The organism is Pelagibius litoralis (assembly GCF_011683915.1).
Lineage (GTDB): Bacteria > Pseudomonadota > Alphaproteobacteria > Kiloniellales > Kiloniellaceae > Pelagibius > Pelagibius litoralis.
Window position 1 is genome coordinate 1 of the sequence record NZ_JAAQPH010000032.1, and the last position, 44,372, is coordinate 44,372.

Below are 44,372 nucleotides of genomic sequence, written 5' to 3' on the forward strand. Positions count from 1 at the left end.
CTGAAGGTGTTGCTCATCAGGTTTCTCAACACTTGGCGAACCCATAGCAGAGGACAGAAGTGTCCAAGGCTTTGAGGTGCGTTCCGTACGCTCTTGGACACTACGATGGATGCCCGCATTGTGAAAGCTTTGCCGCTGCGCCTGGACCGGGCCGGCCGCATTGGGTTGGGTGTTTTGCTGCGCCTGCATGGCTGTGCCTCTCGCTGCATCCTGTTCGAATGTCGCTGATGGGCGGTGGGCTCAAACCGGCCATTCGCTGCAAACCCGACGAATGACCGGTCCTGGCCGATCCGAGACCCAGAGCCTTAGCCCAAGGCGATCCATTTCGGGTATCTCCCGACTTCGGCTAGGCAGGGCGCAATCTGCTCGACTTGTCCCAAGGAAGACCTCGCCGCGGTCGCCGGGTTGGGCCGTTCCACCATCACCGATTTTGTGTGCGGCCTTTTTCTTCGCTGGTCTTTTTTCGTAGCCTGCCATCGGTCAAGAACGCCTTTTTCTTCAAAGTACTAGTACTGAGCAGGCCCAGGTGGAGTTATTTATCGCCACCCCAAAAGGGGAGGGACCCTGGCCTGCCATCCTGTTCGTCCATGGCCATCAAGTCGGAGGCCGCCCTGGTGCTCGTGTCTTCGTGAAGCTCGAAGATAGGCCTCGGCTTGCAACCACCGATGAGGGACGCCTCGCAGATATGGCCAAGCGTGGCTATGTTGCGGCGGCCGTATCCATGCCGGGCTATGGCGGGTCTTCCGGACTTCCTGATTTTGTCGGGCCGCGAACGCAAGCCGCCGTGGAGAGAGCCATTGCACATCTGTGGGATCTGCCGTCGGTTGATCGCAACCGTATTGCCCTCTATGGGGTCAGCCGTGGCGCGGTCACTTCGGCAATGGTAGCGACACGGGATGCGCGCCTTCTGGCCCTTCTCTTTGTCCGCCATGGCCCGCCCGATCACATTCGCTCGGACAATGGCTCGGAGTTCACCGCCAAGGCTGTCCGAGACTGGCTCTCCAGGATCGGCGTGAAGACCCTCTATATCGAGCCAGGGAGCCCCTGGGAGAACGGCTACAACGAGAGCTTCAATGGGAAGCTCCGAGATGAGCTGCTCAACGGCGAGATCTTCTACACTATCAAGGAAGCCAAGGTGTTAATCGAACATTGGCGCAAACACTACAACACCGTCAGACCGCATAGTGCCCTCGGCTACAGGCCACCGGCACCCGATACCATCCGGCAGAATCGCGTCGATCTGGCCTACGCTATCGATGGGCTCCAGCCAGATCGCCGCTTTCACCAAGCGACTAAGAGTCTAAACTAAGGCGTGGCACCATCCGTGGGGGCGGGTCATCGTTCATCTGTAACCCTTCTCAAACCTATTTGAAGGATATCGAAATGTTGGTTTAGCTGACTGTCTGAATTGACCATTCATTAGAGCGGTTGATCTTTCTTATGCATGCCTGAGGAAGCCCTGCGGAAGGTGGGTTCGTTCCTTGTGTGCTAAGATCGATAGAACCATCTAGGCATCAGAAGTTGCTAATACCAAATCAAAGACTTGCTTCGACTGTTAGTCGAACCAGCATGCTAGGTCGAAAACTCAACCGCTCAACTCTTCAATGCCTTGGCTTTGAGAATACTCATTTGTGGCCAAGCTCATCCGTAAGAGGATTCCATGAGCAAACTTAACTTTGAAATTCGTCCCTTCACGGAAACCGATTTGCCAATCTTGCATGAGGTGCGCGAAGCGGCATTTGTGCCCGTGTTTAGATCTTTCCGAGCGATCGTGGGCGAAGACATCGCCCAATTTACGTATGCCGAAGCTGAAACTGATCAGGGCGCACACCTTGATGAAATGTGTCAGACAGGATCCCGGCATCACGTTTATATCGCCACAGCTGACAGCCAAGTCATCGGCTGTTGTGGCTACACAATCGACCCTAAACGCAAAGTTGGGCAAATTGGTCTCAATGCCGTTCATCCAGATTACCAAGGCCGGAACGTCGGAACCGCTTTGTACGAATACGTACTGGCAAAAATGAAAGAGGAAGGCATGTCGGTTGCGACTGTGGGTACCGGCGGCGATGCGAGCCACAAGCCGGCCCGTCGGGCCTATCTAAAGGCAGGTTTTGAGACGAGCATTCCATCTCTCCTACTTTGTAGAATGCTCTGAGGAGGCTTATAGCACCTCTCCGGTGTATCATTCTTGCCTCGAAGTGGTCAGCAAGAGTGTCCGCTTTGGTGCTCATTAGTTAGTTCGGCTAGGGCTAGCGCTTTGTCTTCTTGTGAAGCGGTATCGCTTTGTAAAGTCTCCTTGCACGAGGCGAGAGCCGTGACTGCATCCCCCATTCCAGGATGCCACCTCATGCAAGATTGGCAAATCGGATTCGGTGCGGCGCGCGCAGCAAGCTTCCTGTTCCTAGTGGCATCCGTCTCCACGATCTTGGATTTTGTTGTTTTGGGACATGTATCTGACATTGGGACGCTTGCGGGTGGCGCTATGGCGACAGCAGATGTCGCTTCAGAACAGTGGATTTAAGGCTGAGAAAAGCCCAGGTCGCTGCCGATGACCAGATTTTATCAGATATTGGACCTTACTCATGAAAGAGCAGGCATGTTACTTCTTCGACGACTGGTGTCTGTGCGAAGCCAAAAAAATTATGTCAGGGTTTGCTACGGCTAGCCATCCGAAACCAACACCAACAACAAGATGATTGAGCGAGTGAACTGTGATGGCGATGCAGCTGTCTCAGAAAGCGACGGAACTCGAAATGCGAGATATCCAGATCATGTTGGGTGTTGCTGAAGCTGGAAGCTTCCGACGAGCCGCGAAATGCTTGAACATTGGGCAGTCCGCCGTAACACGGCGCATTCAGAAGCTTGAGGAAGCGCTCGGCGTATCATTGTTCGAGCGCCGAACGACTGGCGCTCGATTGACCTATGCAGGATGGTCCTTCGCGCAGCGAGCTCGATCTTTAGCCATTGATGCGGCACACACTGCTGGTAGGGGCAGAAACGGACGATTGAAAATCGGTCTGATCGCTTCGCTTTCTTACGGTGCGTTCCGAGAAGTTCTCTTGGCCTATAAATCCAGCCATCCTCAGGTGGAATTGACCTTCAGGGCCGCAGCCGGTTTTTTTTCTCTCCACCGCGTTCAAGTATCCCAGGCGACGACACGCGCTGGGGCCCCGTCACTGGCGAGCAACTTAAGAGGCAGAGCAGCGAATTGAACGGTCTTTGCTGTGAGTTGCGATGTGCCAATCAGGTATTCGATCAGCGTGATCCCACCTCGCAGCAAAATATCGTGAGAAACGTGCTCTTCGATCGGTGGCATCTCACCATCAAGCACCCGGCGGATCGTGTGATCTTGCGGGAAGTCAAAGGCGACAGAGGTTGGTTGTCGGTCCTGCAACCACAGGCAAGCTTCGGCGGACAGATACGGCGCGTCACGCCAATATTGCGGCGTGCGCCAATCCTTTTGCGCATCCCAACAGGTGCGAAAAAGCGCGATCTGCCCGGACGCTAGATGCCCCGCGGTGCGGTCCAGATGACTGGCTGTGATTTCTTCGTTTGGGGCGACATCCGACAGGTCGATCACCGCAGCTTTTCCCATCACTCGCGACAGATCCAACGCATCCGTTGTTGGCCCACCCGGGACCATGTGGCATGGCGCATCGAGATGTGTGAAAGCGTGACACGAGATGCCGAAAGAGGTGACTTCAAAGATATCGCCCGCGGTGAAATCACCTTTCTTGTCTCGCTGAAGCGGCCAACGAAAATGACCGCTCTCCAAAGGCATGGTCAGATCATAGATCACGGTCATCCTCCCGAATATAGCTGCGGCAAAGTCAAAACGAGGGCCGGAAAGCAAAGGCACAAGATCAGGGCAGCGAAGAGCGCGGCGAGAAAAGGCAGGCTTTCCCGGATCACCACCTCTGGGCTTTCCTTCGCAATGTAGGCCGACAGATAGATCAGATAGCCAACAGGCGGCGTGGTCAGCCCGATCATCAAATTCAGCACGATCAGAACGCCGAAATGGATGGGATCAACGCCAATGTCCTGCATCACTGGCAACAGAACCGGGACAGTCACCACGAGCCCTGCAAGCGGGTCCATGAACAGACCAATCAGCAGCACAAAGATCATGGCCATCACAAGTACCCAGAAGGGATCGCGGCTGATCGAAAAGATAAGCTCGGCAGCCGTGGTGGAGACTTTCAGGTCAGCCACGATCCACGCAAAGACCGAAGAGGCACCCACGATGACCAAGACGGTTGCGCTGCCTTTGGCGGCAGCAACCAAAGCTTCGCCGCATCCGGCCCAAGTGAGTTCGCGAAACCAGAACTTGCCGATCACAAAGGCGTAGGCCACGGCGACTGCGCCCGCCTCGGTTGCGGTCATGACGCCGCCCAAAATGCCGCCGACGATGATCACCGGCGTCGCCAGTGCGACCAGCGCCGAAGCACCGGCGCGCAGGATTGCACCGACCCCCTGCCACCGCCCAGCCGGATAGCCCCGCCTGAGCGCCACGACGTAGACCATGACCATCAGGCAGAGCGCCACCAGCAGCCCCGGAAGAACGCCCGCCAGAAACATTTTCCCGACCGATTGCTGGGCCAGAACCGCATAGACGATCATCGGGATGGATGGCGGTATGATCGGGCCAATGACGCTAGAGCTCTGCGTCACGGCAGCCGCGAAGCCCCGCGAAAAACCGGCCTTTTCCATGGCCGGAACCATCACCGAGCCGATCGCAGCGGTATCGGCGACGGCTGAGCCGGAAATGCCTGAGAAAAACACGGAGGAGGCAACGTTGACATGGCCAAGCCCGCCTCTGATATGGCCGACACAGGCCTCGGCAAACTCAACGATCCTGCGCGTCACACCACCACGGTTCATCAGTTCTCCGGCCAGAAAGAAGAAGCCGACCGCCAGAAGCAGGAAATTGTCGATCCCGGACAAAAACAGCTGCGCGATGATTTCGAGCGGGATGTAGTCACGGTAGATGAGAAGAGCCAGCGTCGACGACAGCAGGATCGCAAAGACCAGATGCACGCCCAGAAGCGACAGCCCGATCATCGTACCAAGCAGAACCAACAGGGTCATGCCTTGGGGTCCTCCTGAAGGCTGAAGTTGCGCCAGATCAGAACGATCGCCCAGGCGACACCGGCAATGAGCGCGGCAGAGAAATACCATGACTTCGAGAGGCCGAGTGTAACGTAGCGGTCCGACGAGAAGACCGCATTCAACGTCCAGCCCCCCCACACAACCAGCCCGAGTGCAGCGATTCCGGCGATCACGCCAAACTGCGCCAAAACCGGGCGCAGGCGGGGTTTGTCCGCGATCAGCCCGATCCGCATATGATCCGCGCCAACAGCAGCCAAAAGGATCACCCAGACATAGAGCAGCCGGTTTGCCTCTTCTGCCCAGATGATCGAACTGTTCAGGACATAGCGGGCAAAGACTTGGCTAACGGTCAGCACCACGACCGCCAGCATCAGCCCGCCCACGGTGATGCGCCACAGGCGCACCACCAAGTTTACAAACCTTGTCACTTACTTGGCCAACGCATCGACCTTTTGTAGCAATTCGTTGCCGAATTTCTCGACGTAGGCCACGCGCGTTTGATTGGCGACCGCGTCGCGGAAAGCCGACACGTCCGGCTCTTTGACGACCTCAACACCGGCGTCGATCATCGCTTGCAGGCTTCCCTCCTCTTTGGCCGCGTTCAGCGCGCGCTCGTAGGACGCAGATAGTTTGGCCGCGACACGCAGCGCTTGCTGGTACTCGGGCTTGAGCCTCGCGAACCGACCGTAGTTCGCCACCAGCGGCGCCGCCGTATAGGCATGAGCCGTCAGCGAAAGGTGCTTTTGCACCTCATGCAGTTTGGAGGCGTAGATGTGGTTGACCGGATTTTCCTGCCCGTCGATCGTGCCGGTCTGCAACGCCGAATAGACTTCGGAGAACGGCATCGGCGCTGGATTGGCACCAAGGATCTGGAACGCCTCCAGGTGAGCTGGATTGGGCGTTGTACGCAGTTTAAGCCCAGTCAAGTCCGCCGGAGATGAGACCGCGCGGACGTTATTGGTCAGGTTGCGGAAGCCGATCTCCCAAAACGCCAGTCCTTGCAGGTTCGACTGGTTGATCGACGTCATCAGCGCATCGCCCACTTCGCCATCCATCACCGCATATGCATGTTCCGCCGACTGGAAGAGAAACGGCAGATCAAGCAGGTTCACCTGCGGGGCGAAGGCTGTGAAGTAGGGGTTGCCCACCAGCACAAGGTCAATGGAACCCAAACGCGCCCCTTCCAGCATGGTTGGGGAGTTGCCGAGCTCGCCTGCGGGGTGCAGCGAAATCTCAACCTCGCCACCCGTCATATTTTCGACGGTAAACTTGAAGTGTTCGGCCGCCAGATACGCTGTGTCGCCAGGTTTGGCATAGTGACCAAAGCGCAAAGTGGCCTCTTGCGCAAATGCTGTGCCAGCAACGGCCATGCCAGCCAGCGCAAGCCCCAGGGTTTTCAAAATCGTACGTCGTTTCATTTTGTCCTCCACTGATAGTTATTTTGGCACCGCTTCGATGCCGTAGATGCGTGCCGCTGTGCCGACAAACAGCGCGTCACGCTCGGAATCGCCGTAACTTTGTGTGGCGACATCGAACCCGGAAATGATTGTGTCAAAGGACCCACACAGCCCGTCCACCGGAAAGTTGGAGGCGAACATGGCGCGGTCGGGTGAAAAAATATCGATTGCCTGGCGAATGATGTCGCGATTGTCCTCGATACTCCATGAGCGGCAAGGCAGGCCAAGACCCGAGATCTTGACGACGGCCTGGGGCATCCGGGCAAACGCCTCCATCGCCGCGCGCCATCCCGCCAGCCCTTCGGGGGAACGGTCCGATGGCAGGCCGGTGTGGTTTAGAATGATCGGCACATCCGGGGCCAGTTCGGCCATCGCGGGCACCTCGCTCAGGTGCCACCAAGGCGTCTGCAGATCGAACATCAGCCCCGCCTCGGCCAGGGCCTTGAAGCCCCGACGATAGGCCGGGTCGCTCATCCCTCCGGGTGCGCCCCCGGGCGCGGCATTGGCGCGGGGTTTGTGGCGGACGGATCTGACAATGGGAAGCTCCGCAATCACATCGATCACAGCGCTCAGGTCATCGCGGTCCAGCCAGGCTTGGGCCACATGGGCTGCGGGGCGATCGGAAGCGTCCGCGACACCCTGCATCCAGAGCGCCTCACCGGTTGGATCGGCGGGGTCCCACTCCCCCTCCATTGTAACACTGGCCACGACATCCCAGCCTTGGGACGCTTGATCGTACTCCTCAGCCATGAAGCGGCTGCGGATGGTCGAATAATCCCCGTAGCGGAAGGGGATCATCGGCTCGTTCCGCAGCCAGGGGTGGTAGTTGCGGACCGGGTCCCAGAAATGGTGATGAGCGTCGATCAGTTTCACATGCGGCTCCGCGCGTGTTTCACAACTGGCCAGACCCAAACGGCAAGCACCGTCAACGCCAACGCAGCGGCAATCGGGCGAGAGACAAAGATCAGCAGGTTGCCGTCAGATTTGAGCATTGAGGTGACGAAATTGAACTCAAGCATGCCCCCCAGAACGATGCCGAGAATGGCAGGGGCCACCGGGATGCCGTTTTCCTCGAACAGCCACCCGACCAGCCCGAAAACCAGCATCACGACGACACTAAAAGCGGTGTTGTTGATCGCAAAGCTGCCGACAATGCAGCAGGCAAACACCACGGGCAGGTAGTAGGCAGGCTTGATCGTGAGCAAGTGGCGCGAGATACGGATAATGAGCCAGCCAAAGGGGATAAGCAGCAGGTTGGCCAGAAAGAACGCGATGAAGATCGCGTATACCAGCTCGGGCGTTTTTGTGAAAATGATCGGGCCAGGCTCAAGCCCTTTGAGGTAGAGTACACCGATGACAATGGCCGTGATGCTGTCGCCGGGGATGCCAAAGACCAGCGTCGGCACCCAAGCACTGGAAAGCGCGCCATTGTTGGCGGCGCCCGCCTCGACAATGCCTTCGTCATGGCCCTCGCCGAATTTCTCGGGCGTTTTCGATCTGCGCTTGGCCACCGCATAGGCGACCCATGCGGCGATATCAGCGCCCGCACCTGGCAGCGCACCGATCATTGAACCCGTGAGGCTGCCTCGCAGCAGGTTGGTTTTGCGTCGCATAAGATTGGCACCGAGGCCCTGAAAGACCGGACCCATATTGGGCGGTGTGATCTTGGCCTGGGTTTGGGTGATATTGCGCAAGATCTCCGGGATGGCGAACATGCCGATCATTGCCGGGATGAAGCTGACACCGCCCATTAGTTCGGTCGAGCCGAAGGTAAATCGGGGTTGGCCCGCAACCTCGTCGATGCCGATAGAGGCCACCCATAGGCCGAATAGCAGCGAGAGCACGCCCTTCAGCGGTGCTCCGGTCGAGATGACGGCGGCGCAGCTCAGACCAAGAAGGGCCAGCCAGAAATACTCTACGGATGAGAAGTTGGTCGCAAATTTCGCCAACAGCGGCGCGGCAACCATCAGTAGGATCACCCCAATCACGCCGCCGACACAGGCCGCCGCCATAGACAGCCCAAGAGCGCGCTCCGGGCGGCCCGCCTTCGCCATGGCATGCGCATCTTGCACATAGGCAGCCGAAGCTGGAGTGCCCGGAATTCGCAACAGGGCACCGGGAATGTCGCCTGCAAAGATCGCCATGGCCGCGAGCGCGGCGATGGCGGAAATCGCAGGCACCGGGTCCATGAAAAAGGTGATCGGGATCAACAGCGCGACACCCATCACCGCCGTCAGACCCGGAATAGCGCCGATGGTCAGTCCCAGAAGGCTCGCGACAATCACGGTACCCAGCACATCGGGCTGAAAGACCAGAGCCAGCGCTTCGGCGAAGACGCTCATATGAGCCATCCCTCCACAACACCAAACGGCAACGGAATGCGAAGCAGCACGCCGAAAATCACGTGCAGAAGAAGGGTCAGCCCGACCGCCACGCCAAGCCCGATCAATACCCGGCCACCGGCCAAGAGAATCAGTGCGAGAATGAGCAAGAACGTCGTTAGGATAAATCCCAGAGATGGCCCAAGCAGAACCCAGGCGATGCCGCCCGCGAGCAGCGCTGCGGCCCTGAGCCCGCGGCGCGAGCGCATCCAGTCTGGCAGGGTGAACCAGGGCCTCGTCGAGGGGCCTAGGATCATCGCAAGCCCTGTGAGCGCCAGACAAGCCGCCGTGATGTGCGGGAAGAATGCCGAGCCAAATTGTTGGCCGGGCACAGCGCGAAACCCGAAGGTGCCGTACACGATAGCGACTGCGCCAACTACAGCGACGATGCCGATGAAGCGATTGGAAAACTGCATGGTTTTTTGCGTGCTCGGGCCGACACCAGGCCGACCCGAGCGTGCCTGTTACTTGGCGATACCAAGATCTGTCAGCAGTTCTTTGGCCGCGCCGGAAAACTCTGCGGCGAAGGCGGAGAACGCCTCGGATCCGTCGAACAGCGGGGTGATTCCGCGCTGCGCTAAGGCGTCCTGAACTGCAGCCGATCCATGTGCCGCTTCAGCTGCAGTTTCAATCTTGGCCTTGATGTCCTCTGGAAGCCCCGACGGCGCACAGAGCGAGAACCAGTTCGTCAGCGACCAATCCACGCCGCTTTCCTTCAGCGTCGGCACGTCAGGGAACGCAGGGGAGCGCTCATCAGCCATGATGCCGAGGATCTTAACTTCTCCAGCATCTGCAAGCGCGCGGGCTTCAATAGGCGATCCAGTGAACATGCTGATACCGCCAGACACCAAATCCTGTAGCGCCGGGGCGCCGCCCTTTGATGGAATGAACTTGACCGTGTCTGCCGAAGCACCTGCCGTTTTCATCATGCCGGCAACCGCCATGTGCCATGGCCCCCCAAGCCCCGAGCCGGACGATGACAACTCACCTGACTTGGCGGCTTCAACCACCTCTTGAATGGACCCATAAGGACTGTCGGCCGCGACCGTCACGCCAGCCGGGATCGTTGCAAGTCGTGAGATCAGATCGTAACTGGCTGGATTAATATCTGCCAAACCGACGGTCTCGAAATAGGTGATTTCAGACGTGCAAGCGCCCAGCGTGTAGCCATCAGCTGTGCTGTTGGCAATGGCCGAATGCCCTACAACGCCGGAGCCGCCGGTGCGGTTGATAACATTGATGGGCTGGCCCAGCTCTTTTTCGAATCCAACGGCAAATATACGGATGATGGTGTCGGTGCCGCCGCCTGCGCCCCAAGGCACGATGATTGTGACGGGACGCTCGGGGTATTCTGCCAGCGCGGGCGCCGCGACAAGGGTTGCAAGTGCCGTCAGTCCGGCGGCAAAAGTGAACTTTAACGATGTCATTTCATCCTCCCATGCCACTGTTTGCGTAATAACCGCACTCGGCGTGGCGACCGGGCACGGATTTTCTCAGAACGTCTCGGGCAAAAGCGCGTCTGGGACGTTTTGGTAGCAGACAGGGCGCAAGAAGCGCCGGATGGACAAAGTGCCAACCGAAGTGGCACCAAAATTGGTCGAGGCTGGATAAGGCCCGCCATGGACCATCGTGTCGGAGACCTCGACGCCCGTTGGAAAACCATTGACCAAGACGCGGCCTGCCTTGCGCTCGATCAGCGGCATCAGGGCTTGGGCCGCGCCCGTGTCGTCCTCATCCATGTGGAGCGTGCAGGTCAGCTGCCCCTGGATGGCGCGCGCGATGTCGGCCATTTCGTCAAGGTTTTCGGCCACGACGACGATGCCTAAGGGGCCAAACACCTCTTCTTGCAGGTCGTGATTGGCCAGCCAGTCCGTGGCCGAGATCTGATAGAGGTAGGGCTTGGCCTCGCGACCGTCGCGAGCCGTGCCCAGTAACTCGCTCACGCCCGCGCCATCTGCCACACGAGCCACACCGCTGCGATAGGCGTCGGCAATGCCGTCGGTCAGCATGGTCTGCGCGCTTGCATCTTTCAAAGCGGATTTGGCTGCGCTGACAAAACCTTCTGCACCGGGCAGGACCACGGCGATGCCGGGGTTTGTGCAGAACTGCCCCGCGCCCATGGTGAGCGAGCCGGCCCAACCGATGCCAATCTCGGCACCACGAGCCTTCGTGGCCGCCGGCAGGAGGAACATCGGGTTGACGGAGCCAAGCTCGCCAAAGAAGGGGATCGGCTCGGGCCGCGCAGCACAGAGGTCAAACAAGGCGCGCCCGCCAGCGAGTGAGCCTGTAAAGCCCACGGCGCGGATCAGCGGGTGCTGCACCAGTGCGGTGCCCACGTCGCGTTTGCCGCCTTGGATGAGGCTGAATGTGCCTGCGGGCATGCCGGTTTTCTGGATCGCCGCGTAAATGGCCTCGGCCACGATCTCGCCCGTGCCGGGATGGGCAGAATGGCCTTTCACCACCACGGGGCAACCTGCGGCCAATGCTGCCGCCGTGTCACCGCCTGCGGTCGAAAAGGCCAGCGGAAAGTTGGAGGCCCCAAAGACCGCAACGGGGCCGATGGGCCGCTGGATCATCTTGAGGTCCGGCCGTGGCAGCGGCGCGCGGTCGGGCAAGGGAGCATCATGGCGGCGGTCCAGATAGTCACCCTTCAGGATATGCTCGGCAAAGAGGCGCAATTGCCCCATTGTCCGCCCGCGTTCGCCCTGAAGCCGCGCCGCGGGCAAACCGGTCTCTTGCGTGCCAATCTCGGTGATGGCGTCGCCGCGGGCCTCGATCTCATCCGCGATTGCGTTGAGGAAGGCCGCGCGGCTCTCGCGGGTGCCGCAGCCATAGGTCTCGAATGCCACCTCAGCGGCCTCGCAAGCCCGGCTGACCAGGTCGGTCGTGCCGATGCAAAAGGCGTGGGCGGAACCATGCGCAGGCTCAGAGGTAAAGGTCTGATCAGCCGCGACCCAATCGCCGGCAACCAGGTGTTTTCCGTGCGGTATAAAGCTCACCTTGGGTAATCCCGTTGTCCGATGTCAATCTATGGCGACGTCACGCCGCCTCGTTCTTTGCGTTTTGGGCCATGCGCACCAACAGCTCGAAGGCCTGCCGGGTTGCGCCGACATTGGCGATGCCTTGGCCCGCGATATCAAAAGCCGTTCCATGGGCAGGTGTGGCCACAGGGATCGGCAGGCCGCCCACCACCGTCACGCCACGTTCAAAGCCCATCAGTTTGATCGCGATCTGACCCTGGTCATGATACATGGTCACCACGGCGTCGACCTCGCCTCGCATGGCCTTCAGGAACACCGTGTCTGATGGCCAGGGGCCCGTCACATTCATCTGCTTTTTCTGGAAGGCTTTGACGACGGGTTCGATCACGTCGATTTCCTCGCGTCCGAACTTGCCATTGTCGCCCGCATGGGGGTTCAGGGCTGCGACCGCCACATGGGGCCGCATCTTGCCGGAGCGTGCCAGTGTGTCATGGGCCAACTCAACGGCGCGCAGGATGCCGGGGCCATCGATGTTGGTGGCCACGTCCTTCAGGCCGATGTGACTTGTGACGCGGGTGGTCATGAGGTCATCAAGCACGTTGATTTCCGAATGATAGCCCTCAAAGCCCAAGTAGCGCGCCATATAGCGGTGCTCATCCTCGGCGTTGAGCCCGGCGGAGGTCATGGCGGCCTTGTTGAAGGGCGCAAACAGCACGCCGTCCACATGGCCCGCTTGTGCGAGATCGAGAGCTTTATCCAGACAGCGCAGCGACGTGTTGCCACCTGCCATGGTGACCTCCGCGACTTTCACATCACCCGCGTCGATGGTCTGAAGGTCAAGATGCGCCAGACCGTCAAACGCGCCAACGTCAGCCTCACCGATCGTTTTCAGCTGCACCTCAACCCCGGCCTGCTCAGCGCCGCGCTGCCACAGATGCGCGTCACCCACCAGCAGGATATCGGCGGCCTCAAGCACACTGTCTTCATTCAAAAGCTTGGCAATCAGTTCTGGCCCGATACCGGAGGGGTCACCGGGGACAATGGCAAGTCTGGGACGCATCAGTCGGCTTCCTTGGCGGTTTCAATCTCGGTGATCGCGGCGGCGATATTGGTCTCCGCCGTGCGTAGGTGGCTCTTTAGCGCTTTCCGCGCGGCAGCGGCATCGCGGGCCTTGAGGGCCTCGACGATGTCCAGGTGTTCGCTCCGGGTGGCATCGCGGCTGGCAATCCGTTGGGATGACAAAAACCGCACCCGCCACAGGCGCGCATTGTAGGTCGCATGGGTTTCGGCCAAAGCCTCATTCCCGGACGCAGCCACAATGGCCTCGTGGAAACGCATATCCATGCGGAACGCCTCTAGCTGCCCGTCCGTGTCCCGGGCCTCTTTGATCGATGTATTGATTTCCTCGATCTTGGCCAGCTGCGCGTCGGTAGCCTCTGCGCAGGCCAGTTCGCCCGCCAGAGCCTCCAACGCGCCCTGGACCCGCAGCCAATCGTTAATTTCATCCAGCGACGGGTCGGCCACGCGTGGGCGGCGGGTGGGGCCGTAGACGATCAGCCCTTCGGTTTCGAGGATCCGCAATGCCTCTTTCAGGGGCGTTCGGCTGATGCCAAAGGCCTCGGCCAGATCCCGTTCGCGCACCGACATCCCCGGTGCAAGCCTGCCCAGCATGATGAATTCGCGCAGGTTATCCGCCGCCTCCATCGCGAGCGACTGCCGCGGTTTTAGCTCTACAAATTCGCGCAGTTCATTTGTCCAGGCGCTCTCACTCATCTTATGTCCCCCAACGCAGTACCAGTGGATCCAGAGACCGCAGAAGGTCGATCAACCGAGAGCGGATCGCCGGGTGAAGGGGTGGGATAGGGTGGCGGCAGAACTCGGATTTGATCACGCCGCCTTCCACCATTGCAGCCTTGCAAGATTGCCAGCCACATTGCCGGTTTTCATGGTTGACGGCCATTGCCACTCGGCCGTAGGCCTCCGTGGCGCCCGAGACATCACCCGCGCGATACTTCGTAATAACCGGCTTGATCTGATCGACTATCATGCCGCTGGTCATCGAGCCCGTGGCACCCGCGTCGAGATCGGCAAGCAACGTGATCGCCTCCTCACCGTCGAAAGGTGCTTCAATTGCGTCCTCGCCCTGCTCGATCAACGCACGGATTTTGTTAGCCGCGCGGGGGCACTCGATCTTAAAGAGCTTCACCGCCTCGATCTCCTTGGCCATCCGCACCAACAGCGGCACAGGCAGCTCAACGCCTGATAGCGGCGCGTCCTGCACCATGATCGGGATACCCACCTTTCCCACGGCGGCAAATTGTTCGAAGCTCTGCTCGGGCGTGCCTTTGAGCAGCGCACCGTGATAGGGAGGCATCATCATCACGATATCTGCACCAAGATCCTTGGCAAAACGCGCCCGTTCCACCGCGATCTGGGTCGCGTAGTGGCTGATCGTGACGATCACGGGCACACGGCCTGCAATATGTTCCACGCTCAGCTGCGCCAGCACTTCGCGTTCGGCATCCGATATCAGGAACTGTTCCGAAAAATTGGCAAGCACGCAGATGCCATCGGCACCTTGATCAATCAGGCAATCGAGCACCCGTTTCATACCCTCAAGGTCAAGCGTGCCGTCGTCGTTAAAGGGCGTGGGGGCGACGGGCCATATGCCGGAATACGTACTCATTCGGTGATCTCGAAATGCTGGAGGTGCTTGTCGGTGATAGAGATGCCCAGACCCGGCGTGTTGTCATCCAGTTGCAGATATCCGTCCACCGCCTCGGCGTCGCCCTCGAAGATATAGTAGAACAGCTCATTGCCGACCTCGACGTCGAAGACGGGGAAGTATTCGCTGATCGGGCAGTTCGTATTGGCCATGGTGAGGTGGTAATTATGCATCTGGCCTGCATGGGGGATCACAGGGATCTGCGCGGCCTCGGCAATGGCGTTGATCTTTTGTGCCGCTGTGATCCCGCCCACGCGGTTGGTATCGTATTGCAGGATGCTGACGGCCTTTTTCTGGATGAGTTCATTGCAGCCCATGACGCTGAACTCATGCTCGCCGCCAGAGATCGGCACGATGCCCATCGCATTCAGCTCTGCATAACCCGCCACATCATCGGCAATCACCGGCTCCTCAAGCCAGCGGGGTTCGAACTTCATCAGTTTCGGCAGCATCCGCTTGGTATAATCCAGGGTCCAGCCCATGTAACATTCGAGCATGAGGTCCACGTCGTAGCCCAACACCTCGCGCAGGGCTTCAACCCGCTTGAGGTTCTCGCGCATGCCCGACATGCCATCTTTGGGGCCAAAGCCGAACCGGGACTTATAGGCCTGATAGCCGTTCTTCTGTGCATCTTCGGCCTCGCGCTGCATCGCCTCGATGCTGTCGGCATAAAGCTTGGAGTAATAGACCGGGATCTTCTCTTTCGTGCGTCCGCCCAAAAGCTTGAAGACTGGTTTGTTCACCAGCTTGCCCATCAGGTCCCAGATGGCGATGTCGATAGCCGAGATAGCCGTCATGCCGATGCCCTTGCGGCCCCAGGCATGGGTCCGGCGATACATCTTTTCCCAGATATAGGCGTAGTCGAACGGATCTTCGCCGATCACCAAGGGCGCGTACCAGTCATCAATCGCCTGCTTGACCACCGTGGGCGCCAGGGCCGCGTTGCCGATGCCGATGGTGCCGTCTTCTGCCTCTACCTCGCAAGTCAGCCATTGGTGAAACCGGAAAGAAGCCATGGCGTCGCCCTTGATCCACAACGCATCCGAGGCATTGGTGCAGAAATTGCCCTGAGGAGGAACAGTCGGGCCGGTCCAGTTCCAAACGCGGGTGCGGATAGATTTGATCTTGGTCATTAATTACTCTCGAGTGGAAACCATGGGGTCTCGTTGTTTGAACAGACGGCGCCAGAACAACGGCCCGAACAGCGCAAGAATGGTGAGCACAAGGAACAGAAGTGTCAGTGGGCGGGCAAACATCAACCACCGTTGATCGTCGAGCATGATCAAAGACTGACCGAGGCGCTTTTCGAGCATTCCGCCGAGGATCAGCCCAATAGCCAGCGGTACAACCGAATAGCCAGAGCTGCGCAGAATGGTCTTCCACACGCGGCCATACTCCTCGCGCGTGGGCAGCTTAATGGCTTTCATAGAGACCTGACGCCGCTCGACGCTGAGCCGTTCCGCCTGCACCAAAAGCTCGGATATGCCGAAAATCCCAATCATCACTGGTAGGAAGCCGATGCCCTCGGACAACTCGTTAAAGCCGAAGGTAAAGCGCTCGACCGTGGTCAGCAGGTCCTTACCAACGGTCGCCAACAGGACACCGAAGGCCCCCGCGATGATGTTCTTCAAAGGCGTGCCATCGCCAATGGTGGCCAGCATCGAAATGCCAAAGACAGTCAGCGCGAAGTATTCGGGTGGCGCGAAGTTATACTCCATGCGTGCCATGAGGGGCGCGTTTGTTAACGACGACCATATCGGTACCCAGTTCTCGACGCGCGCGGATCATCATCATCCGCGTCGTTACATCCGTGCCGCCGCCATTACCGGCGTGCGCAATCACTTCGATGGTTTTGGATGGATATTCCTCAGCGGCAGGATCACCGCTTACAACTGCTGCAGCTGCCGCGATGGCAAACAGTTTTTCATTGATTTTCCTCCCTTGGATAATGCGCGCATTCAGCGCCTGTCACCATCATAAACAATATTCTGTATTTTGGAATACCAAATATTATAATTTGACCTCCATAATTGATTTTCCTATTGATATTACAATTGGAAGCTGCGTCACAGGAACGAGCTGGCCGGATCGATGACAGCCCGTTAGCGTTGTCTCATGTCTAAGGTTTCATATGCCCGTCATCATTTTCCACCGAGTGTCATCCGCTATGCCGTCTGGTTATATCTGCGGTTCAACTTGAGTCTCAGGGACGTCGAAGACTTGCTGGCTGAGCGTGGCTTGGACATCTGCTGCGAGACCGTCCGCCGTTGGGTCGTGAAACTCGGAACGCCCTACACCAGGAATTTGCGCCGGCGCCGGCCAACTGAACAATCGTGCTGAGAATTCCCATCAGCCGGTGCGGCGGCGAGAGCGGTCGTGGATCGGCTTTAAGCGGCCAGGATCAACGCAACGATTTCTCTCTACCCACGCCGTCGTCTACAACTGCTTCAACCTCCAACGCCACCTCATCTCCAGACGCACACTCAAAACCTTCCGAGATGTGGCATTCACCGAATGGCGGATCGCTACCCAGACTGCGTGACACAGACCTACTCTCCCGAACCCCTATATTCACTTCGGGAAGATGTGACAGTGCCCCGCCATGCGCCTTTCCATCTCGGCTGGCGTTTGGCGATGGCGATCAGCCCGAACTCGGTCTGGTGCGCGGTGTCCAGTCATCGGTGACGCCATAGACATCACCTGAATTCGTATGCTCCGGGAGAGCGGTGAGGAATGAGCGCATGGCCGCACCGTCGATCCAATTCGGCTGAAGGAAGCGATGAGACTCGCCAAGCGAAAACTTGAAGCGATTGCATCCGAGCGCAAGGGTACGATCGAGCGCGGCAAGACCGGCCGCGCGCGCCATCGTGGTGATCTCAAACGACACAGCGGGAGGCAGCCGCGACAGCCCCGTTAAGATATCCGGCTCAACGCCCTCTGCGTCGATTTTGATGAATGCGGGTGGCCCATGGCGTGCAATGACATCATCAAGGGTCAAAACCGATACGGCCACAGGCTCGTTCCAGACTTGACTGCGCCAACCCGCCGTAGCCCGTGCCGCCTCGACGAATGAATCCGACATGGTGGAGACTGTCGGATTGGCGCGGTTGAGATGCAGTACGCCTGGACCGGATCGGGCGCCGGCGGCGTCAGGTAAGAGCGTCACGCCGCTGTCCCGGCCGTGCAACCACGCGAGAACACGAAACAACGTGGCGTTTGGCTCCATCGCGATGACCCGGGCGCCGAGTCGGCGAAAGGCCGCCAGCCGGTCACCGACATGCGCGCCGACGTCGATCGCAAGGTCGCCGGGACCGACGAAGGCCTGGTAAATCCGGTCAAGGCCCCGGCCGTGTAGCGGGCGCATCCGGTATGTTATGAGAGAACGGGCGACGCCTTTCAGATCTCTCAGCCCAACTCGATTGTTCACCCCGGGTCCTCGCGTATCTGACCGTTCCGTACTGGCCTCAGAATCGGGTCAAAAGGCCTCTCCGTGGCAGAAGAGCACATAATCGCGCTGGCGCAGAGCCGCGCACCATCCCCCCTTTCGCCGACAGAGCCAATTCCCCGCCTCATGGCACTTTCGCTATGGGCTGCAACGCCCTTTCAGCGCCCGCGCAGGGGCCACATTCGGGAAAAGACCCCGTCTTTCAGCCAGACCGCATGATAAAGCGCGGCTGCGATGTGCAGAACGATGAAGGCGACCAAGACTAGGCGCGCGTAGCTGTGAACGGCCTTCGCCGTTCCGGCAAGCGAGTCGGAACGGGGAACGAGGGACGGGACCTGCAGAGCGTCCAGCATCTCTATCGGGAAGCCCCCGGCCTTGACCCGGATGTAGCCGGAGACACCCATCACGATCAGCAGCGCATAAAGTGTCAGATGGGAGACCGCCGAAGCGCGCCTTTGCCAATCCGGTACAGTCGCGGGCAGAGGTGGTGGCGGATAGACAGCCCGATAGACCAGCCGAAGGACGACAGCCAGCAGGATCAGGACGCCCGCGTTCTTGTGGAAGATATAGAGGCTGTCCTGAAGGCTCCGCTCCAGGCCTTCGGTCGTCATCCATTGACCCACCGGTATCGTGGCCAGTACAGCCAGCGCGACGATCCAGTGAAGACTTCGGGCGGTTGTACGGTATCCCTGCATAGCCCTTCTTTTGTCACAGCGGTGGCCGGTACCGGAGTTTTGGACCACGATCCCGCGTTCCAGGCAACCTGGACTTGACCGGCGCGAAGCGGCGCTAGTTTATGAGGGGATGAATCAAACAGTTTTCAACAGTCTTGCGACTCCGCAGCCGTCGGCCCCGCGCCGCAACCGGCGCAGTGCCAAGCCGCTTTTGCAGTTTGCGCTGGTGGCTGCCGGGCATCTGGGTTTCCTGCTGGCGGTGGTGATGTGGATTCTGCCAGAGATCCTGGGCCTTGCCCGCTTTGCGCCGATCGGGGTGTTTCTTGCCGTTACATCCGTCACCGGGCTTGCGCTCCACCGTCATTACCCGCATGTCGCGCTCGGACTGTGCAATACGGTCACGTATTTTCGCGCGACCCTGGTCTGTCTGTTGGCGGCTCCGCTGTTTACCCCTGCCGCGCTGGCCGATCCGGCCCTTGCCTGGGCAACACTTGTTCTCGCAGCCTTTGCGCTGGCGCTTGACGGGATAGACGGCTGGCTGGCGCGGCGGAGCGGGCTGGTATCGGCTTTTGGCGCGCGCTTCGATGTCGAGACCGATGCGCTGCTGGCCCTTATTCTAGCGCTTCTGGCGTGGCAGACGGGCAAGTTGGGGGCGTGGGTTCTGGTGCTGGGGGTGCTACGGTATGGCTTTGTCGGATTGGGGCTCTTTCTACCCTTCCTTCGCGCGCCGCTGCCCGAACGGTTTCGCCGCAAGGCCGTCTGTGTGGTCCAGTTGACCGTGCTGATCGTTTTGCTGGCGCCGCCACTCACGGCTTCGCTGTCGCAGGGCCTGGCGGCGGTGGCCGTGGCCCTGTTGTTGTGGTCTTTTGCAGCCGATGGGGTTTGGCTGTGGCGCAGGCGCGGGCCGGCTTGATGCGCCGGGCATGGCCGGTGGCCTCCCTCGCGCTGGCGGCGCTGGTCTTGTATCTTCTGTTGGTTCTGCCCAATCATCCTGATGCGGTGACGTCCGGCGCCATACTGTTCTTTCCCCTCGAACTGCCGCTTATTCTGGCCCTCCTGATCGTCCTTCGGCAGCAGGCGCCCTCGACGCAGATCGTTCGGATTGCTTTGGTGGCGATACTCGGCGCCATCGGGCTGCTGAAGATGGCTGACTACGCGATGTTCGTTTCGTTCGGCCGTGGGTTCAATCCGCTGCTCGATCTTCATTTGATCGAGGCGGGATGGCGCTTGTTGTCCGACGCCGTGGGCGCTTTCTCGGCGGCCCTCTGCATCCTGGGTGGCCTGCTGGCCATCGGCACGACCGTGGCGGCGACATGGTGGGCAACCGGGCACTGGGCGCGCATCGAAAGCCGGGGAAGGTGGCGGGCAGGCGGAATCGCGGCTACGCTGGGCGCAGCGGTTTTGTTGGTTGGTGACGTCGGCCATGCGATGCAGCAATGGCGCTTGCCGATCTCTCCCCCCGGCGAGGCCTTTACGGCGCGGCTGGGGGTGGAGCGCGCGATCTCGTACCAAGAGGCATTCCAGGATCTGCGCAGTTTCGACCTTGCCTCTGTGGGCGATCCGTTCCGCGAGACTGCGCCCCTGCTCGATCACATCGACGAGCGCGATGTCCTCTTTATCTTTGTTGAGAGCTATGGCCGCGCGAGTTTCGATACCCCGCTTTATGCGCCGACCCACAGGGAGACGCTCCGCACCTTAGAGGCGCGTTTGGCAGAGTCCGGGGTGGCGATGCGCTCCGCCTGGCTCAGGGCGCCGATGATCGGCGGGCAAAGCTGGTTGTCTCATGCGACCCTGGCTAATGGCGTCTGGATCACCAACCAGTGGCGATACGCTGAGTTGCTTGCAAGTGACCGGTGGTCGCTCTTTCATTTTGCGGCGGATGCCGGGTTTCGTACGGCAGCGGTGATGCCGGCGATCACGCTTGATTGGCCCGAGGCAGATCGCATGGGTTTCGAGACCGTGCTTGCCGCCGACGATCTGGGGTATCGAGGCCAACCCTTCAACTGGGTCACGATGCCCGATCAATACACGCTTGTTGCGCTCGATCGTCTACTTTTGAAGACGCCGGATCCGCGACCGCTTTTTGCGCAGGTCGCGCTGATTTCTTCCCATGCGCCCTGGGTGCCCATCCCGCCGCTCCTGGGATGGGACGAACTGGGAGACGGGACGATCTTTGACACATGGGCGCAGTCAGGAGATCCGCCCGACATCGTGTGGCGCGACCGGGACCGCGTGCGCGAGCAATACCGCAAGGCGGTGGATTACAGCTTAAAGGTGGTGGGTGGCTATGCACTGCGCCAATTCGATCGGATACCCCTCATGGTGGTTCTCGGTGATCATCAGACGGCGCGTTTCGTCTCACAAAGCGACAGCTTCGATGTGCCGATCCACATCATCGGCCCGCCAAAGCTGATTGAGCGGACCGACGCCTGGGGATGGCAGCAGGGGCTCATACCGGCGGAGGAGTCACCGGTCTGGCGGATGGATAGCTTCCGCGACCGCTTCCTCTCGGCCTTCAGCAGCGCCGAGCCGGTTCTTTGACGCCGGCTCCGTCCGCGGATCCTTTCTGGTGCGCTCTGCCCCTTGTCGCCCGATAGCCGTCAAACTAGCATCAAGGTCAGTCACGGAGACGAAAAATGAATCGGATACATCTGTCGCGCAGACAACTGTTGGCAACGGGCGTTGTCGGTGTTGCAGCGGCTCTCGGCCTCACGTCGCGCCGGGCCAATGCACTGACCGCGGCCAGGATGCAGCTGTCCTGGCTGCATTCGGTGCAGTTTGGGGGGAGCTATATCGCACAGGACCGGGGTTACTGGACCGATCTGGGGTTGGATGTCGCATTGACGCCTGGGGGGCCGAACGCGCCGGTAGAACCGCCGGTCATTTCGAATCAAGCTTTGGTTGGTATTTCGGCCGCTGATTATACCGCCGCCGCGATTTCACAAGGGGCACCATTCAGGATTATCGGCGTGGCGATGCAACGGAATCCCTTTGCCATAGCATCCTTGCCGGAAAATCCGGTGAATGCCCCTGTCGACCTGGTAGGAAAACGGATCGGCATGGCTATTGCCAACACCCCTGTATTGCAGGCGCTTTGCACCTTGAACGACGTCGATATCGGCGAGATCGAGATTGTGCCCACACAGTATTCCGCCGCCCCGCTGCTTGCCGGGCAGGTCGACTGTCTGCTCAGCTGGGCGACCGATCTGCCGGTGGCAATGGAGATCCAGGGCGTTCGGAGCGTGACGATGCTGATGGCCGATCACGGCTATGCGCTGCATTCACAGACCTACATTGCGACCGAGGATAGCCTGACAAACCGGCGTGCCGAGCTTGTGGCCCTGATGGCCGGTGAGGTCCGCGGCTGGCAAGATTATCGGGCCGACACCGATGCGGCCGCTGCCCTTACGGTCGAGCGGTTTCCGGATGCGGGTCTGGACTTTGAGACACAGAAACTCCAGGCAAGAAAACAGCTGCCGCTCATGTTCTCGGACCTGACCGAGCAGCACGGCTTTGCCTGGTTCACCGACGATGCGGTCGCCGCGAATGTCCAGATGCTGGCGCTGTTGGGGCAAACTGTCACGCCGGATCTTTGGGACAGGTCGATCCTTGAAGCGGTCTATGACAGCTGATCGTGCACACCTTGCCCCACCCGAGGTGGCCTGCCGGTCGGTTGCGAAGACGTTTTTCGGCGCAGGGGGCCCGATTGAAGCGGTCGATCCAACCTCCCTGACCTTTCGTGCCGGAGAAACGACAGCCCTGGTTGGCCCTTCGGGCTGCGGGAAGTCCACACTTCTGCGTTTGATCGCCGGGCTAGAGGTGCCAACGTCCGGAGAAGTTTTGGCAGATGGCCTGCCGTCCAAGGAGATACGCCGCCGCGCGGGTCTTGCAATAGGATTTCAGGATTCGTCGCTTTTGCCCTGGCGCACGGTGCGGGGCAACATCGCCCTGGCGCTGAAACTCGCAAGGATGCCCGAGGATCCGCCGGCGGTGGACCGGCTGATCGCGCTGGTTGGCTTGTCGGGTTTTGAGGACCGGCGTCCGGCGGAGCTGTCGGGCGGCATGCGCCAGCGGGCGGCGATTGCGCGCTGCCTTGTCACACGCCCGGGTCTTCTGCTGCTCGATGAACCCTTCGGGGCGGTGGACGAGTTGACCCGCCGCCGTCTCGCCGAGGACCTTCCCAGGCTGTGGGAAGCGAACGGTACGACAACGATTTTCGTGACCCACTCGGTGACGGAAGCAATTCTGATCGCCGATCGTGTCATTGTTCTCTCGCCGCGTCCCGCCAAGGTTCTGGCGGAGATCGATGTAACGCTCGACCGGCCCCGTTCAGGGAAAATGACGGGAACCGAGCCGTTTAGAGACCTGATCGTTGAAGTATCGGCGGCGCTGGTCGACGGAGAGGCGCAAGGCGGCGTCCCGATTGCCGCCCAATGAACGCTGCGGTCTCGCGAAGCGACAGGCCTGTGTTTCCCGGCGCTGAGTGGTGGAAGGCTGCGGTCGGGGTCGTCGTCGCATTGACCCTTTGGGAACTCACGGCGCGCGCGTTCACGGGGTCCTACCTGCTGGCAGGTCCGTCCGAGGTGATCGGCTACCTGGCGGCAAATGGCGCGCTGATGGCGCGAGCGCTTGGTGTTACGCTGGCGGAGGCCGCTCTCGGGTTCGTCTACGGTAACCTCGCGGCCATAGGCCTTGCGCTGCTGGCCTTCGCGGTACCACGGATTGAGCGGGGGATTGCCGCGCTGGCGCTTCTGGTCTTTTGTCTGCCACTTGTTGCCACCGGGCCAATTCTGCGGGTCCTCTACGGTCCCGGCTCCGGGCCGCAGATCACACTGGCCGCGTTCGCGGTCTACTACACCACACTCGTTCCGCTGCTGGTTGGGTTGCGCGCCGCGCCGGCGACCTGGCTCGACATGGTGCGCAGCTATGGCAGGGGGCGGGTGACAGCGCTTTTCCGCATCCGGGTGTTTGCCGCGCTGCCCTATCTCGTTGCCGGGCTTCAGATTGCCGCCCCGGCGGCTTTCCTGGGCGCGATGGTCGGCGAGTTCACCGGTGCCGAGCGGGGCATGGGGGTGCTGGCCATCCACGCAATGCGGAGCCTCGACGTGCCGGCGACATGGGCTTTGGCAACAGTTGCAGCCGCGGTGTCAATGTTCGTCTACTGGGTTATCGGCTGGCTGGGGCGGCGATTGATAACCGGTCCACCGCCCGTCATCCTGGCACCACCCGTGCCGCGTCGCTCCGCCGATGGGCCGCGCCGGCTGGCTCAAACTCTGGGATATCTTGCGGTTCTCACAGTTCTCGTCTTGTTGGCCTGGGCGGGATTGATGGAGCTTTTCGGGCTGGATAGGTTCTTCGCCAAACGACCGGACGACATCTGGGCCTATCTGGTGGGCGGTGACGGCGCCGCAGAACACCGTGAGACCCTGTTCGCTGCCTTGGGGCAGACGCTGGTCTTTACCGTTCCAGGATACTTCGCAGGGCTTGTGCTGGGTGTTGTTGCGGCAGCCGGTATTGTCCTGTTCCCGGGCACCGCTGCGGTTGCCCTGCCCATCGCAATTGCCCTGCGGGCGGTGCCCATCGTGACCACCGCACCGCTGGTCATTCTGCTGCTGGGGCGCGGCGCCCTCGGCATGGTCGCACTCATCGCCATCATGATCTTTTTCCCGGTTTTGGTCGCCTGCCTGCAGGGCCTTCGCCAGGTGCCAGGACACGTCAACGACGTCTTCGACAGCTATGCGGCAAGCCCCCGGCAGCGACTTGTTTTCGCTCAGTTCCCGGCGATGCTGCCTGCCTTCTTCGCCGCTGCGCGCATGTCCGTGCCCGCGGCCTTGCTGGCGGCGACGGTGGTGGAGTGGCTTGCGACGGGGACAGGCATCGGCAGCCTGATGGCACTAACCGCCTCGACCTCGGACTACAATATGCTGTGGAGCGCGACCTTTCTCGTCTCTCTGACCGCCTGTTTCGCCTATGCCGGCGTCAGCTGGGTCGAGCGCCGCTTCCTCGATGTCTATGCCAGCGAGCAGCTCGCATGACACGCGCAACACCCAACCCGCCGCGCTAGGGCCCGCCCGATGACCAAAACGCCTGCGGTTTTCGCCATTCCCGGGGATATCACAACCAAAACCGGTGGCTACATCTATGAAAACCGCCTCTTGCACGGGCTTCGCGATGCGGGGCGCCCAGTGCGGCACCTGGAACTTCCGGCAAGCTTTCCCGATCCCGATGCGCAGGACATGGCGGCCGCGATCGCAGCCTTGGTCGCTGTGCCCGCCAACATGCCACTGATCATCGATGGGCTGGCCTTTGGTGCTGTCGAGACCCGGGGGCTCGATGCCGTGAAGGCCCCGATCTGCGCGATGATCCACCATCCCCTGGCGCTTGAGGCCGGATTGTCGGCTGAGCGGTCCGCCCTGCTGTCACGGCGCGAGGCGGATAACCTTGCGCGTGCGGCCCATGTGGTCGTGCCGAGCCCGCATACCGCCTCTGTCTTACAGACAGACTATGGCGTGGCAGCCGACAGGATCAGCATCGCTGCACCGGGGTTTCCGCCCGCCGACCCTGTCCGGCAGGAGGAATGCCCGCCCATGATCCTGTCGGTCGGAATCCTGCATCCCCGCAAGGGCCATGACATCTTGCTCAGAGCGTTGGCGCGGATCGTCGATCTCGACTGGCGTGCCAAGATCGTAGGTGCCCGCTATGACCACGCCTACGCCGACGGCCTTGACCGACTGAACGCCTCGCTTGGCCTTACCGGACGGGTCACAGTGACCGGGATGGTCGATGACAAGGCCCTGCGGGAGCGCTATCGCGCCGCGAGCCTCTTTGCGCTCGCAACGCGCTATGAAGGTTACGGCATAGTCTTGGGTGAGGCGCTCTGTCATGGGCTGCCGATCGTCACCTGCGGCACGGGGGCCGTGCCCGATACGGTCCCCAGGGGCGCCGGCCTGCTGGTCTCCGCCAACGAGCCCGGCGCTTTTGCCGATGCGCTGCGCCGGATGCTGTCGGACAGTGTTCTTCGTCGGCGCTCGGCCCTGGTTTCAGCCAAGGCAGGGCGGGTGCTGCCGAGCTGGGCGGATACAGCCGCGGTAATGGACCAGGTGCTTGACAGCCTGGCCGTGCAGCCCATCCCTTGATAGCTGCGCCGTATCTTCAAGAGGTTTTAGGCCGAGACGTTTGCTGCAAGACGGTAGGGGTTGCCCCGCAGTCTGATCTAACACCAGCTGTCTGGACAACCCCGCATTGCCGATACTTGGCCGGACCGCCAAGCGGATGTTGATATCTGAAGGCTTTCGTCGATGCCGACGGCCCAACGAAGGCTTCCACGCCAGAACCGATGACTGGTATCGACCCAATGCGGTCTTTCAGCCTGGACCAGGCAAACGACGCCTATGCGGACTAAGCTGCCGTTCACATCCTCAAGTCGAATGGCCGCATTCTGCCCGGCACGAAGACAATACAAGTTGTAAACTATGAACTATGAGGTAACTGGCATCGCTCCTTAGAGAAGTTCGGACTTCATATCAGTTGTGCGACTTCGGCCCCTAGCCAATTTCGGAAAGCCACCGCAATTGAGTCCCCCTGCATGTCTGGATGCTGGGACAGCCAATAGTCGTCGCGTCCGGAAAAGGTCACCTTTCCGACCCTCACCAGATCACCACTTTTCAAAGCATCCGCGCACAGCACATTGTCACCAATGGCAATGCCATGTCCGGCTATCGCCGCGCGGATCGCAAGCGCGCCGTTTCCCAGAACAATGCCCTGGTCGAAGCGTGTGACACTCTCTGCGCGCAAAAATGCATCCCACCAATAGCTGTCCAGATCGTGGAGAAGCGGCAACGTCTTGAAGGGGTCGTTCGTGGTTTCAAGGAGCGATGGGCTGATCACGGGAAAGACCGTGAAACCGCAAAGGCGTTCGGCTAATGCCGCACCTGGACGTGGATGACCGTAGGTGATCGCCAGATCACTTTGTCGCACTTGCCGACCCGGAACGGTGGGAACGAATGTGATGTCGGTGCCGGGCATTTCCGCACGCAGCTGATCAAGTCTTGGCGCAACCACCAAATCAAGAAATTCGTAGTCCACTTCGACCTTGATCGCACGACGCGATGACAGCGCAGTTGCTTCATCAAGACCCGCTTCGAGCAGCGCCAACACGCGCTTGGCGATTGGCAGATAGGCCCGTCCGGCGGCAGTTACCGCGACAGAACGATGCTCGCGCACAAAAAGGGCTGTGTCCAGCCTGTCCTCGAGAGTGGCCATCTGCTTGCTGACAGCGGCCTGTGTGACATTCAGAGTATCAGCGGCCCCGGCAAAGCTCGTCCGTTCGGCGGCTTCCACGAACATTCTAAGCGCGGTCGGAGTCGGAAGGTGTCGCATATCTTCACTTAACCAAATGGAAGCCTATTGGCCAATATGTTTTCGTTGGACCGAAATTCTGTTGTCTTTATTTAATCATGAAATGAATGATCAAACGACTCACATCAACGCCACGCAAAGTGGTACTTCGGACCATGCACCTGATTGGCGCGCGCTTCTGGCTAACGGACGAGGGTTCCGCATCGCGGGGGTGCTTGCAGTCATTATATTGCACGCTGGCGGGAACTACGCTGCCGTTACCCTCGCGCCGGCGATTGTTGCAGAGGTTGGTGGCGGTGAACTCATCGCTGCCCTGACCGCGCTCTTCAACATCAGTACGGTTCTGGCGGCAGCGGCCACTGGCCCGTTGGCCGCCAGATACGGCATGAAGTGGCTTTGGTGGATCATGACAGCGTTGGCGATTTCCGGAGCGATGCTTTCATCTGTGGCAGGAACGATGCCCTGGATCGCCACGGGACGTGCCATCGCGGGTTTCGGCGGCGGTGGTTTGCTCGCTCTTGGATTTGTTGCCCTGCGCTCAGAGATAACTGCGGCGGCTTACCCCAAGATTTCTGCCATCTCGGGTGCATTCTGGATCGGAGCGGCCTTCGCCGGTCCGCTGATCGGCGGCCTCTTCGCTGATTTTGTCGGGTGGCGCCCCGCCTTCGCATTACTTGGAGCCGGAATGTTGATCTATGGGATCGGCAACGCGCGAACAGTCACGAAAGTCGAAACGGAACGTGACATGGAGGCATTTCCAATCCTGTCCTTCGCGGCTTTTGGCCTTGGTGTTGGTTTGATCAGCTTTGCTCCTCATTTTGACCGAAGCGTTGTTGCCGTCCTTACAATTGCCGGGTTTGTTGCCTTGACGACAGCTATAATGCGCGAAAGATCGTATGCGCCCCGCATGTTCCCAAGGCGGGCTTTCCGTTTCCGGACCATGCAGGGGAGCGCGATAGCTGCGAAAACAGCCCTGGGTGCGAGCGCGATGAGCATTCTTGTATTTGGCCCGTTGGTGCTCACTCAGGTTCATGGACATAGTGCCACATTTGCTGGAGCGTTCGTACTAATCGAGACCATTGCCTGGTCCATGGCGTCATTTGCCGTGGTCAGCATTCCTTGGGGGCGGCGTGTTTCCATCGTCGGCCCATTTGTAACGCTTGCCGGTCTGGTGGGCTGCTATCTCTTCCTTCTCGATGGCCACCTTGTTGGTGCAGCCTTGTCCATCGCCGCCAGCGGCTTCGGTCTGGGAATGATCTGGCCCTACTTGGGCGAACAAATGGTCGCTGGTGATATGGACGGGGAACAGACCAAAACGATGGCCATGGTTTCCAGCGTTGAAACTCTCGGTTTTGCTATTGGCGGTGCTCTGGTTGGCCTCGTAGGTGCTTTTGTTGCGGGCGGCACCATCCATGATAGCGAGACCATTCTCGCTGCTGCGAGCGCTGCAATCGTGTTCTCGATACCGTTCACATTGATAGGATGCATCGCGGCGATCCAAGCTTTACGCAGGACGCCGCAGTACTAGCATTTGAAAATGCCAATCTACTCCTAGAAGCTGCCGTTCGTTCATCGCGCAGCATTCGTTGCTATGGGCTCGAAGCCGTCATTCGCTGCAAACCCGACGAATGACCGGTCCTGGCCGAATTCGGCCAACTGCAGACATAGACCTTTGACCTAGTCGGGCCAACGATTGCTGGATGCCCAGGAGCGATCCAATGTCCCTTATAGTCTCAGTTACGGACCGCCATTGTTTGGAATGCATTCAGTGAGTGCGGATTACGACGACGCCGGCGACGACAAGAACCGCGCCTGACACGCGCCAGAGGGTCAGGCTGTGCTGCGGACTTCCGAACGCGCCGAGGTGATCGAGAACGAGGGCCACGAGGATTTGACCGGCGAGGATCAGGATCGTCGTCGAGCCAACGCCGAGTTTTGGCGTGATGATGACGATAGCGAGGATGTAACCGGTGGTGATGAGCCCCCCGAGCCAGACCGTGGGCGGCGCCGAGGCCAGGGACGACAGGCTGGGGAGCGGCGGTCTCATTGCGGCGACGGTCGCGGAAAGCGCGATCGCCCCTATCACGAAGACGATCAGGCCCGCCGTGTAGGGACTTTTGGTGACAGCGCCCAGTTGCGCGTTGAACGCCAGTTGCAGCGGGACCAGGGAGCCCGTTACAAGCGCGGCAGCGACAAAGAAGCTGGAAGCGTTCATGGCGATCGTTCCGATCACGGTATGGCGCGGACGATTCCGCCGTCGACGCGCAGCGCCGCGCCCGTTGTGGCCGAGGCCTGAGGCGAGACGAGATAGACGATCATGTTGGCGACCTCTTCCACATCCGCCAGGCGTCCGATAAGCGACGTCGGCCGATGGTTCTCTATGAGTGCTTGCTCAAGCTTTGTGGGATCCTCGTTTGCGGCTGTGGCCATGGACTCAATGAACCCGAGGAGACCCTCGGAACGGGTCGGGCCAGGCAGAACCGCATTTACCGTGACGCCCGAACCGGCAGCGACCTCCGCAAGCCCACGGCTGATCGCAAGCTGCGCCGTCTTGGTCATGCCGTAGTGGATCATCTCTGTCGGAATGTGCAGGGCCGACTCGCTGGAGACGAAGATGATCCGTCCCCAGCCCCGGCGCATCATCCCAGGGAGTAGGGCTCGGAACAGCCGCATGCCGCTCATAACGTTGACAGCGAAGTGCTTTTCCCAGTCTGTATCTGAGGTTTCGAAGAAGGGTTTCGGCTCGGCGATCCCAACATTGTTGACGAGAATTTCCAACTCACCGACTTCGTCAGCCAGCTTCGCCGCTCCGTCGGCTGTGCCGAGATCGGCGGCGACGCCCGCGATCTCGGCATCTGGAATCGCGGCCGCAAGCCGTTTCGCTGCGGCGTCCACTGCCGCCATTGAGCGGCCATTGAGCACCACATTCGCACCCGCCTGGGCGAGCGCGGTTGCAGTTGCAAAGCCAATCCCTGCGGTCGAACCGGTTACAAGGGCGCGGCGACCTTTTAACGAAATGATCATGTCGGGCCTCCTCTAGATTTTTTCGTTACTCAGAAAGCCGTTAACCGCTGAATTGAAATCGCGCGGAACACTTCCCAGTTGACCCGGGGTGGCGGGGGGCTAAAGCCCGCCGTCCGCGCTGATGTGCTGACCCGTGACCCAGCGCCCCATATCGGAGGCGAGGAACAGAACCACGCGGGAGACGTCTTCGGCCGAGCCCAGCCGCTTGAAGTCCGCCTGCTCGGCCATCCAGCGTTTCTGGTCGCTCGGCAGGTCCGCCATCCAATCGGTCTCCGTATAGCCGGGCAGAACGCTGTTCACCGTGAATTGACGTTCCGCCAGTTCCTTCGCCCAGAGACGCGTAAATTGTTCGACGGCGCCCTTCGAGGCGGCGTAGAGGCTGGTGAACGGAACGTGGACTTTCGTTGCGCCCGACGAGAGATTAATCACCCGCGCGCCCTCGGACATCAGCGCCGCCAGATGCTGGACGAGGAAGTATGGACCTTTGACATTCGTGCCGAAGACCTGGTCGAACTCGTCTTCCGAGACGTCGGCGAACGGCTTGGCGACGAAGGCCGCGGCGTTGTTCACGAGGATGTCGATGCGGCCCAGATCGGTTTGGATCTCCGCCTTCAGGCGCTCGATCGCCGTCAAGTCGGAAACGTCGGAGCGATAGGCTTTGACACGCCCGTTCGCCGAAAGTTCCGCTTCGAGACTTTTGGTGGCTTCTTCGCTGCTTACATAGGTGAACGCAACGTTCACGCCTTGCGCGACAAGGTCACGGACGATGGTTTGGCCGATGCCGCGCGATCCGCCGGTCACGAGGGCGATTTTGCCGTCGAGTCTTAGAATGTCGGTCGTCATTGCGCGTATCCTTTCGGGTTTGCTGATGGGTTTTGCGTCAAGTGGCCTTGCGCGCGTCGGCGACGCCGGCGGTGTTTTCGTAGAACTGACCGCCGGTGATGCGGCCGTCGCACATGTCGAAGCGCGCGAGAAAGTCGCTGACCGCGATTTTCGCGGTCTCGCGATGGCGAAAGACGAAACGGCCTTCGACAAAAACCCGGTCGGCGGCGTCGGTGAAGCGCGCAGAGTTGAACTCGAGCGCCTCGAACTCCGAGAAGAGCAAGCTTGTGAGGCGGACATAACCTTCCTTGCCTTTGTGAACGTAACCCGCCCACGGGATTGACCCGCGCAGGTCCTCGTTCTCGCCCGTGGAGACAATCCACTGGAAATCCGGCTGGGCGAACTCGGCGAAGGCTTTGTCGAAGTCGCCGGCGTATTGCGCCTCCAGAAAGCCCTTCACGGCGTGAATGTTTGGTGTGTCAGTCACTGGGTGTTCTCCCGTCCGGTCACGTCGATAGACAGAAGATGGTGGCTGATCGACTGTTGAAAAATCAGCCCTAACAAGACAATCTGTTGTATATGGATACAACAATCGAGATCATGGAACTGGCCGCCTTCGTGGCCGTCGTGCAGCGTGGAACCTTCACTGCGGCGGCTGATGCCATGGATACGGACAAGGCGCATGTCAGCCGCATCATCAGCCGCCTTGAGAACAAGCTTGGCGCGCAGCTCTTGCAGCGCTCGACACGTCGCCTCAGCGTTACCGAGACCGGGCGAGACTTTTATGAACGCGCCGCAGGCATCCTGACGGCGCTGGAAGAATCGGAAGCTTCGGTCGCCCGTACGCAACGCGAGCCGACCGGGTCGCTTCGCCTGTCCGCCGGCGCAGAGTTCGGCGTGCTGCGGGTTAATCGCTGGATCGCGACCTATCTGAAGACGTACCCGGACGTGCGCGTGGACGCGGAGTTCACCAACCGCGTGACGGATGTCATCCATGAAGGGATTGATATCGCGATCCGCATAGGCGCCTTGCCGGATGCGGAACTCTCTGTGCGCAAGCTCGGCGATATCCACTACGCCTTCTATGCGAGCCCATCTTATCTCAAAGGACGTAAACAGCCGAAAGCGCCCGCCGATCTCAAGTCCCACGATCTCGTCATGTTCGCGCCGCGAGGACGGCCCTCATGGAAAGTTGTGAAGGGACGTCAAACGGAGCTGATCGAGACGGAGCCGAGATACACCGTCAACAACAGTCTGGCGGCGCACGATATGGCAATTGCCGGAATGGGCGTGACCCTTCTGCCGACATTCATGACAGCGGACGCACTTGCAGGCGGGAAACTAAAATTGCTCCTGCCGGGCTGGGAGCGGATCCCCGTGCCGGTCCACGCCGTCTTCACCTCAAGCCGCTATATGGCACCAAAGCTGCGGGCCTTCATTGACCTCGCGATCCGGGAGTTCAAAGCCGAAAGTTGAATGACCGAGATGAGCCCGAACCATTGCCTCCGCGGTCAATACAGCAATTGTCCTTCCTTCACGAGAAATGAGTACTTGTTTCGTCCGCTTCGGGTCGAACCCGGCCGCCGAGAGGCCATAAACTCCCGTTCCCCGAATGACCGCTCCTGGCACGCAGGTGAAGTTCTGGGCAACCTGAACCTCTTCCGCTCTCTCCCAACAAGCGACATTCAACTGGTGATGTCAGCTTTCCACCGGCTTACGTCCGCTGCGTCCACGGCTTCGGGCGTGCCGGCTGGGTCGCGGTATAGGCAGTTCGAGGCACTATCCGGCCCAAAGGATGATTGGTTTTGGCAACCGGAATTGCCTCGAAAGCCGAAGAAGCCGCTCCCCGTACTGACACTGAAACTGGCCTTCCAAAAAGGTGGCGAGAGAAAGCACGGCTGAAATTCCCTGGTCGCCAGAGCAGAGCAGTTCTCTCAGTCCGGTTTGAGAAGGGGCCGACCGCAAAGGGCCGCGGAATGCGGCCCTTTCGGCCTCCGAGTGTCGAGCCGCCCAGAGAGACGGCGAACGCGTAGACTTGGTGGCGGATGGGGTGGGATTCGAACCCAAGGGCCGGTTTGATTTCTACCCCCGGAAACCCGCCAGCTGTTTCGGTCCAGTCTGATCGGTGTCATCGCCGTCCCAATTGTCCCGTTCGTGCGGGAACGAGCTCCGAACCCTGATCGGCCTGAAGCGGATCCGGCGCGCCGCCGAGATCGAACCTAATGACAGCACAGGACTGCACCGCCGGCGCAGGGAGATAGAACGAATCGGGAAAAGTGGAAACCGCTGTCGAAAAAAATGGAAGCCGAAAACTTTCCTATCCCGTTTTCTTTTTGTTTTTCAGCGGGATATGGTGCGCCCGGGAAGATTCGAACTCCCAACCTCCTGATCCGTAGTCAGAGGCAGGAGGGCCCGGAATCGATGATTTGTCGTTTTACCTCAACGCATTAGGAATAAGTGGTTTCCACTCTCCATCTCTCAATCCGTCTCAATCATTCCAATAGCTTATCAGCAGGAGTGGAAACCGGTTGAAGGCCTCTGCCTAGTCTTGCCATAAGGGATATGCACGACCGTCAGGTTACGTAATATCTTGTATGAGAGCCGGAAGCGGTATCCACCTATCTGGTCCCAATAGCTAATCGCGGTCGATTGGTGGTCTTGCTTGTCGAATTCGCTGGCGTTGAAGGACCTCAGACCTGAGCTTTTCGAAGAGGTCATGCGGCAGCAAACCTATTCGGTCTGATTGCGCCCTGGGATAGCTCGAAGGTCGTAACCCGGCCAGGTGAAGCGATTCAATTCGTCAAAGCGTAGCCATTGTCGCGCAGATTTGAGGCCGAGTTTCTGACGGACTGCTGTCGGGATCTCAATGGATGCAGAGAGATCAGTAGGTTGTTCGCGGGTGATCGGCGCGACGACCACTCTCACTTCGTCGTTCGGCTGCCGGCGCGTTGCAACCACAATCGCACGGGGGCGATCTTTGACAGATTCATCGACCCCGTCATCAGACTCGTGGCTCCAGAGAAAGCCGTATCTGATGACGAGACCCAGCCTTGGGTCTGGAATGTTCAAGGAGCTTTATCGTACTCGGCATCCTTGATGTCCGCGATGACATCGTCAGGGAGTTCGCCAACGATAAGGACCTCGCGCTCGCGACGCTTGAGCCGTCGATATTCTTCGAGTTGCCGAGCAGATAGGAAGCCGCCGATGACACGCCCGCGATTCGTGACGTTCACGATTTCGCCCGTCGCCGCTTCGTCCCGATAGCGCCCGAAATTGCGCTGAAATTCGCTCGCAGTTACCGTCTTTTCAGTCAGCATGGGATCCTCTCTTGTCTCTTGCGCAAAATACGCATTTTGCGCAAGAATGTCAAGCGACGACATTGTCAGCCGTTGAGATGCGTAAATTATGCATTTTACGCATGAGAATCAAGGGACAGCGGCGAGGAGCCGCCTCATGCAAACGCTCCACCAAGGCTCAGCTTCCTTGGGGAAGGCGGTGACGGAGGCAGCCTGGGGATGGCGTCGGACCCGCTGCCGACAATCCCGCGGTACGTGATCGGCGGGGTTCGGCCGGCGATGCCGAGCAGCAGGTGGAAGGTCGCGGGCCTCGAGCGACGGCGGTTGAAGCGGAAAGTGAACTCCTCCAGGTAGCGTTGGATGTGGCGCCGGCGCAGGCCATGGTGGACGCCGAGGGCCCATCGCTTCAGAAGCGCGAAGACCCGGTGCACCCACTCGAGGTTCACGTGGGCGGCCATGACGCCGACCACGGTCGGCTTGTGGTCGAAGCCCCAGAGGGGCACTGTCAGACAAACCTGATTCGGCCAGTGAGCGGCGCCGATCCGAGGCGTTCAGGCCGCCAACTGGCGCCACTCCGCCAAGGCATCAGACCGGTTCTTTTTGAAGATGTCGCGGCGATTGAGATGGCGGTCGCGAGGCCATGGGCGGTCCTTCGACGTGCCTGTCGCGAGCGCTTCTTCTGTTGTTTTTTTGCATCAACGCGGTCGCGGGCCTGACCATTTTCTCCAGCTTGGTCACAACAGGCCTTTGTCCCTTAGCAGTTGCGCCAGTTCTCCGCTCTGATGCATTTCGTGAACGATGTCGCAGCCGCCGACAAACTCGCCTTGGACATAGAGTTGCGGGATGGTGGGCCAACTCGAGTAGTCCTTTATGCCCTGGCGCACTGCATGGTCATCAAGCACGTTCACTGGGGTAAACGGCACGCCAAGTTGGGACAACGTTTTTGCAATCGCCGCCGAGAACCCGCATTGGGGAAACTGAGGCGTCCCTTTCATAAAGAGGACCACGTCGTTCTCGGACACCACCGCGCTGATGCGCCCCAAAGCCTGACTATCATTCATTTCTGTCATCTCCCGCCACCATCCCGACTAGCGTTTGACCGACGAACAGTGCCGCGCCGTCGATCGCATATCTGCACGATCGTTGCCGCCAACGCTGATCAACTCGGGCGACTCCGGCGTGAGATCGGCGAGCGAGACGTCGTTCAGGAACGACAGGACGGCGCTCTTGAGCGCCTCCCAGAGGAGATCGGTGCCATGAAGGTCATGTATGTCGGCGGCTTCGAGCGTGTCGGCATTCAGTGGACGGCTCGCAAAGTTCGACGGCGCATCGACGGCCTGAAAGACCTCCGCGACGGTGATCCGCTGGGCGGGCTTGGCCAGCATATAGCCGCCGCCCGGTCCATGTCGTGAAACAACGAGCCCAGCGCTGCGTAGCTGCGCCATAAGGGCTTCCGTGTAGGACACCGAGCGATTGATCCATTCTGCAAGGCCCTTTGTCGAGCACGGCTTGTCCGCGTTCTGCACCGCCAGGCGCACTAGGGTCTCGACGCCCATATAAGCGCTGCTGCTGATCTGCATCTTGGTGTGTCTCCGCCGAACACGGGCAAAATGATTTTGAAACCGAACTATTTTAGTATGAGATCGAAATCATATTCTTGTCAATATAGTTTCGAAACGCTACTATCAAACCAGCCTAGCGAAGAGAGAAAAGGAGTTCGAATTGGACAGCCGCGTTATCGCCGAACTGATCCTGCATCTCGGGCGCATTGCATCAGGCGACGGCCTCGTTGCAGGGCTTACGCCGGGCCAGTGGGCCATTTTGAGATATTTCACGCGTGCCAATCGCTTTTCGCGCACGCCGTCGGCGTTCGCGGCCTTTCATGGCACGACACGCGGTACGGCCTCCCAGGCGATCAAGAGCCTGGTCGCCCAGGGATTCCTGATGCAAACCCAGTCCGAAACCGATGGCCGCAGCGTGCGACTGGACCTGACGGATAAGGCCAGGGCCATAATCGCTAACGATCCAATCGAAGCCCTGGTCCGCGCCACGGACGCTCTACCCCCGGGCGTTCGTGGCGCGTTTTCCCATACGCTTCAGCGCGTGCTGGGCCAGGTCGTCTTGGAGACGGGAAAGCCTCTTTTTGGGACTTGCGAAAACTGCGCGCATTTCGAAGACGACGGCTGCTGCAAGGACGGGCTGGCGGCCTATGGGTGCGGGTTCCTGAATGAACCGCTTATGGACGAGGAACTGGACCAGCTCTGTGTGAACTTCGCATCCGACAGGTCTGGGCCGCCGCGAACACCCGGCGTTGGCGTCACATAGCGGTGACTCGGCTTCCTGCGACAAGCGTCATTATCGTCAAAGGTCAAATCACGATCGAGGCTGACCTGCTGGCGCCCAAACTCGGTCTCTCCGTCGACGGGCTCAAGGACAATATGGTGAACGGCCTTGTCACCAGTATTGCCGAAACGGGCGTTGGCGAGGACGCGGGACGCACCCGCCTTACCTTTCGCTACCGCGCGCGGACTTGGCGTGTCGTGGTGGACATCGACGGGACGCTCAAGGAAGACCCCGTATCGCCCCCCGAACCGCGAGCCGCAAAAGACCGCTCAAGTCTGCTCGATCTGATGGCGGATCCGTGATGATGGTCGTGCCCCTGTGCGGTTCCGCGATCACATCGCACACGCCGGTCCAACCTGTCCGAGTGCATTTTCATCGGGTTGCGGCACAGGGGGAAGCGATCGCCGACAAGCCGTGTGCCGGACTCCTGGGGTTCGCCCCGCGGAACACGATTGATCGGGTCACAGAAGCGCTTGAGCACGTAATGGGCGACGACGCAGGGAACGATCCCCATTCATTTCTGTACTTGGTGTCAGCGCCCACGCTCAAAGCACATCTCGAAAACCTGCCGCGCCACCACCTCCCGGAAGTGGTCGAAGTGCGGCCGGTATGACCCAGAGGCCGTCCTCGAACCGAAGGGTTGCCCCACCGACAAACGAGCCGAATGCATGGGCCAAATTCACGACAGTCGAACTCTCAACAAAGCTCAGAGAACTCCAAGAGCTGATCGACAACGGCATTCTGACGGAGCGTTCGGCGGAGTATCAACTTACGGAGATCGCGATCATCGAGAACGAGTTGGCGAGACGCCATGACGGCTGACGACTATGCCAAATTCAAGAACGATCGCGGCGTTCCTGAAATCCGCATCGGAGTCAAAGAGTTCAAGTGCGCCGGCGCGTCGGCGCCCCAGGACCACCCGCATATCTATCTCGAGATGGGCGCGGCAGACACCATTCTCTGCACCTACTGCGCGACCTTGTTCCGCTACGATCCGCGGCTTGGCCCGCAAGAGGCGGATCCGCCGGACAGCGTGTTTTTGGACTGAATTGCTGATAAGCGCTAGAGTCGAGGGTATCAACGTTGCTCCGGCCACACCGAGCGCGGTCCTGGCTGCGATCAGCATAAGGGTACTAGCCGAAAAGGCCGCGATCACCGAAGCTACTGCGAACGCGGCAGCGCCAGACCAAGCCATTCACGCATGCCAGCCTTAGCTGGCAATGGCGCTTTGGTTTGGACTGTTGTTCCTGGATGCGAAGCCTCTGTGTCGCACTGAACCGTCATATCGCCTCCTTGTCGGAGGCGTACAATCGAAGCGGATCATTCCTGTTGTAATTCAGCAAACTATCTTACTACCAGGAGCGATAGTTTTGGTTTGCCGAAGCCTCGCGGGGCATAAAAGGATCTCTCAAAGTTGGTTGCGAGCACAGGAAAAACCACACCATCGATGCCGGCATCAGAACTCCGCCGGTTATGGCACGCCGCGCCTTAGCCGCGAGAAGGTCATAATGGTTCATGTGACTGTCCGAGCGTTCTGACATGCCGCAGCGCCACCGCCGCGAGGATGGCGAGCAGCGTGACGCCGGCTGCGCTAAAAATGGCCGCACCGTTGAAGCCTGCTATGAACGCAGCCCGCGCTTCTCCGATCAGCCCCGCATGCAATTCTGGCGCTATAGCTGATGCCGCCCAGAGGCTGTCACCCAGCGCTTCGCGAGTTTCCTCGGAGAGATTTTCGGGCATCCGGTCAAGCATTGTGCGTCGATAGATGGCCGTGGCGAGGCTGCCGAGAACGGCGATGCCGAGCGAGACACCCCAATCCTGAACGGTCTCGGACATGGCCGAGGCCGATCCCGCCTTCTCGGGCGGCGCTGACCCGATGACGAGATCCGTCCCGAGCGCGGCAATGGCCCCGTTGCCGAGATAGGCCAGCGCCAAACCGGCGACGACCATCGCAACGCCGACGGCCCCAGCGCCAACCTCGGTGAGCATCAGATATCCCACGGCCGACAGAACGAGCGATCCGGCGACGACGAAGCCGGGACGGACACGCCTTGCAGCAAGCGGTGCGCCCACGCCGCCGGCGATCATGCCAAGCGCAGCGACGCCCATCCATAGGCCAGCAGTGAAAGCGGAATGTCCGGCCACCAGTTGCAGGTATTGGGCAACAAGCAACATGGTCCCGCCAACAGCCACCAATCCGACCAGCAGCACGATCAGGGCAACCGAAAAGGCTCTGTTGCCAAACAAGCTCATGTCGATGAGCGGATCGGAAAGCTGCCTTTGCCGACGTAGAAACAGCACGGCAAAAACGGAGCCCGCCGCGATAGCAGCGATAGCGCCGAGAGCAAGGCCGTATTTGGCGATCTGCTTGATGCCGTAGATCACCGGCAGCATAGCGGTGAGCGAGAGCACCACGCTGAAAAGATCAAACCGCCCGCTGTTCGGTGCGCGATACTCGGGAAGCAATACGGGGGCGAGCAGAAGCAACAGAACGACGATGGGCGCGGCGACGAGGAAGGCAGCGCCCCACCAGTATTCCTCCAATAGATAGCCTCCGACGACGGGTCCGAGCGCATAGCCGACCCCGAAGATCGTCGCCCATATGCCGAAGGCAAGCGCGCGCTGGCGCGGGTCGGCGAACAGGTTGCTGATGAGCGCCAGGGTCGAAGGCATTAGCGTTGCGGCGGCCAAGCCTAGCGCTGCGCGCGCCGCGATCAGAATCGTTACACTGGTGGAGAAGGCCACGATTACCGAAGCGGTAGCAAAGGCGGCCGAACCGATCATCAAAAGCCTGCGCCGCCCAATCCGGTCTCCGAGCGTGCCCATTGTGATGAGAAAGCCACCAAGCATGAAGCCCGAGGCGTCCATGATCCAGAGCGCCTGTGTGCTGGTCGGACCCATATCAATCGCCAGCGCAGGCAAAGTGAGAGGCAAGAATGTGAGATCGAGCCCGAGCAGCACGGTCGGCAACGCCAGCAGCGCCAGTCCTAACCATTCGCACACGCCAGCCTTTGCGGATAATGGTCCCTTGGCTTGGACCGTCGTAGCGTCTGTATCGCAATGAAATGTCATATCGCCTCCTTGTGTGAGGCGAACAATCCAGGCAGAGTATTCCTGTTACTATATGGGAAATTATCCTATTATTAGGAGCGATAGGATTGTCTGGCCGAAGCCTCGCGCGCAAACGAAGCGATCTTTCCGACTTTGTCACGCGCAATAGAAAGAAACTCACCCCCGCCGATGTCGGGCTGCCGACCACCGGCGGCCGACGCACGCCTGGGCTCAGGCGCGAAGAGGTCGCCGCGCTCGCGGGCGTCGGGCTCACCTGGTACACATGGTTCGAGCAGGGTCGCGACATCCAAGTCTCGGAGAGCTTCCTCCTGAATGTCGCCAAAGCCCTGAAACTCGACGACGCCGAGTGCAACCATCTCTTCCTGCTGGCCCATCGGCGTCCGCCGCCTCCAGAAGCGCGCCAATGGCCGTCGGTCGACCCGCTGATCCAGCAATTGCTGGACGATCTGACGGCGCGGCCGGCTTATGTCTCAAATCTTCGTTGGGATGTCATCGCCTGGAATACGGCGGCCGATCGCCTGTTCGACTTCTCCGGTCGGGCCCGACGGGACCGCAACATCATCCGCATGGTCTTTGCCGATCCGGACTTCCGGCGACGGCTGCCGGCGTGGCGGGACGATGCACCCCGACTATTGGCGCAGTTCCGCTACGATCTGGCGACTGCACCGGACGATCCGGCCATGCTTTGGTTGGTCAAAGAGCTGAAGAAAGTGTCGCCTGATTTTCGGCGCTGGATGGAACAGCCCAGCATGGAAAGCTGTGGCAGGGGAGTCGACGACGTGCTCGCCGGCGACAGCACGCGCCTCAGCTTCGCTCACGAGATACTGACGGTGGACGAGCACCGCCATCTCAAGATGATCGTCTATTTCCAGAACTGAAAGCTGGCTGCCATATCGTCGGATCGGAGACAGAGCGGCAAAGGGAGCGCGTCATGGGCCAAGAGCGGCAATTCGCAGGATTTGGCATGTCGACAAGCAAACTACTGTAGCCACCTGCACTCAGCTACTACGACGTCGTAGCTTTGCGCTCTATAGCGAATGAAAAGGCGCTTTATCGAATTCTGACGCGTCGCTAGCGTAGGGCTATAGAGAAGGAATAGTTCGCATTGGCGTTGTCACAAAGTCAGATGTGCCAATTGACCGGCTTCAGCTAGGCTTTCGGGATGGATGCGATCAGCTATCGAAATCATCACTATCCAGCCTCAATCGTCCAGCGCTCGGTCTGGCTTTATGCTCGGTTCAACCTGAGCCTTCGTGACGTCGAGGAGCTCATGGCCGAACGGGGTATGGTCGTCTCTTACGAAACGGTCCGCCGATGGGTGGCGCGCTTTGGGCCGCAGATCGCCAAACGCTTACGAGGAACACGGCCACGAGTTCACCCGCAATGGCATCTCGACGAGGTGTATGTTTCGATTGGCGGTCGTTGGGTGTATCTATGGCGTGCAATCGATCACGAAGGCGAGGTCCTCGACGTCCTGGTTCAATCCAAGCGAGACAAGAAGACGGCGCTGAAGCTGATGCGCAAGCTCTTGAAGAAGACAGGACTGATGCCGAAGACGATCGTTACGGACAAATGGAGGGCCTACGCCGCGGCGTTTCGCGATCTTGGCCTGACTGCTTGGCATCATCAGGCGAAGTGGAAGAACAACCGCATCGAAGGATCGCATGTCCGGATCCGACGACGAGAACGATCGATGCAGAGATTTCGGTCGCCTGGATCAGCTCAACGCTTCCTTTCCACCCATGCCGCCGTCTACAACACCTTCGCTGCTCGCCGACATCTCGTCTCCGCCGCCGAACATCGATATCGCTGGGATCAAGCTTTCACCGCTTGGCGCCTCGCTGCCGGCCCAACAACCTGAAAACAAGCTCCTCGCGGAAGAATCCGTGGCTAGATCGAGTTTGTGACAAGGCCGTTTGCTCGTGCGCAAGCCCCTTTAGTGCCAGGGCGATGCGCACGCGATAGGCGGCAGAGGAACGAAAATAGGTGTAGATCCGCATCCAACGCTCGTTTGCCACAGCAAAGAGTCGAGATTTCCCGGCAAGGCTCTCGAACTGGTCGAGACGAGGCGCGTGCCGATCTGTTCGAGTACATCGAGGTGTTCTACAATCGAAAGCGACGCCATGGTTGTCTTGGCAATGTGAGCCCGGCAGACTTCGAAGAGCAGTCAGCCGGATCTTTTGGAACCGTCCACTGAAACGGGGCAAGACGACAGAGTTACCCATCTAGGGTGACTGTTTCTAATGATCTAAGTTTGCCGGATCGGACAGCTACGACGTCAATTTTCTCGATCGTGCCAGCTATAGGCAACTCTCCAAGTGAAGAGAGTTTTGTCGCCTTCAAAGCTGACTGATCTTTATTGGTAGCGACGGTCATGTGCGGTTGGTAAGGGATACCTAATTTCAGCTGAGACCTGTACTTTGCTTGATAAAGCGCCTCGTGCAACGCAATGACCTGTTCTCGACCTTTACCGCAAAGCAGATAAATTTTATGAGTTTTTTCAATGGAGTCATAGTCCATTTCGAAGCGGTCTAGCGTTACTTGGAACTGAGGCATTGCCTCAACGACATCGCGGCAAAGGGTAACGATTTCTTGCGGTTCTACACCCTTCACACCAAACATCAGAGTTAAGTGGGGTGCCACCAGCTTAGCACGTTCAGGCTCATTTTGCGCACGGAACTGGTCGAGTACTTGTGTGGTGTGAATCTCAAATTTTGGATAGGTCAACACATAGATCATCAGTAAATGATGCCATAGGGTTAACACTTTTTGAAGGTACGGCTAAAGTCTGCTTTGTCCCGCATAGCGGCCGTTCGCGTCGTTTCAACCGAACGGCCGCTCAGGGTCGACTTGAGCCGCTTGTGGTGGCCTTGGCTGGGTCCCGCTCGGACCGCTGTCATCAGCGACAAGATTTAGCCAGAAGTGATCATCATGGTCCCTGAAGGCGTCGGCTTGTGAGCAAAAGGCGGCGGCCTTCAGGGCTCGCCTCTTTTTGGGATTGCAGGCGGCTTATCGCGAGATTGATCTGTGCTACACTCGTAGAATGAATGCAGAAACGGAAATCGCCGAAGTGCTGTACACTTTGGAAGCTCGCTTAATGGACCCTCTAGTGCGATGCTCGCCGAGCGTGGTCGATGGCCTTTTGTCCGACGACTTCGTTGAATTCGGGAGCTCCGGTCGCGTTTACGACAAGGCGATCATGATAGAGGCTTTGCGCCAAGATCCGGGATTTGACGGCCCCCGTACGATCATCAACTTCAAGGCCCTCGAGCTTTCATCTTTGGTCGTGCTTGTCACCTACCGGATTCGCGAGACAGGTACCATTCGAAGTTCGATTTGGCGGTCCAATGGGGAGTATTGGGAGATGGTATTTCATCAAGGGACCCGTTCTGCGTCCGGGTAAGTGGTGACGCCTTTCGGCCAGGAACGGCCGTTCCTTGGCGCAATTCCCAAGTTCCGCTCTAAGATCAGTAAGCGGCCTCCCATAACTCCACAAAGAAGGACGGGCATATGTCTTATGACGGGTACGAGACTTTCAAGGTGGAAACCAAGAATGCAGTGGCCTGGGTCACTTTTGACTATCCCCCGGTGAACATCCAGGGGATCCCAATGCTGGATGATCTCAATCGTCTGGCTGAGACGCTGGAACAGGACCGGGATGTGAAGGTGGTCGTGTTCCAGTCCGCCCATCCCGAGATCTTTGTGGCGCATGCCGACACGAATTTCTTGAAGGATATGCCGACGCAGGCGGTTGCGAGAGACAGTGTCAAACTGCTCTACCTACAGGAAGTCTTAGAGCGCATCAGCAAGCTGCCTCAGGCAACCATCGCCAAGGTCGAGGGCTTCGCCCGGGGCGGCGGCCACGAGTTCATGCTGGCCTGCGACATGCGCTTTGCCGCCCGCGGCAAGGCCAAGTTCATGCAAATGGAAGTGGGAATGGGCATCTTGCCCTGCGGCGGCGGCGCGTCGCGTATGGCGCGCCAAGTGGGCCTCGGCCGGGCCCTGGAAATCATCCTGGGCGCCCATGACTTCGACGCTGATCGGGCACAAGACTACGGGACGATCAACCTTGCCCTCGATCCGGAAGAAATCGGACCTTACGTCGAGGAGCTGGCCGATCGCATTGCCAAGTTTCCAGCCGAGTCCATTGAGGCTTGCAAGCGCGCCGTCTATGCCTCGATCGACCTGCCGATTGGAGAAGCGCTGAAAGAAGAGGCTTACTGGCTCTACCAGTCGATGAGCAAGACTCCTGCTCAAAAGCGCTTCCAGTACGCCGATGACAATGGCGCGCAGTTCGATATGAGCAATCAACGAAGCTGGGATCAGCTCGTTATCGCAATTCAGGACGTAAAATAGCTCTGATGGCGCGACTTTAGGACTCCAAGAGTGCGAAGTGTCACCTCTCGGCTTTCGATAGCGCCTTCTGGCATCCTGCCGCTATCGCGTCGTTCAATGTTTCAACGTCCGGTCAGAAATGGCCCTTGGTTTCCAATACCGGCCCCGGGGCCAATTTTATTGAGACGGGGGCGTTTTATTACCCCTGCCTTGGCCCTGTCCGCCGCCTGTGGCATCCAACGCCGCTTTGCAAGCTGCCGAGACCTTGTCCTTGTTGGCCTCCAAGCAGGCACGGGCCTCACCGCTGCCATGGGTCTGGCCGGCGCAGTACGTTTCAAGGTCAGCCG

Annotated in this window: 48 protein-coding genes and 3 pseudogenes; 22 read left to right on the plus strand and 29 right to left on the minus strand. The window is 59.6% G+C overall.

What is annotated here, in order from left to right; genetic code table 11:
* A partial coding sequence (locus tag HBA54_RS28860) for a hypothetical protein (RefSeq protein ID WP_205944930.1) occupies nucleotides 1–189 on the minus strand: 189 nt, incomplete at its 3' end.
* Nucleotides 190–526: 337 nt separating this feature from the next.
* On the opposite strand from HBA54_RS28860, the gene HBA54_RS29545 reads away from it, so the two are divergent.
* From HBA54_RS29545 to HBA54_RS29970, 4 genes are all read left to right on the plus strand, one after another.
* Entirely contained in the window at nucleotides 527–1,309 is a 783-nt protein-coding gene (locus HBA54_RS29545) for an integrase core domain-containing protein (protein WP_205944931.1), read from the plus strand.
* A 351-nt stretch (nucleotides 1,310–1,660) separates the two neighbouring features.
* A complete protein-coding gene (locus HBA54_RS26090; protein ID WP_167230748.1) occupies nucleotides 1,661–2,158 on the plus strand; it encodes a GNAT family N-acetyltransferase in 498 nt (165 codons plus the stop codon).
* 192 nt (nucleotides 2,159–2,350) lie between these two features.
* The gene (locus tag HBA54_RS26095; RefSeq protein WP_167230751.1) at nucleotides 2,351–2,524 is read left to right on the plus strand and encodes a hypothetical protein; all 174 of its coding nucleotides are present in this window, start codon (nucleotides 2,351–2,353) and stop codon (nucleotides 2,522–2,524) included.
* Nucleotides 2,525–2,756: 232 nt separating this feature from the next.
* Entirely contained in the window at nucleotides 2,757–3,215 is a 459-nt protein-coding gene (locus HBA54_RS29970) for a LysR family transcriptional regulator (RefSeq protein ID WP_367575721.1), read from the plus strand.
* On the opposite strand, the gene HBA54_RS26105 is transcribed toward HBA54_RS29970, so the two are convergent.
* The 14 genes from HBA54_RS26105 to HBA54_RS26170 all read right to left on the minus strand — a co-directional run bounded on the left by HBA54_RS26105 (nucleotide 3,140) and on the right by HBA54_RS26170 (nucleotide 16,383).
* Complete coding sequence (locus HBA54_RS26105) at nucleotides 3,140–3,802, minus strand: cyclase family protein (protein WP_167230757.1); 663 nt, start codon at nucleotides 3,800–3,802, stop codon at nucleotides 3,140–3,142. The genes HBA54_RS29970 and HBA54_RS26105 overlap by 76 nt on opposite strands.
* 2 nt (nucleotides 3,803–3,804) lie before the next feature.
* Nucleotides 3,805–5,091: a TRAP transporter large permease gene (locus HBA54_RS26110; protein WP_167230760.1), complete on the minus strand. Its 1,287-nt coding sequence runs from the start codon at nucleotides 5,089–5,091 to the stop codon at nucleotides 3,805–3,807.
* Nucleotides 5,088–5,540 carry a TRAP transporter small permease gene (locus tag HBA54_RS26115; RefSeq protein ID WP_167230762.1) on the minus strand — a complete coding sequence of 151 codons (453 nt, stop codon included), beginning with the start codon at nucleotides 5,538–5,540 and terminating at the stop codon, nucleotides 5,088–5,090. Before HBA54_RS26115 ends, HBA54_RS26110 begins: the two co-directional genes overlap by 4 nt.
* The gene (locus HBA54_RS26120) at nucleotides 5,541–6,530 is read right to left on the minus strand and encodes a DctP family TRAP transporter solute-binding subunit (protein WP_167230765.1); all 990 of its coding nucleotides are present in this window, start codon (nucleotides 6,528–6,530) and stop codon (nucleotides 5,541–5,543) included.
* Nucleotides 6,531–6,548: 18 nt separating this feature from the next.
* Nucleotides 6,549–7,442 carry an amidohydrolase family protein gene (locus HBA54_RS26125; RefSeq protein ID WP_167230768.1) on the minus strand — a complete coding sequence of 298 codons (894 nt, stop codon included), beginning with the start codon at nucleotides 7,440–7,442 and terminating at the stop codon, nucleotides 6,549–6,551.
* On the minus strand, nucleotides 7,439–8,911 hold the full coding sequence (locus HBA54_RS26130; RefSeq protein ID WP_167230771.1) for a tripartite tricarboxylate transporter permease: 1,473 nt from the start codon (nucleotides 8,909–8,911) through the stop codon (nucleotides 7,439–7,441). The genes HBA54_RS26125 and HBA54_RS26130 overlap by 4 nt, the downstream gene beginning before the upstream one ends.
* Nucleotides 8,908–9,366 (minus strand): tripartite tricarboxylate transporter TctB family protein, encoded by a 459-nt coding sequence (locus HBA54_RS26135; protein WP_167230774.1) that lies wholly within the window; start codon nucleotides 9,364–9,366, stop codon nucleotides 8,908–8,910. Before HBA54_RS26135 ends, HBA54_RS26130 begins: the two co-directional genes overlap by 4 nt.
* 48 nt (nucleotides 9,367–9,414) lie before the next feature.
* Complete coding sequence (locus HBA54_RS26140; RefSeq protein ID WP_167230777.1) at nucleotides 9,415–10,377, minus strand: Bug family tripartite tricarboxylate transporter substrate binding protein; 963 nt, start codon at nucleotides 10,375–10,377, stop codon at nucleotides 9,415–9,417.
* Nucleotides 10,378–10,443: 66 nt separating this feature from the next.
* Nucleotides 10,444–11,949 (minus strand): aldehyde dehydrogenase (NADP(+)), encoded by a 1,506-nt coding sequence (locus tag HBA54_RS26145; protein ID WP_167230780.1) that lies wholly within the window; start codon nucleotides 11,947–11,949, stop codon nucleotides 10,444–10,446.
* 40 nt (nucleotides 11,950–11,989) lie between these two features.
* Nucleotides 11,990–12,991, minus strand: coding sequence for a 4-hydroxythreonine-4-phosphate dehydrogenase PdxA (locus HBA54_RS26150; protein WP_167230783.1), 1,002 nt, complete (start codon nucleotides 12,989–12,991; stop codon nucleotides 11,990–11,992).
* Nucleotides 12,991–13,704 (minus strand): GntR family transcriptional regulator, encoded by a 714-nt coding sequence (locus tag HBA54_RS26155; protein ID WP_167230786.1) that lies wholly within the window; start codon nucleotides 13,702–13,704, stop codon nucleotides 12,991–12,993. The genes HBA54_RS26150 and HBA54_RS26155 overlap by 1 nt, the downstream gene beginning before the upstream one ends.
* A gap of 1 nt (nucleotide 13,705) precedes the next feature.
* Nucleotides 13,706–14,617, minus strand: coding sequence for a dihydrodipicolinate synthase family protein (locus tag HBA54_RS26160; protein ID WP_167230789.1), 912 nt, complete (start codon nucleotides 14,615–14,617; stop codon nucleotides 13,706–13,708).
* Complete coding sequence (locus HBA54_RS26165) at nucleotides 14,614–15,789, minus strand: L-rhamnonate dehydratase (RefSeq protein WP_167230792.1); 1,176 nt, start codon at nucleotides 15,787–15,789, stop codon at nucleotides 14,614–14,616. Before HBA54_RS26165 ends, HBA54_RS26160 begins: the two co-directional genes overlap by 4 nt.
* 3 nt (nucleotides 15,790–15,792) lie before the next feature.
* Nucleotides 15,793–16,383: a tripartite tricarboxylate transporter permease gene (locus tag HBA54_RS26170; RefSeq protein ID WP_205944932.1), complete on the minus strand. Its 591-nt coding sequence runs from the start codon at nucleotides 16,381–16,383 to the stop codon at nucleotides 15,793–15,795.
* Here HBA54_RS26170 and HBA54_RS26175 point away from each other — a divergent pair.
* Together HBA54_RS26175 and HBA54_RS26180 are read left to right on the plus strand one after the other, a co-directional pair.
* Complete coding sequence (locus tag HBA54_RS26175) at nucleotides 16,304–16,636, plus strand: hypothetical protein (protein ID WP_167230795.1); 333 nt, start codon at nucleotides 16,304–16,306, stop codon at nucleotides 16,634–16,636. The two genes, HBA54_RS26170 and HBA54_RS26175, sit on opposite strands and share 80 nt — an antisense overlap.
* A 135-nt stretch (nucleotides 16,637–16,771) precedes the next feature.
* Nucleotides 16,772–17,198, plus strand: a pseudogene (locus HBA54_RS26180) (transposase family protein).
* Between the two features lie 99 nt (nucleotides 17,199–17,297).
* Here the strand turns inward: HBA54_RS26180 and HBA54_RS26185 are convergent.
* Complete coding sequence (locus tag HBA54_RS26185; RefSeq protein ID WP_205944933.1) at nucleotides 17,298–18,083, minus strand: FkbM family methyltransferase; 786 nt, start codon at nucleotides 18,081–18,083, stop codon at nucleotides 17,298–17,300.
* A gap of 176 nt (nucleotides 18,084–18,259) precedes the next feature.
* Nucleotides 18,260–18,796, minus strand: coding sequence for a cytochrome b (locus HBA54_RS26190; protein WP_167230798.1), 537 nt, complete (start codon nucleotides 18,794–18,796; stop codon nucleotides 18,260–18,262).
* A gap of 109 nt (nucleotides 18,797–18,905) precedes the next feature.
* Here HBA54_RS26190 and HBA54_RS26195 point away from each other — a divergent pair, with 109 nt between their 5' ends.
* The 6 genes from HBA54_RS26195 to HBA54_RS26220 all read left to right on the plus strand — a co-directional run bounded on the left by HBA54_RS26195 (nucleotide 18,906) and on the right by HBA54_RS26220 (nucleotide 25,911).
* Complete coding sequence (locus HBA54_RS26195; RefSeq protein WP_167230801.1) at nucleotides 18,906–19,688, plus strand: CDP-alcohol phosphatidyltransferase family protein; 783 nt, start codon at nucleotides 18,906–18,908, stop codon at nucleotides 19,686–19,688.
* Entirely contained in the window at nucleotides 19,664–21,316 is a 1,653-nt protein-coding gene (locus HBA54_RS26200; RefSeq protein ID WP_205944934.1) for a sulfatase-like hydrolase/transferase, read from the plus strand. The genes HBA54_RS26195 and HBA54_RS26200 overlap by 25 nt, the downstream gene beginning before the upstream one ends.
* 206 nt (nucleotides 21,317–21,522) lie before the next feature.
* The gene (locus HBA54_RS26205; protein WP_205944935.1) at nucleotides 21,523–22,407 is read left to right on the plus strand and encodes an ABC transporter substrate-binding protein; all 885 of its coding nucleotides are present in this window, start codon (nucleotides 21,523–21,525) and stop codon (nucleotides 22,405–22,407) included.
* Complete coding sequence (locus HBA54_RS26210; RefSeq protein ID WP_167230803.1) at nucleotides 22,397–23,212, plus strand: ABC transporter ATP-binding protein; 816 nt, start codon at nucleotides 22,397–22,399, stop codon at nucleotides 23,210–23,212. The genes HBA54_RS26205 and HBA54_RS26210 overlap by 11 nt, the downstream gene beginning before the upstream one ends.
* The gene (locus HBA54_RS26215) at nucleotides 23,209–24,810 is read left to right on the plus strand and encodes an ABC transporter permease (protein WP_167230806.1); all 1,602 of its coding nucleotides are present in this window, start codon (nucleotides 23,209–23,211) and stop codon (nucleotides 24,808–24,810) included. Before HBA54_RS26210 ends, HBA54_RS26215 begins: the two co-directional genes overlap by 4 nt.
* A 39-nt stretch (nucleotides 24,811–24,849) precedes the next feature.
* Entirely contained in the window at nucleotides 24,850–25,911 is a 1,062-nt protein-coding gene (locus tag HBA54_RS26220) for a glycosyltransferase (protein ID WP_167230809.1), read from the plus strand.
* Nucleotides 25,912–26,293: 382 nt separating this feature from the next.
* Here the strand turns inward: HBA54_RS26220 and HBA54_RS26225 are convergent, their stop codons facing one another.
* Entirely contained in the window at nucleotides 26,294–27,154 is an 861-nt protein-coding gene (locus tag HBA54_RS26225; protein ID WP_322096125.1) for a LysR family transcriptional regulator, read from the minus strand.
* Between the two features lie 61 nt (nucleotides 27,155–27,215).
* Here HBA54_RS26225 and HBA54_RS26230 point away from each other — a divergent pair, with 61 nt between their 5' ends.
* Nucleotides 27,216–28,661 carry an MFS transporter gene (locus HBA54_RS26230; protein WP_167230815.1) on the plus strand — a complete coding sequence of 482 codons (1,446 nt, stop codon included), beginning with the start codon at nucleotides 27,216–27,218 and terminating at the stop codon, nucleotides 28,659–28,661.
* A 237-nt stretch (nucleotides 28,662–28,898) separates the two neighbouring features.
* On the opposite strand, the gene HBA54_RS26235 is transcribed toward HBA54_RS26230, so the two are convergent.
* From HBA54_RS26235 to HBA54_RS26250, 4 genes are all read right to left on the minus strand, one after another.
* Nucleotides 28,899–29,348, minus strand: a complete 450-nt coding sequence (locus HBA54_RS26235) for a DMT family transporter (protein WP_167230818.1) — start codon at nucleotides 29,346–29,348, stop codon at nucleotides 28,899–28,901.
* A gap of 14 nt (nucleotides 29,349–29,362) precedes the next feature.
* The gene (locus HBA54_RS26240; protein ID WP_167230821.1) at nucleotides 29,363–30,157 is read right to left on the minus strand and encodes an SDR family NAD(P)-dependent oxidoreductase; all 795 of its coding nucleotides are present in this window, start codon (nucleotides 30,155–30,157) and stop codon (nucleotides 29,363–29,365) included.
* 99 nt (nucleotides 30,158–30,256) lie between these two features.
* On the minus strand, nucleotides 30,257–31,000 hold the full coding sequence (locus HBA54_RS26245; protein ID WP_167230824.1) for an SDR family NAD(P)-dependent oxidoreductase: 744 nt from the start codon (nucleotides 30,998–31,000) through the stop codon (nucleotides 30,257–30,259).
* Nucleotides 31,001–31,037: 37 nt separating this feature from the next.
* Complete coding sequence (locus tag HBA54_RS26250) at nucleotides 31,038–31,466, minus strand: nuclear transport factor 2 family protein (protein WP_167230827.1); 429 nt, start codon at nucleotides 31,464–31,466, stop codon at nucleotides 31,038–31,040.
* A gap of 92 nt (nucleotides 31,467–31,558) precedes the next feature.
* On the opposite strand from HBA54_RS26250, the gene HBA54_RS26255 reads away from it, so the two are divergent.
* Nucleotides 31,559–32,455: a LysR family transcriptional regulator gene (locus HBA54_RS26255; RefSeq protein ID WP_167230830.1), complete on the plus strand. Its 897-nt coding sequence runs from the start codon at nucleotides 31,559–31,561 to the stop codon at nucleotides 32,453–32,455.
* Nucleotides 32,456–33,709: 1,254 nt separating this feature from the next.
* Here HBA54_RS26255 and HBA54_RS26260 read toward each other — a convergent pair.
* The 5 genes and pseudogenes from HBA54_RS26260 to HBA54_RS26280 form a co-directional block, all read right to left on the minus strand.
* A complete protein-coding gene (locus HBA54_RS26260; protein ID WP_167230833.1) occupies nucleotides 33,710–34,048 on the minus strand; it encodes a hypothetical protein in 339 nt (112 codons plus the stop codon).
* Entirely contained in the window at nucleotides 34,045–34,296 is a 252-nt protein-coding gene (locus HBA54_RS26265; RefSeq protein WP_167230836.1) for a type II toxin-antitoxin system Phd/YefM family antitoxin, read from the minus strand. Before HBA54_RS26265 ends, HBA54_RS26260 begins: the two co-directional genes overlap by 4 nt.
* A gap of 230 nt (nucleotides 34,297–34,526) precedes the next feature.
* Nucleotides 34,527–34,757: pseudogene (locus tag HBA54_RS29790) on the minus strand (transposase); the annotation flags it as partial.
* A 252-nt stretch (nucleotides 34,758–35,009) separates the two neighbouring features.
* The gene (gene grxD / locus HBA54_RS26275) at nucleotides 35,010–35,336 is read right to left on the minus strand and encodes a Grx4 family monothiol glutaredoxin (RefSeq protein WP_167230842.1); all 327 of its coding nucleotides are present in this window, start codon (nucleotides 35,334–35,336) and stop codon (nucleotides 35,010–35,012) included.
* 27 nt (nucleotides 35,337–35,363) lie between these two features.
* Nucleotides 35,364–35,855 carry an RrF2 family transcriptional regulator gene (locus HBA54_RS26280; protein WP_167230845.1) on the minus strand — a complete coding sequence of 164 codons (492 nt, stop codon included), beginning with the start codon at nucleotides 35,853–35,855 and terminating at the stop codon, nucleotides 35,364–35,366.
* A 142-nt stretch (nucleotides 35,856–35,997) separates the two neighbouring features.
* Between HBA54_RS26280 and HBA54_RS26285 the strand changes: the two genes are divergently transcribed.
* From HBA54_RS26285 to HBA54_RS26295, 3 genes are all read left to right on the plus strand, one after another.
* Nucleotides 35,998–36,600, plus strand: coding sequence for a MarR family winged helix-turn-helix transcriptional regulator (locus tag HBA54_RS26285; protein WP_167230848.1), 603 nt, complete (start codon nucleotides 35,998–36,000; stop codon nucleotides 36,598–36,600).
* A 2-nt stretch (nucleotides 36,601–36,602) separates the two neighbouring features.
* Entirely contained in the window at nucleotides 36,603–36,920 is a 318-nt protein-coding gene (locus HBA54_RS26290; protein ID WP_167230851.1) for a DUF6522 family protein, read from the plus strand.
* Between the two features lie 509 nt (nucleotides 36,921–37,429).
* Nucleotides 37,430–37,666: a zinc-finger domain-containing protein gene (locus HBA54_RS26295; RefSeq protein WP_167230854.1), complete on the plus strand. Its 237-nt coding sequence runs from the start codon at nucleotides 37,430–37,432 to the stop codon at nucleotides 37,664–37,666.
* 455 nt (nucleotides 37,667–38,121) lie between these two features.
* On the opposite strand, the gene HBA54_RS26300 is transcribed toward HBA54_RS26295, so the two are convergent.
* Entirely contained in the window at nucleotides 38,122–39,690 is a 1,569-nt protein-coding gene (locus HBA54_RS26300; RefSeq protein ID WP_167230857.1) for an MFS transporter, read from the minus strand.
* An 86-nt stretch (nucleotides 39,691–39,776) separates the two neighbouring features.
* Between HBA54_RS26300 and HBA54_RS26305 the strand changes: the two genes are divergently transcribed.
* From HBA54_RS26305 to HBA54_RS26320, 3 genes and pseudogenes are all read left to right on the plus strand, one after another.
* Nucleotides 39,777–40,568 (plus strand): helix-turn-helix transcriptional regulator, encoded by a 792-nt coding sequence (locus tag HBA54_RS26305; protein WP_167230860.1) that lies wholly within the window; start codon nucleotides 39,777–39,779, stop codon nucleotides 40,566–40,568.
* A 284-nt stretch (nucleotides 40,569–40,852) separates the two neighbouring features.
* Entirely contained in the window at nucleotides 40,853–41,551 is a 699-nt protein-coding gene (locus HBA54_RS26310) for an IS6 family transposase (protein ID WP_167230864.1), read from the plus strand.
* A 198-nt stretch (nucleotides 41,552–41,749) separates the two neighbouring features.
* Nucleotides 41,750–41,887: pseudogene (locus HBA54_RS26320) on the plus strand (IS3 family transposase); the annotation flags it as partial.
* Between the two features lie 20 nt (nucleotides 41,888–41,907).
* On the opposite strand, the gene HBA54_RS26325 reads toward HBA54_RS26320, so the two are convergent.
* Entirely contained in the window at nucleotides 41,908–42,429 is a 522-nt protein-coding gene (locus tag HBA54_RS26325; protein ID WP_167230867.1) for a 2'-5' RNA ligase family protein, read from the minus strand.
* A gap of 304 nt (nucleotides 42,430–42,733) precedes the next feature.
* On the opposite strand from HBA54_RS26325, the gene HBA54_RS29975 reads away from it, so the two are divergent.
* Nucleotides 42,734–43,093: a nuclear transport factor 2 family protein gene (locus tag HBA54_RS29975; protein WP_367575722.1), complete on the plus strand. Its 360-nt coding sequence runs from the start codon at nucleotides 42,734–42,736 to the stop codon at nucleotides 43,091–43,093.
* A 137-nt stretch (nucleotides 43,094–43,230) separates the two neighbouring features.
* Nucleotides 43,231–44,046: an enoyl-CoA hydratase/isomerase family protein gene (locus HBA54_RS26335; RefSeq protein WP_205944936.1), complete on the plus strand. Its 816-nt coding sequence runs from the start codon at nucleotides 43,231–43,233 to the stop codon at nucleotides 44,044–44,046.
* Nucleotides 44,047–44,372 lie beyond the last annotated feature (326 nt).

Bases quoted from the DNA above. Each gene is read 5' to 3' on its own strand.
- HBA54_RS26090 (WP_167230748.1), top strand. From the start codon at position 1,661: ATGAGCAAACTTAACTTTGAAATTCGTCCCTTCACGGAAACCGATTTG.
- HBA54_RS26095 (WP_167230751.1), top strand. From the start codon at position 2,351: ATGCAAGATTGGCAAATCGGATTCGGTGCGGCGCGCGCAGCAAGCTTC.
- HBA54_RS29970 (WP_367575721.1), top strand. From the start codon at position 2,757: ATGCGAGATATCCAGATCATGTTGGGTGTTGCTGAAGCTGGAAGCTTC.
- HBA54_RS26110 (WP_167230760.1), bottom strand. From the start codon at position 5,091: ATGACCCTGTTGGTTCTGCTTGGTACGATGATCGGGCTGTCGCTTCTG.
- HBA54_RS26120 (WP_167230765.1), bottom strand. From the start codon at position 6,530: ATGAAACGACGTACGATTTTGAAAACCCTGGGGCTTGCGCTGGCTGGC.
- HBA54_RS26130 (WP_167230771.1), bottom strand. From the start codon at position 8,911: ATGAGCGTCTTCGCCGAAGCGCTGGCTCTGGTCTTTCAGCCCGATGTG.
- HBA54_RS26135 (WP_167230774.1), bottom strand. From the start codon at position 9,366: ATGCAGTTTTCCAATCGCTTCATCGGCATCGTCGCTGTAGTTGGCGCA.
- HBA54_RS26140 (WP_167230777.1), bottom strand. From the start codon at position 10,377: ATGACATCGTTAAAGTTCACTTTTGCCGCCGGACTGACGGCACTTGCA.
- HBA54_RS26150 (WP_167230783.1), bottom strand. From the start codon at position 12,991: ATGCGTCCCAGACTTGCCATTGTCCCCGGTGACCCCTCCGGTATCGGG.
- HBA54_RS26155 (WP_167230786.1), bottom strand. From the start codon at position 13,704: ATGAGTGAGAGCGCCTGGACAAATGAACTGCGCGAATTTGTAGAGCTA.
- HBA54_RS26160 (WP_167230789.1), bottom strand. From the start codon at position 14,617: ATGAGTACGTATTCCGGCATATGGCCCGTCGCCCCCACGCCCTTTAAC.
- HBA54_RS26165 (WP_167230792.1), bottom strand. From the start codon at position 15,789: ATGACCAAGATCAAATCTATCCGCACCCGCGTTTGGAACTGGACCGGC.
- HBA54_RS26175 (WP_167230795.1), top strand. From the start codon at position 16,304: ATGGTGGCCAGCATCGAAATGCCAAAGACAGTCAGCGCGAAGTATTCG.
- HBA54_RS26170 (WP_205944932.1), bottom strand. From the start codon at position 16,383: ATGGCACGCATGGAGTATAACTTCGCGCCACCCGAATACTTCGCGCTG.
- HBA54_RS26190 (WP_167230798.1), bottom strand. From the start codon at position 18,796: ATGCAGGGATACCGTACAACCGCCCGAAGTCTTCACTGGATCGTCGCG.
- HBA54_RS26195 (WP_167230801.1), top strand. From the start codon at position 18,906: ATGAATCAAACAGTTTTCAACAGTCTTGCGACTCCGCAGCCGTCGGCC.
- HBA54_RS26205 (WP_205944935.1), top strand. From the start codon at position 21,523: ATGCAGCTGTCCTGGCTGCATTCGGTGCAGTTTGGGGGGAGCTATATC.
- HBA54_RS26210 (WP_167230803.1), top strand. From the start codon at position 22,397: ATGACAGCTGATCGTGCACACCTTGCCCCACCCGAGGTGGCCTGCCGG.
- HBA54_RS26215 (WP_167230806.1), top strand. From the start codon at position 23,209: ATGAACGCTGCGGTCTCGCGAAGCGACAGGCCTGTGTTTCCCGGCGCT.
- HBA54_RS26220 (WP_167230809.1), top strand. From the start codon at position 24,850: ATGACCAAAACGCCTGCGGTTTTCGCCATTCCCGGGGATATCACAACC.
- HBA54_RS26225 (WP_322096125.1), bottom strand. From the start codon at position 27,154: ATGCGACACCTTCCGACTCCGACCGCGCTTAGAATGTTCGTGGAAGCC.
- HBA54_RS26235 (WP_167230818.1), bottom strand. From the start codon at position 29,348: ATGAACGCTTCCAGCTTCTTTGTCGCTGCCGCGCTTGTAACGGGCTCC.
- HBA54_RS26240 (WP_167230821.1), bottom strand. From the start codon at position 30,157: ATGATCATTTCGTTAAAAGGTCGCCGCGCCCTTGTAACCGGTTCGACC.
- HBA54_RS26245 (WP_167230824.1), bottom strand. From the start codon at position 31,000: ATGACGACCGACATTCTAAGACTCGACGGCAAAATCGCCCTCGTGACC.
- HBA54_RS26255 (WP_167230830.1), top strand. From the start codon at position 31,559: ATGGATACAACAATCGAGATCATGGAACTGGCCGCCTTCGTGGCCGTC.
- HBA54_RS26265 (WP_167230836.1), bottom strand. From the start codon at position 34,296: ATGCTGACTGAAAAGACGGTAACTGCGAGCGAATTTCAGCGCAATTTC.
- grxD (WP_167230842.1), bottom strand. From the start codon at position 35,336: ATGAATGATAGTCAGGCTTTGGGGCGCATCAGCGCGGTGGTGTCCGAG.
- HBA54_RS26280 (WP_167230845.1), bottom strand. From the start codon at position 35,855: ATGCAGATCAGCAGCAGCGCTTATATGGGCGTCGAGACCCTAGTGCGC.
- HBA54_RS26295 (WP_167230854.1), top strand. From the start codon at position 37,430: ATGACGGCTGACGACTATGCCAAATTCAAGAACGATCGCGGCGTTCCT.
- HBA54_RS26300 (WP_167230857.1), bottom strand. From the start codon at position 39,690: ATGACATTTCATTGCGATACAGACGCTACGACGGTCCAAGCCAAGGGA.
- HBA54_RS26310 (WP_167230864.1), top strand. From the start codon at position 40,853: ATGGATGCGATCAGCTATCGAAATCATCACTATCCAGCCTCAATCGTC.
- HBA54_RS26325 (WP_167230867.1), bottom strand. From the start codon at position 42,429: ATGATCTATGTGTTGACCTATCCAAAATTTGAGATTCACACCACACAA.
- HBA54_RS29975 (WP_367575722.1), top strand. From the start codon at position 42,734: ATGAATGCAGAAACGGAAATCGCCGAAGTGCTGTACACTTTGGAAGCT.